The sequence below is a fragment of the Tateyamaria sp. 7Alg 36 genome, from assembly GCF_059882455.1.
This window is the reverse complement of record NZ_CM187613.1, coordinates 2,931,351-2,987,845: the sequence shown is the minus strand read 5'-3', so window position 1 is coordinate 2,987,845 and position 56,495 is coordinate 2,931,351. Positions and strand designations below refer to the sequence as shown.

Sequence of the window (56,495 nt, the reverse complement as noted above, 5' to 3'; positions counted from 1 at the left end):
CCCTGCCCTTGTTCATTTTGATGGGGGAAATCTTGCTGCGATCACGGCTGAGCAAGGACATGTTCAACGGGCTTGCGCCGTGGCTTGGCGGGTTGCCCGGGCGGTTGCTGCATGTGAACGTCCTTGGCTGCGCGATCTTTGCCGCGGTGTCCGGTTCGTCCGCTGCGACTGCCGCCACCATCGGCAAGATGTCGATCCCCGAACTGAAGTCTCGTGGTTATCCCGAAAGCCTGATCCTCGGCACGTTGGCCGGATCGGCCACGCTTGGGCTGCTGATCCCACCGTCGATCATCCTGATCGTCTATGGGGTGGCCACGGAGCAATCCATTGCGCGGCTGTTCGTGGCCGGCCTGATCCCAGGCGCGATGCTTGTCACCTTGTTCAGCGCCTATGTCGCAGTGCGCGCATGGATGGATCCCGATCTGATCCCGTCCGAAACGGTCAAGATGAACCTCAAGGAAAAGCTGTGGGAGGCCCGTGGCCTAATCCCTGTTGCCCTGTTGATCAGCGGGGTCATCGGCGCGATCTATACCGGCATCGCCTCGCCCACGGACGCCGCCGCATTGGGCGTTCTCCTGTCGATCCTGCTTGCGGTTCTGTCGGGCAGCTTTACCCGCGCCAAGTTCATGGATGCGCTTTTGTCAGCGGCGCGCACGTCCTGCATGATCGCCTTTATCCTGCTGGGAGCGGCATTTTTGGCAGTTGCGATGGGTTTCACCGGATTGCCGCGCAATCTGGCGGCGTGGATCGGAGAGATGGGCCTGTCGCCCTATGTGCTGCTCGCCGTGCTCACGGTGTTTTTCATCGTGCTTGGCCTGTTCCTTGACGGGATTTCGGTGGTGGTTCTGACGACATCGATCATCATGCCGATGGTGATGGCCGTGGGGATCGACCCGATCTGGTTCGGCATCTACCTCGTCCTCGTGGTAGAGATGAGCCAGATCACACCGCCGGTCGGGTTCAACCTGTTTGTCATTCAGGGGCTGACAGGCATCGACATCCTGCGCATCGCCAAGGCGGCAATGCCGTTCTTCTTCCTGCTGTTGCTGGCGGTGGTGCTGATCACGATCTTTCCGCAGATCGTGACCTATCTGCCGACGGCTATGAATCGGTAACGGATATCGGGCTGCGTCACAGCGATGATGCAGCCCGACTTGCCTGATCGTACTGGCCTGAAAGGGAACGAAGGCTGGCGCCAAGGCTGCTCAACTCCTCGCCCGAAATGTCCATGCGGCTCAGCCCGTCAATCAGGCACTGTTCGCGCACGGTACGGTATTGATCACACAGCGCCGCGCCCGTTTCAGAGGTGCTGTAAAACACTTCCTTCCCGCGCTTTTCCGAGGCGATCAAACCGGCCTTGGACAGCTTGCGCAGTGCGTAGTTCACCGTGTGCGTGTCGTCGATGTTCAGCAGAAAGCAGATATCGCTCAGCCGTTTGTCGCGACCACGGTGGTTCACATTGTGAAGAACTAGAATTTCCAGCGGGTTCATATCGGTATGACCCGCCGCCGCCATACATTTCACCATCCAGCGGGAGAATGCGTTGAACGCGATGATGAGGCCGAATTCGAATTCGGACGCCTCCCACCCTTCGCCATCCGCGAGGTGGCGAGAGGATACAATTCTTCGTTTCGCTGGTGATTTCACTACATTTAACCAATTATTTGCGTGGGTTTCCACACTAACATTTAGTTTAGAATGTTCAAGAAACATAGCGTATTGGCGCAAGCGTGACGGTGCGACACGGACAGCGAATGTCGCCCGCGTCGCAGTTTGAGCTGCGGATTATGTAGGACAGCGGTCTAACGCTGCGCGGCCTGCTTGGCGGCTTCTTTGGTGATCTCTGCCGTAAATTCCGCAATCGCGCTCAAGGCTTCGAAAGCCTCGGCCTTGGGGACGCCGTAAGACAGGAAGCCATGGGTCGTGCCCGGATATTCCAGAAACCGCGTCCTGACCCCCGCATCGACAAGCCGCGCGACATAGTCGCGCCCACCGTCCCGAATAGGATCATACTCGGCCGTCAGTACCAGTGCCGGTGGCAGGCCCGTGAAATCCTCGTACAGCAGCGGGCTGACGCGCGGATCAAACAGGTCTTCCTCGCTGTTCAGATAGTATTTGATCGTACGGACCAAAGACGGCTCCCCGATCAGGAAACCGGTGCTGTAGTCCTTCCATGACTGGTACTGGCGATGCTTGGAAAGGGCCACGCTGGGATAGATCAGGATTTGCGCAAGCGGCATCGGCAGGTTGCGCGCCTTCAGGTCATGGGTCAGCACCGCAACCAGATTTGCGCCCGAACTGTCGCCGCACAGGATGATGTCGGACAGGTCAACGCCCAACCCATTCCGGTTCTCGCAGACCCAGTCATAGATCGTGATGCAATCCTCGGTCTGCTTCGGGAAGGGGTTCTCGGGCGCAAGGCCGTACTCGGCGCTCAGCACCGGCAATCCGGTCATGTGACACATCTGGCGACACAGGGAATCGTGTGACTGCACGCTGCCCATCATCCACGACCCGCCGTGGAAAAACAGGATCGCGGGACCGTCTTTGCGGACCTCAGCCTGCGGCTGGTAAATGCGCAAGGCGGCGGGCGCATGGGTACCTTCGACCTCGACATCGCGCACATGGGCCACGGGAACCGTGTCGATCTGGATATGGTCGGTTTCCATCCTGTGGCGTGCGCGGATCGCGGCGATATCCGCATCCGGCGGCAGCGAATTCTCGGCGTTCCATTCCAGAAAGTCGCGCACTTCTTTGGACAGCGCGGCATAGCGTGGGTCGGTCGGTTTCTTATCCGTACTCATTACGCGTCCACCAGATGGCAGGCCACCGCGGCACCAGTCGAGGCGTGGCGCAGTGCAGGCACCTGTTCCGCGCAAACCGGCATCGCGTGGGGGCAGCGTGACCGGAATGCACAACCGCTTGGCGGATCAAGAGGGCTTGGGATTTCGCCCGACAAAAGCTGGCGGCTTTTCCTTTGGGACGGATGTTCGATCGGGACCGAGCCAAGCAGCGCCTGCGTGTAGGGATGCAGGGGCGTGTCCAGCACAACCTCTGCCGTGCCCTGTTCGACCACGCGGCCAAGATACATGACCACAACACGGTCGCTCACATGGCGCACCACGGACAGGTCATGCGACACGAAGACGATAGAAATCCCCAACTCTTCCTGCAATTCGGTGATGAGGTTCAGCACCTGCGCCTGAATTGACACATCGAGCGCGGAAACAGGTTCATCCGCGATCACCACCTTGGGCCGGAGCGCCAGCGCCCGCGCGATGCCAAGCCGCTGGCACTGACCGCCGGACAGTTCATGCGGATACCGCTTGCCATGCGAGGCGTTCAACCCGACACGCAGCAGCAGTTCCACCACGCGCTGGTCGCGCTCTTCCTGCGTGCCCTCACCGAAATTGTCCAACGGTTCGCGGATGGCATTGAAGGCCGTCATGCGCGGGTTGAGCGAGGTATAGGGATCCTGAAACACCATCTGCACCTCGCGGCGCCAGTTCTTTTCCTCGGCGCCCGAAATGTCGGACACATCCTTGCCGTCAAAACAAATCGTGCCCGCCGATGCCGTTTCCAGCCGGACCAGAAGCCGCGCCAGCGTGGTCTTGCCACAGCCGCTTTCGCCTACGATGGACAGGGTTTCCCCCTTGTTCAGCGTCAGGTCGACCTCGCTCACTGCCTTGAGGCTTTTGCCCCGCCCTAGGTGGAATACTTTGGACAGGCCCGTGGTTTGGATCAGTGGTTCAGACATGTATGTCCTCCTGTAGCTGGCCCAGCACGGCACTGCGCACACATCGGCTGAGGTGGTTGTCGCGGATCACCGGCGTTTCAGCGCCCGGCACCCTGCATTCGTCCAGCGCAAAGGCGCAGCGTGGCGCAAAGGTGCAGCCCTTGGGGCGTGCAAACAGTTCAGGCACCGATCCGGGGATATCGTTCAGGCGGTTGCGCCCTGCGCTGACACGCGGGCTCGCCTGCATTAGACCCATTGTATAGGCATGCCGTGGGTCGTCGAACACGTCTGTGACGCTTGCGGCTTCGACCATGCGGCCCGCATACATGACCGCCACGCGATCCGCCGTTTCCGCCACCACGCCAAGGTCGTGGGTGATGAACAGAACGGCCGTGTTCAGCGTCGCCTTGAGGTCGTCGATCAGCGCCAGAATTTGCGCCTGAATGGTCACATCCAGCGCCGTGGTGGGTTCGTCCGCGATCAACAGTTTCGGATTACGCGACAGGGCCATGGCGATCATCACACGCTGACGCATCCCACCCGACAGCTGATGCGGATAGCTGTTCAGCCGCCGACGCGCATCGGGAATTCGCACCAGTTCGAGGTAATGAACCGCCTTCTCTATCGCCTCTTTCTTGCCGACGTTCGGCGCAAGGCGGATGGCCTCAATCATCTGGTAACCGATGGTGAAGGCCGGATTGAGCGACGACATCGGATCCTGAAAAATCATTGCGATGCCCTCGCCGCGCAGGCCTTTCAACGCATCGCGGTCGCGCACATCGACGTCCTTGCCGTCAAACACGAACCTATCCGTGGTGACATGGGCGCTGTTCGGCAGAAGCCCCAGAAGGCTCATCGCGCTGATCGACTTGCCCGAGCCGGATTCGCCGACAAGGCACAGTGTTTCACCCTCGTGGATTTCGAAAGACAGGTCTTCGACCGTGGCAGGCGCCGTGGGGCGTCCGAAGCGGATGTTCAGGTTCTCTACTTTTAAGAGCGGGGTTTTATGGGTCATCTTATCCTCTCTTGCGTGCAACACGCGGATCGAGCGCTTCGCGAAGCCGGTCGCCCAGAATGTTGACGGACAGCACCAGCAGCGACAGCATCAAGCCTGGAAAGGCGATGGCCCACGGCGAAATCTGGAAGAACACGCGGCTTTCCGCGATGATCCCGCCCCAGCTTGGGATGTCCGGTGGCGTACCTGCGCCCAAAAAACTCAGGATCGCCTCGGTGATGATGGCCGATCCGAAAGTGGCCGTGGCCTGTACCGACACCGCGCCGATAGTGTTGGGCAGCAGGTGGCGCAGGATAACTTTCCACGTGGGCGTCGCCATGGTGCGGGCGGCGTCAATGAACGGCATCTCTTTGACCGATACGACAACACTGCGCACGATGCGCGCCATACGCGGCATTTCAGGCACGGTAATGGCGATGATGATCGTTGTCAGGCTGGACCCCATCAGGGCGACCAGCGCGATGGCCAGCAACACGTTCGGAATGGCCATGAACCCGTCCATCAGGCGCATGATCACCCGATCACCGATCTTCATAAAACCGGCAATCAGGCCCAATGTGCCACCGATCAGGGTCGTCAGGATGGCCACACTGAACCCGATAATCAGCGAGTTCTTCGTCCCCACCATGGAGCGTGCGAAAACATCGCGGCCCAGATGGTCGGTGCCAAAAAAGTGGTCGGCACTTGGCGGTTTCATCCGCGCAATCGGGTCGATGTCGGAATAGTTCGTGATCAGCATCGGCGAAAAGATCGAAATCAGCACCGCCGCGACGATGATCCCTACCGCGATCTTTTCGACAGGGCCGCTGGTGAACTCGCGAAAGAAGCGCCAGAATTCAGCCCAACGCGACCGGTGCAATTGGATGGTGGGTTGTGTGTCAGTGGAGGACATGTGTCAGCACCTCAGTAACGGATGCGCGGATCAAAGAGCGCATAGCTCAGGTCCACGATCAGGTTGACGACAATGAGGGCTGCCGAGAAGAAGATCATCGTGCCCTGAACCACCGGAAAGTCGCGTTGGGTAATCGCATCGACGACAAGGCGCCCGACGCCCGGAATGTTGAAAACGGATTCCGTCACCACGACGCCGGAAATCAGGATCGCAACACCCACGCCCACCACGGTGGCAATCGGCACACCCGCGTTCTTGAGCGCGTGCACAAACACGACCTTCATCTCGTTCACCCCTTTGGAGCGGGCGGTGCGTGTGTACCCTTCTTGCAGGATTTCGATCATCGCGGCGCGGGTGATGCGGGCCACAAGCGCCCAGAAGACCAGCGTGATTGTGAGCGCAGGCAAGGCAACAGATCGCAACGTCGCGCCCACCCCCTCGCTTAATGGGCTGTAGCCCTGCACCGGAAACCAGCCCAGCTTGATCGAAAAGATGTACATATTCGCGTAGCCGATCAGGAAAGGCGGGATCGAAAAGCCCAGCACCGACAGGATCATGATGGTGCGATCCGAAAGCGAATTGACCTTCCAAGCCGCCAGCGCACCGGCGGGCACAGCCAGAAAGATCGTCAAAAGGATAGTAACGCCGCCGAGGACCAAGGTCGGCTCAAGCCGCGCGGCAATCAGCTCCGTGACCGGCTTGTTGGAGAAGATCGAATTCCCCATATCCAGCCGCAGCATGTCCGACGCCCAGATCCCGAATTGCACGACAAGAGGTTCGTTCAGCTGAAGCCGTTCGCGGATCTCTGCGATCTGCTCCGGCGTCGCATTCTCACCGGCGATTAGGGCCGCCGGATCGCCTGGTGCGAGGTGGCTCAGCAGAAAGACGAAGACCGTCACGAACAAGATGATAGGGACCGACGCCACGAGACGCCGGATGATGTAACTCAGCATGAGTAGCTCCTGTCATGTTAGAAAAAAGTCCGGTCGGCAGGGAGTGAAACCGACCGGACCAGTGGGGCTTAGTCAGCCTTGGATACACCCCAGAGATTGGTGGTCATTGGCACTTGCTGCATACCTTGCAATTTGCCGGACCACGCGCTCGCTTGGGTGTATTGCCCCATCATGATGACCGAGACGATCTCGTAGGCTTCTTGCTGTATGTCTACGGCAATCGCTTTACGTTCCTCATCGGTCGATGCCTTGATGAAATCCTGTTTCAGCTGTTGGAGTGTTTCGGAGCAGTTCCAGCCGTACCAGGCATCATCACAGGCGCCGCTGACATAGACGTTGGTCAGCGGGTTTTGCAGCGCCATACCGTCCCATCCGGTCTGGAACACGTTCCAGCCACCTTCGTCGACAGTCCCTTTGTTGGCGCGTCGTTGGGCCACGGTCGCCCAGTCCGCAGTGACCACGTCTACCTCGAAACCTGCTTCGCGCAGTCGTTGTGCCGTGACCGACCCACCGGCCCGCTGGTCACTGACATCTGTGGCGTGCAGCAGGGTGATCGGCGTCCCGTCATAGCCCGCCTCGTCCAGCAGCGCCTTGGCGGCGTCGATGTCGCGGGTCATCTGACGCTCGCCATTGGCGTCATTTTCCAGCGCGGTGCCGCACATGAAGATCGACGCGCAGGTCTGGTAGAGATCGGTGTACGACCCGAGGATCGCCGTCATGTAATCCGTCTGGTCCAGCGCAAGCTGCATGGCCTGTCGGATGCGCACATCATTGGTGGGCGGCTGCAGGAAGTTCGGGATGATCTGGATCGTCTGGCCCAGCGGGTTGTGCGGTTTGATCACGATATCACTGCCCGATTGCAGGATCGGGATCAGGTCCGGCTGGAACTGCGGGATATAATCAAGCTCGCCCGCGACCAGCGCGTTTACGGCTGTGATGTCATCGGGAAAGAAAATCCGCTCAACCTTGTCGACCATGACAACCTTGCCACCGGCAAGACCCGAAGGCGGCTCGTCACGAGGGACGTAATCCTCGAACTTGGTGTAGACGGCACTGACGCCGGGCTTCCATTCTTCGGTATTGAATACGAACGGGCCAGAACCGATAGGGTCGGAAATCTGTTCATCCTGCGCCGCCGAAGCGATGCGCGCGGGGATAATGAACGGCACGTTGGAGGCCGTTTTTCCCAGTGCCTCGATGATCAAGCCGAAAGGTTCGGTCAGCGCGATAGTAAAGGTCGTGTCGTCCACTGCCGCCATCTCGGACAGGCGGGATTTGATCTCGACCCCGAATGAATCCTTGCCCATCCAGCGCGTAAGCGAGGCAATCACGTCCTCACTGGTCACAGGCGCACCGTCGTGGAACTTCAGCCCGTCGCGCAGGGTGAACGTGTAGGTCAATTGATCATCACTCACCGACCACACATCAATCATTTGAGGTTGCACGACACCATCAGCGTCTTGCGCGAAAAGCGTATCATAGATCAGGTAGCCGTGATCGCGGACGCCGTAGTTGGTTGTCCAGATCGGGTCGATCATGTCCAGCTTTGACAGGCCGTTATACCGTATAACTGTTTCCGCGTGCGCAGATTGCCCAATGGCACATGCCGCAATCACGGCCGCCAGTGAATAGTTCTTGAGTCGTGTCTTCATGGTTTCCTCCCAGTTTCCTCTTCCTCTGCCGAGAACGTTTGCATCAAATATTTCATCAGTCCATCATTTTATCATTGCACCACATCATTTGATGTAACAAAGTTGGAAGGGTCGAAACACCACCCGTCGTCATGCGAACCGGAAAGGCCCAGATACCTGTGTCACAAGAACCTTCCCTCAAACAGATCGCATTCTTTGCGGATGTCAGCACCGCAACGGTGGACCGCGTCCTCAACAATCGGCCCGGCGTGCGGGAAAAAACCCGCCTCAAGGTCCAGTCGGCCATCGAGGCGCTGACACATGGCCAACGCCGCACATCCGCCCCAGATCTCAAAGACCTGCGCGTCGCCTTCATCCTGAATACGACCGAACTGCTGACCGAAGCCTACGAGGCGCTTATCCCACGGCTTGCCGCGCGGCTGGGCCTGACACATGCGCCGCAGGTTCTGCAATTTCACGCTGACAACGTCGTCGAGGCGGCCAAAGAAATGCGTAAATTCGCAAGCGGGCTGGACGGCGTCATACTTGTCGCACGCTCCAGCGCGGAAATGGCGGGGCAAATCAACGCCACGGTCGAGGCCGGAACCGATGTGGTCTGCGTGACCACCGACTTTCCCGGTTCCCGTCGGCTTTGTTATGTTGGCATGGATCAAGTGGTGGCCGGACGTCTGGCCGCGCGCATGGTCGCGATGCGCCAGACAGGCAAGGAACAACTTGTCGCGCTGCATATCGGGCGGAACTGGCGCTGCGAGGGCGAGCGTGAGATGGGCTTCCGCTCCACCCTGCGCGAGTTGAACTTTCAGGGCAGGATTGTTGAACTGGCCACCTCCAGCGGGACAGCGGAAGAGGCATATGACCTGCTTTCCGGTCTGCGCAAACAGGGCCAGCATGTGGATTCGGTCTATTCGCCGTCGTCCGGCGTGGTCGGCCTTGCCAAAGCGGTCGAGGATCTGGCGCCCAACGACAAGTCTTTCATCATCGGCCACGAGCTGTTCCACCCGCTCAAGGATCTGCTGCTATCGGGTGGCCTTGGCGCGCAGATCGCTGCGGACAATTTCGCGGTTCTCACGGAATGTCTGCGGATGGTGGCACGCCGTCGTGCCGATCAGGCTGTGCCGTCTTCGGTCTTTCTGCCGACCCATGTGGTGACGAAAGAGAACGTAAACCTGCTTGATTGGTACTGATCGCCCAACTCGCGGGCGACGGGTGGACGCTGGCCGCAACGGCGCAACGTCCACCCCCATTCATTCAGGCAACCGCCGCGACGATCATGAATTCGACCAGATAGTCAGGCGTGGCAAGCTTTGCCTCTCCGCACGCGCGCGCGGGGGGATTGGCGGGGTCCACCCATGCGTCCCAAACGGCATTCATCTCGGCAAACAGCGCCATGTCGGCCAGCCAGATCGTCGTGGACAGGATGTGTGCCTTGTCCGATCCGGCAGCGGCAAGAAGGCGCTCCGCCTCGGCCAGTGCGGCCTTGCTTTGCTCGGTGACAGTGGCACCTTCACCAACCTGCCCCGCAAGGTAGACGGTGCCATTATGTACGACGGCCTGACTCATACGGGCGCCGGATTCGATACGTTTAATCGTCATGGGATATTCCTGAGTTTGAGGATTGGGGCAGCAAAAGCACCGCCCCGAGTTTCATGATGCATTCCGGCTTTAGGCAAGCCTTTATCTGCGCCCCTACCCGTGCGAGCGTACGGCGGAGATAAACGCACGCGTACGCGGTTCGGTCGGCGCGCTTAGCACTTGTTCGGGTGATCCGGTCTCGACCACCTCACCATGATCCATGAACAGCACCCGATGCGCGACATCGCGGGCAAAGCCGAGTTCGTGTGTCACGATGATCATGGTAATCCCTGTTTCGGCAAGGCTGCGCATGACGTTCAGCACTTCGCCAACCAACTCGGGGTCGAGCGCCGACGTGGGTTCGTCGAACAACAGCACCTCAGGCTCCATCGCCAAGGCGCGGGCGATGGCGACACGCTGCTGCTGCCCGCCCGACAGTTCGGAGGGATAGGCATGCAGCTTCTGCTCCAGCCCCACCTTGGTCAGCAACGCCTCGGCCTTGGCGCGCGCCTTGGCGCGGGGTTCGCGCAGTACCTGTACCGGCCCCTCGGTGACATTCTCCAGAGCTGTCTTGTGCGGAAACAGGTTAAAGCGCTGGAACACCATTGCCGTCTTCAGCCGTTGGCGCGCGATTTCGCGGTCGGTGAGTTCGCGCAGGCGGTCACCTTCGCGGCGGAACCCGACAAGATCACCCGCCACCACCAAATGCCCGCCGCTGACGGTTTCAAGCTGGTTGATGCAGCGCAACAACGTGCTTTTCCCCGAACCGGACGGGCCGATGATGCACAGAACTTCGCCTTTTGCGACCGTCAGATCGACGCCCTTCAGCGCGTGGAAGGTGCCAAAGTGTTTCTCAAGCCCGTAGGAGGCGACGATTGGGTTCGTAGTCATGATTTACTCCCGTTCTTGCGGACGCCTTTGGCGTAGTATTTCTCGATGCGGCTTTGCAGGATGCTCATGATCGTGACGATAACGAGGTACCAGATCGAGGCGACAATCAGCAGTTCGATCACCCGCGCATTGGCGTAATAGATGTTCTGGGCCGAATGCAGGATTTCGGAATACTGGATGACCGACGCAAGCGAGGTCAGCTTGACCATCCCGATCCATTCGTTGCCGATGGGCGGCACGATCACACGCATGGCTTGGGGAATGACGATCCGGCGCAAGCATTGCAATTGCGGCATCCCGATGGACTGCGCGGCCTCGTACTGCCCGCGATCCACCGACATCAAGCCGGCGCGCACCACCTCGGATGTGTATGCCCCCTGCTGGATGCCGAGGCCAAGCAATGTGGCGACAAAAGGCGTCATCAGGTAGACCGTTGAGATGGAAAAGAGACCCGGAATCGCGATGGTCGGAAAGATCAGCGCGAGGTTGAACCAGATCAGCAGTTGCAGCAGCACCGGCACCGCGCGGAAGAACCACACATAGCCGCGTGCCGACCAGCTGAGGACCGGATTGTTCGACAGGCGCATGATCGCAAAGATCACGCCAAGGGCGATCCCGATCAGCATCGCAAGAACCGACATAATCACCGTGTTGATCAGCCCGCTGATAATCGCGGGTACGGTGAGAAAGCGGGCGACATAGCTCCATTCGATCTTGCCGACGGCAAAGCCGTAGCAAATTCCGCCAAGCGCCAGAAGGATCAGCGCAGCCGAGAGATAGCGACCGTGATAACGGCGTCGGATCACTGGCAGATCCGCATAGGGGTTTGGGGGCATTGTCATGATACTGGGGTCCTGTCGGGGTTTGTCCGTGTTTCGAGGACGATTTTGCCAAGGTGACCTCGGCTTTCCATAAAGCGGTGCGCCTCTGCGACTTCGGCAAGCGGGAAGCGTCGGGCGATGCGCGGGGTGAGCGCACCATTTTCGACCAGCGGCAGCAGATCCTGCCGTGCGCCATTGATGATGCGGGCCTTGGCGTCGACGGGACGATCACGCAAGGATGTGGTGAAAAGCGTCAGTCGTTTGCCCATCATCTTGCCCAGCGGTACCTGCGCCTCTGGGCCGCCCATCAGGCCGATTACCACGATCCGCCCGTCCATCGCGGCGGCTGTGACATTGGCCGAAAGGTGCGAGGCACCCATCACGTCGAGGATCAGATCGGCACCGCGCCCGTCGGTCAGGGCAAGAACCTGCGCCGCAAATGCATCCGCGTCGCGTCCGTCAATCACGTGGTCAGCACCCAAGGACCGGACGAAATCCGCCTTTGCCGCGCTGGAACAGGCAATCACTGTGAGGCCTAGCGCATGGCCGGCCTCGACCGCAAAACTGCCCATCCCGCCTGAAGCACCGTGCACAACCAAGGTCTGGCCGCGCGTCATGCCGCCAAGATCAACAAGGTTGGACCAGATTGTTGCCATCGCTTCGGGCAGGCTGGCTGCTTGTGCCGCATCCAGCCGTTCGGGCCATGGCAGCAAATGATCGGCGCGGGCGCACAGCCAGTCGGCCTGCGCGCCCCCGTCGCTAAGGGCGCAAACCCTGTCACCAACCTTCCAGCCGGTGACAGAGGGGCCAAGTGCGTCGATGATACCGGAGGCTTCGATACCGGCGACCGGACTGGCAAGCGTGTAACGTCCGCGCGCCAGCAGCAGGTCCGAGTAGTTGAGGGCCGCCGCCGCAACGCGCAGGCGCACCTCTCCCGGTCCGGGTTCGGGGATCGGCTGCGGACAGAGGGCAAATGGTGCCCCGCCCGCAGCCTCACCCCAGACAACGGCCAGCATCTCGGTCGGATCACAGACCTTGGCCGACATCGATCAGGTACCTTGGTCGATAGAGACTTCGGTCAGCCCTTGCGCTTCCATACCGAACGCTTCGAGCGCGGCGGAATAGGCACCGTTCTCCATGATCTCGGTCACGCCCTGTGCCACAGCATCGCGCAGTTCGACATATTCCTTACCGAATGCGAAACCGAACAGCGTGCGGGTGATCGGATCGCCGATTGTGCCGAACGTGTCGGGTTCTTGCGCCATCAGGTAGGCAACATATTCCTGACCCAAGATCCCTGCATCAAGACGCCCCTGCATCAGGGAAAGGCGGGTGTCGGTCGCGCCGCCTGTGCCTTGGACATTCATTGTCTCAAGGTCTGCGCCGACGCAATGTTCTTCGTTCCATGCCTCAAGCGACGGCAGATAGCTGGTGGTGCGGGGTGCGCCGACCGCGTGGCCGCACAGATCGGCGTTCTCGGACATTTCGGCAGCAGTCGCGGCAAGGCCGAAAGGCTGCGCGCCGGTGGAAATGTAGTCGACAAAGGACATGGTTTCGCGACGGCTTGGCAGATCGGAAATCGCCGTGCCGATCATGTCGATGCGGCCGCTGGCGACCGATGTCATCAACTGCTCAAAGCCCATGTCTTCATACCGGATTTCAAGGCCGAGCACTTCGCCCAATGCGTCCACCAGCATCACGTTGATGCCTGCGCGTTCGTTGGTTTCGGGGTCGCGGAAAGCCATCGGAGGGTAGGTGCTTTCGATACCGACCGAGAGGTAGCCCTTTTCCTTGATGTCTGCGGGGACCATGTCGGCTGCGGTGTCGGCCATGGCTGTGTTGGCGGCAAGGCCAATCACCAGAGATGAGATCAGAGTTGTGATTTTGTACGTCATTGGGAAGCTCCACTGTTGGTTTCGGGATCAGGCGAGTGTGCGCGCGCAGAGGATCCCGAGCTGCGCCCGCGCTACGGGGAACTTTGTGTTCCCCTCGTAATGGATGTGTCGGACCCCGAACGGGGTCGGTACCGGTTCAGGTGGGGGCGGCCCCCTCGATCAATGAGGAAGAGGGTGCGCTGTCCGGATCGATTGCGCGCAATCTGTAAGCCTCGGATTTCGGGGCCCAGTCGGCGTAAAGGGCGGCCAGATCTTGCAGGGGCGTTTTGGAATCGTCGATGCGCAGGTCCGTGTCTTTCAACTCGTCCGGCCCCATGACGACAAGGAAGGCGGATTGCAAAGGATCGCGTTCACTGCCTGCTTCTTCGCCCACAAGCATCCCTGCCATTAGCCGCTGTTCCAGCGTTCCGGTCGCACCTTCAAAGCCGCGCACCATCGCTGGCAGCACATCGGCACTGCCAAGGAAGTTGCCGATGGCAAGACAGTCGGTTCCGGTCAGACCGCCGGTGTGATCAAGGCACGACTCACCGGTATGGTGCAGCCCGTCGCCCTGCATGGTCAGAACACCCAATTGACGCCAGTGCGGCGCATGGGCCGCATCGCGCATTGCATCCAGAACCGCCACCGCATCACCGCCATCTTCAAAGGCGCGTAACCCGATACGGTGCAGCCGTGGATCTGTGCGGGCTTGGGAGAAGACCACGCAACCGGGCAGCACGGCACCAACCCGCGCACCAACGGCGACGGAGGAAGTGGCGACGGCAAAGCCAATGCGGTCGGTCTCTATGCAGCGTCCGGCAAGGGAGTAGGTCATTCTGCAATCTCCACACCGGTCTGTGACGTGATCGGGCCGTAATGTTCGATCCGGCGATGTTTTGCGAAGTTGAAGACCGACCGGCGGATATATTCGCCAAGCTCAAGGTCGCAGTTATACGAGATGACTTCATCCTCTTCCGTCACCGCGCGGGACACGGTTTCACCGGTCGGCGCAACGATGGCGGAGCCGCCAATCATGGTAAATCCGTCCTCGGAGCCGCATTTTCCCGCCGCCATCACCCAAGCGCCGTTCTGGTAGGCGGCGGATTCGAGGCTGAGACGGTGGTGATGTTCGCGCAGATGCGCCGGTTCGTTGTGGTGGATGTTACGGGTCGGCGTGTTGTAACCCAGCATGAACACCTCGGCACCGGCGAGGGCCATAACGCGGAACGTTTCGGGCCAGCGGCGGTCGTTGCAGATGCACATACCGATCCGACCGACATCGGACTTGAACACCGGAAAGCCCAGATCGCCGACCTCGAAATAGCGTTTTTCGAGGTGTTCGAATTCCGGATCCCCAATCGGATCTTTCGTGCCAGGCAGGTGGATCTTGCGATATTTGCCAAGCAACTCGCCCTGTGGCGACACCAATACCGAGGTGTTGAACCGGTGCACCGCACCACCTTCGGTCACTTTCTCGGCGTAGCCCAGATAGAAACCGACGCCGAGCTTTTTGGCCTCGTCAAACAGCGGTGCCATCGCGGGGGACGGGAAACCTTCTTCGTAGAAACGGTCGTATTCGGCGGGGTCGTCATAGACATAACGCGGAAAAAAGGTCGTGAGGGCAAGCTCGGGGAAAGTGACCCAGCGGGATCCGCGGCCATGCGCTTCGCGCAGCATGTCGATCAGGCGAGCCACGGTGGCTTCCTTCGTGTCGCTTAGGTGGACGGGCCCCATCTGGGCCACGGCGAATACGGTTTTACGGCTCATTGCCTGCTCCTTCGAAATCTTGAACTCGACGGTAGACAGGGGGTGAATTATCTGGAAATAAAAAAACACGGGCAAAGTATAATATAAGGTTATTCACAATGATCAGATTGCGACAACTCGAAGTGCTGTGTGCGGTGATTGATTTGGGCACCACATCAGGTGCCGCCGAAGTGCTGTCCGTGAGTCAGCCCGCCGTGTCGAACATGATCCGGCACATCGAAGATCTGGTCGGGTTTTCCCTGTTCAAACGGGAAAAGGGCCGCCTGACGCCAACACCCGAAGCCCTTCACATCGCGCAAGAGGCGCAGCACCTGTTCTCGCAACAAAAGCGCGTGGACAGAATCATCAACCAATTGAAGGGCGGCACTGTCGGCCAATTGAACGTGATCGCGACGCCATCCATCGGATATGTCCTACTGCCACGGCTGATCACGGAATTCACGCGAACGCGGCCAAGGGTGCAACTGTCGATCGAGCTGGGGAGCGTTGACGACATAATACAACAACTGATCAGCGGTCGCGCCGACCTCGGCTTTTCAATCACCCTGCCCCGTCACACCGCGCTTAGTATTCGTCCCATGGCGTCGGGTAATATGGTCTGCGCGATGCCGGATACGCACGAACTCGCCTCATCCCGGCGAATCAACGTGTTGGATCTGAACCACGTGCGGCACATCTCGTACAGCTCCAGCACGCCGCTGGGGCAAATGGTTGACGAGGTTTACAGGAAGAACGGGATCGAACGCCGTTACTTCTGCGAAGTCCGCCACACATCGACGGCACTTGAGATGGCGGCAGCGGGGGCTGGCGTCGCGCTGGTCGACAACTTTGCACTGCTTGGCGTGGCGCGACGCGGCATTGCGGTGCGCGAAATCGAGCCGGAAATGAAGGTCAGCCTGCACGGCGTTACCTCGAACCTGTTCCCGACGCCCCACGTCGCGATGCAGTTTCAGGAATTCGTACGCGGCGCATTAAATGATCCAGACGCACTTCGCGCGTGGGGAATAACTACAGATTATTCCTGAAGCCGTTTATTTTATTTCAAATTGTTGACCACCGCTGCTCTTTTTGTGACATGCCGGAGCCATCAGCTCCGCAACGACATTAGAAGGCAGCAGCATGAACGACCCAATCCTCTCCGTCTGCGAGGCCATCAAGACCTACGGCGATTTCCGCGCACTGGATGCCGTGGATCTGCACATCAAGGAAGGTGAGTTCCTGACGCTGCTCGGCCCGTCCGGTTCGGGCAAGACGACGCTTTTGTCGGCGATTGCGGGGTTCACCGCCCTCGACAGCGGCCATGTCCATGCACGCGGCACGGACATCACCCGCCTGCCGCCGGAAAAACGCGACTTTGCCATGGTGTTCCAGGGCTATGCGCTGTTCCCGACGATGACAGTGGCCGAGAATGTCGGCTATCCGCTGCGCGTCCGTAAATGGGGCAAACAGGAAACCCGCGACAGGGTGCGCGAGTGCCTTGATCTTGTGCAGATGCGCCAGTTCGCCGACCGTATGCCAAACCAGCTTTCTGGCGGGCAGCAGCAGCGGATCGCGCTTGCGCGGGCATTGTCATTCAAGCCTGACGTATTGCTTCTGGATGAACCGCTGTCCGCGCTCGACAAGAAACTGCGCGCTGACTTGCAGTGGGAACTGAAGGCCCTGCACGAACGTCTTGGCGTCACATTTGTCTATGTGACCCACGATCAGGACGAGGCGCTGTCCATGTCCGACCGGATTGTCATCCTCAAGGACGGCGCGATCCAGCAAGAGGGCTCACCGACCGAACTTTACGACCGGCCCCGCACGCGCTTTGTCGCGAACTTCCTTGGTAAATCCAACTGTATCGAAGTTGAGATCACCGGTCACGAAGGGGATCAGGCCATCGCCCAAGCTGCGGGCCACCGCTTCCCCATCATGGGCGGCGACGCTGTTGCGACAACCGGCAAGGCATGCGTTGCGCTGCGTCCGGAACGCATTCGTCTGGGCCTGCCTGGCGAAGAACCGTTCAAAGGCCGCGTGCGGCAAATCAGTTATCTGGGCGAGCGGTGTCAGGTCCTCGTGGACCACGAGCAATTGGGTGAAATCATGGTTTCGCAATCGACATGGCACGCGGATGTGCGCCCCGAACCGCGAATGGACGTCAGCTTTGGCTGGGATGCCGAAGCCTGCGTGCCGCTTATCGACGCCTGATCCGGCGTTATCAAAAATCCCCCGCCGCGCCGTATCCTCAACGGCAAAGCGGGGAAAAAGGGCCCCGAGTTCAAGGCAAGCCCCCCCCAACAAGGAGACATCTCTTGGATACTTCAGACCATAACTACCAGTCCGATCTCGCAGAGATCGCGGCAGAGAAATACAAGGCCGGCACCCTGTCGCGTCGCGGGTTCCTGACCGCCATGGGCGCGCTTGGCCTTGTGCCACTGCTGGGTAACCGCGCGCTTGCGCAGGCCAGCGAACTGGTCGTATGCAACTGGGGCGGCGCGGCCTCTGACATTCTGCGCGACCTGCTCGGGAAAGCGTTCGAAGAAGAAACCGGCATTCCCGTCCGTGTCGACGGGGCTGGCCCCAGTGCGGGCAAAGTGCGCGCTATGGTCGAAAGTGGTGCCGTGGTCTGGGACGTGTGCGACAGTGGTGCGGGATCTGCCATCGTGATGAACGGTGCCGGAGTTATCCAAGACATCGACTACTCTATCGTCGACAAAAGCAAAGTGCTTGAAGGCACCGCCCTGCCCTTTGCGGTAGGCAACTACGTCTTTTCTTACGCCCTAGCCCACAACCCGACCATGCTGCCAGATGGCGGCCCGCAAACTTGGGCAGATGTGTGGAACGTCAAGGACTTCCCCGGCATGCGAACCTTCCGCAAGTCCGTGCGTGGGCAACTTGAAGGCGCCGCGCAAGCCATGGGTATCGCCAAGGAAGACGTCTACGAGTTTCTGGATGATGAAGGTATCAAAGCCGCCATCGCCAAGTTCCGCGAATTGCGCGACAACATCATTGTTTGGGGATCGGGTTCGGACAGCCAAAACCTGTTCCTTCAGGGCGAAGTTGCCATGGGCAACATTTATTCGACCCGTGGCTTTCTGCTGAAAGACCAGATGGAGCCGGGCACGTTCAAAATGACATACGATGGGGCGCTGTTGCAGCCGGGCATGTGGGTCGTTCCCAAGAACAACCCCGCAGGCACAGAGACCGCGATGAACTTCATTGCCAAAGCGCAGGATCCGCAGCTTCAGGCGGATTGGTTTGTGGCGATCGGTAACGGTCCGATCAACCCCGCCGCAGCACCGCTTGTACCTGCCGAACTGGCTGAATGGAATCCGAACACACCCGAAAACGTGGCCAAGCAGGTGATCTACAATGACGAGTGGTACGGCAAGAACCAAGTGTCTGCCGAAGAACTCTACATTGACGCCCTGATCGGGTGATCTGAGCCTAGGATGCCCCAAGTGAATGAAAAACTGCGCTATTGGATGCTGGTTCTGCCAGCTCTGGCCGTGATGATCTTCTTCTACATCTGGCCGGTGCTCAACATTTGGGGCATCTCTGTTACCGAACCCTCCGTAGGGCTTGGCAACTATACCAAGATGTTCGATTCAAACGCGGTACGGGTCAGTTTCAAGCTGACCTTCCGCATCGCGGCGCTGACCACATTGTTCTGCCTGCTTCTGGGCTATGTGCTGGCCTACACAATCTCGAATTTCGCAACGCGGGTCAGGCCGCTGATGCTGGGGCTGGTGCTGCTGCCCTTCTGGGTGTCGGTGCTGATCCGGTCCTTTGCGTGGATCGTGCTGCTGGGTCGATCAGGTCTGGTGAACGACGCGCTGATGCATACGGGCCTGATCGGCACCCCGATCCGGTTCATGCACAACGAAACCGGCGTGCTGATCGCGATGGTGCACGTGATGCTGCCCTTTGCCGTGCTGCCGATGCTGACCAATATGCGCGGCATCCCCGACAGCTATATGAAGGCGGCGCGCGGACTAGGGGCCAGCGAATGGCGCGCCTTCCGCGAGGTCTATTTCCCCCAAACCCTGCCCGGTGTCTTTTCGGGCGGTCTGCTGGTCTTTGTCCTGTCGCTTGGTTTCTACATCACACCGGCGCTGCTGGGCGGTGGGCGCGTGATGATGATCTCGGAATACATCACCTACCAGATTCAGGAATTCCTTAACTGGGGGCTTGGTGCCGCGCTTTCTGTCGCGCTGCTGGTCGCTACTGCCATTGTCCTTCTTGTCGCGGCGCGTTTCGTGAACCTGCGCAAGACATTCTTGGAGCGTAACTGATGACACGGTCCCCCTTGCGCATCTTCTTTGTCACAGGAAGCTGGACGGTCCTCGCCTTCCTTGTCCTGCCGATCCTCGTGGTCATTCCGGTCTCGCTGACCGACACGAGCTTTATCGGACTGCCGAAAGAGCATTTGTCGCTTCAGCATTTCGAGACCTTCCTGAACTCGCCCGAATGGCTGCACGCCACTTGGACCAGCATCTGGATCGGGGCCATCGTGGCGGCGGCGTCTACCGCGTTGGGCACGGCGTTCTGCATCGGCTGTTGGTTCCTGTCGGACCGTGCCGCGATGATTGCGCGGTGGGTGATGATCGTGCCGATCCTTGTGCCGCCGGTTGTTCAGTCGCTGGGCTTTTACAAGTTCTGGGTCAAACTGGGGCTGATCGATACGCATTTCGGCGTGATCCTCGCCCATACCCTTCTGGCGCTGCCTTATGTGACAATCTCAGTATTTGCGGCGCTGACCAACCTTGACCGGCGCATTCCGCAGGCCGCCCGCAATCTTGGCGCCCCTCTGGGCATGGCGATCCGCACAGTGATCCTGCCATCGATCCGGCCCGGCATGATCACGGGCGCGATTTTTGCCTTCATCGTCAGCTTTGACGAAATTGTCGGGGTGCTGTTCCTGACGGTGCGGCGCGTCGAAACACTGCCCAAGATGATCTGGGAGGGCATTCAGGAATCTGTCGATCCGGTGATTGCCGCCGTTGCGACGATCCTTGTTTTCATCACCCTGCTGGTCACGGCGACCACTGTGGCCCGATCCTACACCGCCACAAAACCCCCAGCGTCCTGAGAGGAACCAGCCATGACCTTTTCCATCATCGGGCATTGCGACCGTACCGGCGCGTTTGGCGCCGCCATCACCACCTCGGACCTTGCCGTGGGCAGCCGTTGCGTGCGCCTAGCCCATGGCCGTGGCGCGTTTCTGTCACAGCACCGCACCGACAGCCGTCTGGGGGATCTGGGCATCTCGTTGCTGCGCGAAGGTACCTCCGCCGACGACACGATCACCCAAGTTGTGGCCAGCAGCCCCGATATCGAATGGCGCCAACTTGGCGCGCTGGACGGGCGGGGCCAAAGCTCGGTCTTTCATGGCCGCCGCATGTATTCCATCTATACGCATACGGCAGGCAAGAACTGCCTCGCCTTGGGCAATATCCTTGATAACGAACGGGTCACTGCGGCGATGGCCGCGGCGTTCCTTGCAGATGCTGAACTGACACTTGCGGAAAAACTGTTGAACGCTCTCGAAGCGGGGCAAGCCGCAGGTGGCGAAGTGGCGGGGTCTTTGCGGTCTGCCGCGCTTCAGGTCACGGGCGATCATGGCATTCCAAGTTGCGATTTGCGCATCGACATGTCCGAAGGTCGCGCAGTTGAAGACCTGCGTGCCCTGTTCGAAGCATATAAGGGACGCGAGGCAGCGTTGCGGGCGATTGCCCTTTCGCCCGACGCAGTGCCCGTGCAATCGACATTGTTCGAGACCAGCATCAATCGCATCGCGGAACTGGGCCTCGACGCGCGCTTTCCCACGGCGTCGCACAGGGATAGCTGGACCGTCGCCGGCGAAGAAAGGAAATGAACATGCACTTCGACACAGTGATCCACGGGGGCCTGATCGCGACCGCCGACTATACCGCCAAGGGCGACATCGGCATCAAGGATGGCCGCATCGCCGCTATGGCCGAAACCCTGTCGGGCGGCGACCGTCGCATCGACGCGGGCGGGCGCATTGTCATGCCCGGCGGGATCGAGGCACACGCCCATATCGCGCAGGAAAGCTCCTCTGGCATCATGTCCGCCGATGACTACCTGTCGGGGTCAATCTCGGCAGCTTATGGTGGCAATTCTTCGTTCATCCCCTTTGCCGCCCAGCAGCGTGGCCAGTCCGTTGATGATGTAATCGCCACCTATGACGCGCGCGCAGCATGTTCGGTGATCGACTATTCCTACCACCTGATCATCTCTGATCCGCAGCCGAAGGTGCTTGAGGACGAACTGCCCCGCGCTTTCGCCCGTGGCATCACCTCGTTCAAGGTTTTCATGACCTATGACCTGATGAACCTTGGCGATGGCGGTATGCTCGACATCCTCGCCGTTGCGCGCGAACACGGTGCCATCACCATGGTCCACGCCGAAAACAACGACATGGTCAAATGGATGAACCGTCGGCTGGCAGACAAAGGGCTAACCGCGCCGAAATATCACGCCATCTCGCGCCCCGAACTGGCTGAGGAAGAGGCGATCAATCGCGCCATCCAACTGGCCAAACTGGTCGATGCCCCGCTGTTCATTGTGCATGTGTCGACCGCAGGCGGTGCCGAGATCGTGCGCCGTGAAAAGTTCAACGGTGCCAAACTCTTTGCCGAGACATGCCCGCAATATCTTGCGCTGACCCGCGATGATCTTGATCGTCCCGGCATGGAAGGGGCGAAATATGTCTGCTCTCCGCCGCTGCGGGACGGCGCGACACAGGACGCGCTGTGGCACCATATCGCGCAGGGCACTTTTGAAAGCGTCAGTTCGGATCACGCGCCCTACCGCTTTGATGAAACGGGCAAGTTCCTGAACGGGCGGGATATTCCCTACCCCAAAATCGCCAACGGCATGCCCGGCATTGCAACGCGCCTACCTTACCTGTTCTCCGAAGGGGTGGTGAAGGGCCGCATCACGCTTGAGCAGTTCGTGGCGCTGTCGTCCACCAACGCCGCCAAGACCTTCGGCTGCGACACCAAGGGCCGGATCGCACCGGGCATGGACGCCGACATCGCCATCTGGAACCCCGAGGCGCGCGTTACTGTCACCGCCGCCGACCAGCATGACAACATGGATTACACCCCGCTTGAAGGCAGGGAACTGACGGGCAAACCGGAAATCGTCATGAACCGTGGCGCGGTGATTGTCGAACACGGGGAGTTGAAGGCAAAAGAAGGTCAGGGCCGCTTTGTCGCGCGCCAGCCTGTCGATCTGCGCGGGAAATCCGGCTTTACCGCCAAGGAATTTGACCCCGCCCACAACTTCGGCGCGGACCTGCGCTGATGCGGGTACTTGTGATCAACCCCAATTCATCGGTCGCCGTGACCGACGGGATCGCCGAGGCGCTGTTGCCGCTGGGCCCGCATTTCGAGGTCGTGCGTCAAGAGGACGGCCCCGAAACGATCCGTACCGACGATCATGTGGCCGAAGCCGCCGAACCCTTGGCGGCCCGCATCGCGGACGCCCAGGCCGATGGCTATATCATCGCCTGCTTCTCCGATCCCGGTCTGGACCTTGCGCGGACGCGGGTCAGCCAGCCGGTAGTTGGCGCGCAAGAGGCCGCCGTGCTTGAGGCATGCGCGCAAGCGGACCGCTTTGGCATCATCGCCCTCTCCGAACGCGCCATTCCGCGACACCTCAAACGGATCGAGGCGTTGGGCTGCGCCGACCGACTGGTGGCGGAACTGCCACTGCTGGATGTCTCGGCCGCGGATTCCGGTCGCGACCCCGAGGTCTATCGCCATCTGCGCACCATTGGCGAAACGCTGCGGGATCGCGGCGCGGGGGCGGTTGTTCTTGGCTGTGCAGGCATGGCCCAAATCGCCGCGCAACTGCAATCCGACCTTGGCATTCCGGTGATTGACCCCGTCGCGGCGGCAGGTCGGTTGGTACTGGCAAGGATTGGCTCCGCATGACTTTCCGGGGCTACCCTGTCGTGGTCGCCCTGCCCTGTTCCATGTCAGCGCATCGCGTCGACGCGTCCTGATGTCCCGCCGCCCTCCCGCATCCGGCACCACCGTGAAAGGCCCTGAAGTGACACATTCCCAGATTTCGCCCCTGCCCGAAACCGACGACAAGACCACTGCAATTTTTGGCACATATGTGCTGGCCGACGGCCCTGCGGGCCAAGAGGTTCTGCGCGACAAATGGGTGATCCTTGAAGGCGACCGGATCGCCGCAATCTCGGACAGCCGCCCCGCGCAGGCCGACCATGTCATCGACCGCCCTGGACGCTTTGTACTGCCTGGCCTGATGAACCTGCACAACCACTGCTTTAGCGAGGCAATTGCCCGCAGCCATGCCGAAGACGGGGTCAGCAAGCGCAACGACCAAAGCATCGTTTATACCGTGCTGCTGCCCCTCTCCAAAACCGGCTTGGACATCCTGTCGGCAGAAGAGCGTATGGCAATTGCGCGCATGGGCATCGTGCAGCTTTTGTTGGGCGGCGCGACCTCTGTGATGGAGCCGTTCCGCAACAACCTGCCCGAAATGTTCGACGCGGCCGCGGAACTGGGCCTGCGTTTCTGGGGCGCGCCCTACCTCTTTTCCGCGTCCAACCCGCGCGCTGGCACCGAAGGCGGCGTCGCCTATGACACCGCCTCGACAGACGGGAACGATAACGCGGTCGATCTTGCCACTTGGAACGCGCTTTATGACCAATGGCACGGACGCGAGAATGGCCGCATCAGCCTTGCCATGAGCCCCCATGCGACCGACACCTGTGATCCGGACCTGTTGCGCGCCGCCACAGCGCGTGCCCGCGACCTTGGTGTCCCAATCACCACCCATATCGCCCAAAGCGAAGGCGAGGTCACCACGATCACCAAACGCTGGGATGGCCGTACCCCCGCCGAATATCTCGACTGGCTCGGCGTGCTGGGGCCCGACCTTCTGGCCGCGCATTGCGTCTATAGCAGCGAAAGCGACCTTGCCTTGATGAAAGCCCGCGATGTGACGGTGGTGAACTGCCCACGGGTCTTTGCCCGTACTGGCAAGACGGCATCCTTCGGCCGGTTCGAAGCCGCAGGTCTGCGCACGCTGGTGGGCACAGACGGCTACAACCTCGACCTGCTGGGCGAAATCAACGCCGCCGGCATCGTGTCAAAAGTCACCAGCGGCGACGCACGCAGCGCCACGGCACCTGCCCTGCTGAACGCGATCACCGGCGCAGGCTCGGTCGCCGTGAACCGCCCCGACCTGGGCCGGATCGTAGCGGGCGCCAAAGCCGACCTGACACTCGTCGACATGACGCATCCCCACCTCCAACCACACTACGACCCACGCCGCGCGCTTGTGTCATTGGCAAACAGGGCGAACGTGGACACAGTCATCGTGGACGGTCGGGTTCTGGTCAGCGACGCCAGCCTCGCCAACGCCGACGCGGGCGCTGTGACCGAAGCCGGCGCCGCCGCGATCCGCAAAATCTGGGACCAACCGGAAGCGCGAGAGGCCTTTGCTTCGGCCTAGAAGTGAGAGCTGGCTGTCTGGCTGGGCGATCGAAAGACTGAAGAATCTAGCGGGCTGCGAAGTAAAATTTCGCGGCCTTTTTATGTGCCTTTACTAGAATGCTACGCTTTGGAAGGGCTTAAGCGTTGCGGCGGACGTGTGCGCAAACGCAGCAACTACAAGGCAACGGCGAGTTAGGCGAACTTTGGGCGCTGCGGAAAGATGCCTAAGCTACGCAAGCGCCGATATTCCCTGAAAGATAGAACCACGATGCTGCACCACTGTATTGTCGTGGTGGAAAGATCGAGCGCGCCGGACTTTTCAGGTTTTACTTAGAACACGAGCAGGGCACGGCATCATGATATGCCACGTCTGACACTGACGCGGCTTCCAAGAGAAACCAAGTGCCATCAGAATGTTGCGATTTAAAGTGGTGCCCGGGGGCGGGAGACACTTTTCACTTAAAAACAATAGGGTAATCTAGAGTGGGACACTTGTGCGCTCCACTGCTTTACTAAGCTTTTCGTAAAAACTGTCCCACCAAAACGCCAAACAACCAAAGGTGCTATTGCAAGGATTGGCCTTGGCGATCTTGAGCACGGGCTGGCGCTTCATTCTCGACGAGGAGCGAGTGGGTCACGCCGAGCTTTGATCGCTTCTGTCGACCAGTCATGTGCATCCTTGGCTACCGGCCTGACGATGTGGACACTGGGAGTGCCATCCTGACCGTTCCGGCGACTATCGGAATGCCCTGCAGGCCCCGACCGCGGCCAGCATCTATGTCAGAAGGAACCCTGCCCTGCGGCTCCACGCAGCGGCCTGCTTGCTATCGCTGCTCCTATTCGGGCCTCCCTGCAGATGCGAACCTGAGCGTTACCAATGAACCCGCTAGAGGCCGGCCCGCTTAAAAGCTATTGCTCGACGAGACCAACGAACGGACCAGTCCGGACCAACTGCGTGCATTCCCGAACATAGACGCCATGTTGCCCCCCCCCCAGAGCCTATGCCTGAGTGTTCGGCTGGGCACTGGAATGTTGTAGCATTTGCGCCCCTTGCATATGCTCCCAGAAAAACAAAGGTTCAAAATGCTCACAGGCACCATCCGCACGCAAATCGACCAAATCTGGAACGCTTTCTGGTCCGGCGGCGTCTCCAATCCGCTCTCCGTCATCGAACAACTCACCTTTCTGCTCTTCATCAAGCGGTTGGACGAGATCCACACCCGTGAAGAAAGCAAGGCCGAGATGCTGGGCACGACTATGGAACGCCGCATCTTCCCCGAAGGGCAGGATGACAAAAGCGAACCCTACGACAACCTGCGCTGGTCCCGTTTCAAGAACTTCGAAGCGCGTGAGATGATGCGCATCGTGGATGAACACGTCTTCCCCTTTCTGCGCCAGATGGGGGAGGAAGGCTCATCCTACGGCACACATATGAAAGACGCGCGGTTGGGCTACTCCAACCCCAACCTGCTGGCCAAAGTCGTGCAGATGCTCGACGACATCCCGATGGAGGACCGCGATACCAAGGGCGATGTCTTTGAATACATGCTGGGCAAGATCGCCAGCGCGGGGCAGAACGGCCAGTTCCGCACGCCGCGTCATATCATCAACCTGATGGTCAACCTCATGGCGCCGACCCCGCAGGACACCATCTGCGACCCTGCCGTGGGCACCTGCGGCTTCCTGGTGGCGGCGGGCGAATACCTGCGCGACCATCACCCCAAGATGCTCCGCGATCCCGAACAGCGCGACCACTTCCACAACTCCATGTTCCACGGCTTTGACTTTGACAGCACCATGCTTCGGATCGGCGCGATGAACATGACCCTGCACGGCGTGGACAACCCCGACATCGCCTACCGTGATAGTTTGGCTGAAGAACACGGCGCCGATGAAGGGCGCTACTCCCTGATCCTCGCCAACCCGCCTTTTGCCGGATCGCTGGATTATGACACCACGTCCAAAGACCTGCTGAAGATCGTCAAAACCAAAAAGACCGAGCTGCTGTTCATGGCGCTGTTCCTGCGCCTGATGCGCACGGGTGGGCGCGCGGCGGTGGTGGTGCCTGATGGCGTGCTGTTCGGCTCCTCCAAGGCGCACAAGGACATCCGCAAGATGCTGGTCGAGGATCACAAGCTGGATGCGATTATCAAAATGCCCTCGGGCGTGTTCCGCCCCTATGCCGGTGTGTCCTGCGCCATCGTGGTGTTCACCAAGACGGGCGTGGGCGGCACCGAGGATGTGTGGTTCTATGACATGACCGCCGACGGGATGAGCCTTGATGACAAGCGCACGCCGCTGTTGGAGGACGCCAAGCTTGGCCCCGTGCCGGAGGTGGCATTGACCGAGGACGAGCACGCCAAGAACAACCTGCCCGATATTCTGACCCGCTGGCAGGCGCTGGCGCATGAGGCCGACCGCCCCCGCACCGCGCAAAGCTTCATCGTGCCAGCGGCTGAGATCATTGCCACCGGATCATGGGATTTGAGCCTCAACCGCTACAAAGAGATCGAGCATGAGGAGGTCGAGCACCAATCCCCCACCGAGATCATCGCAGAACTGCGCGCGCTGGAGGCGGAGATTGCCGAGGGGCTGGACCGGTTGGAGGGGATGTTGGGATGAGTTGGCCCCAAGTGAATTTGGGCGATGTTTGCGAGATAAATGTTGGCCGGACTCCGCCTCGTAAGGAAGAGCGGTTTTGGAAGAATGGACTCCACCCATGGGCCTCAATTTCTGATCTCGGGAAACAACGCGAATTACATGACACAAAGGAGAGTTTTTCTGAAACCGCACTAAAAGAGTGCAAGATGAGAGAAGTGCAAGCGGGCACCGTTCTATTCAGCTTCAAGTTATCAATTGGCAAAGTTGGGATTGCGAAACGTAACCTTTTTACTAATGAGGCAATTGCGGCACTCCCACCCAAAAAAGAAGACCAGTTATACGCTCCGTTCCTCGCCTATGCTCTTGAGGCAATAGATTTCAGCGACGTTGGGTCGCATGCTGTCATGGGGCGCACACTGAATAAGAAATCTCTTGAAACGCTCAAAATCCCCCTCCCGCCGCTGGATGAGCAGAAGCGGATTGCCGGGATATTGGGTCAAGCGGACGCGCTCCGCCGCCTCCGCACCCGCGCCCTCGACAAACTCAACACCCTCGGACAGGCGATCTTTCATGAAATGTTTGGAAGTATAAAGGGTAGAAAAGAAGAAACTTCCAATACTCAACAAACCAAAAGCCCCGGTTGGTCGCGCTGCAAACTGGGGGATCAAATAAAGCTACAACGAGGTTATGACATTGTAAAAAAAGAAGTGCGCAATGGTGAAGTGCCTGTAATCTCGTCAGGAGGAATTTCTTACTACCACGACACCGCTGGAGCATCAGGACCGGGTGTAATCCTCGGCCGAAAAGGATCAGTAGGAAAAGTTCACTATTCTGAAGGTGATTATTGGCCTCATGACACAACTCTTTTTGTTAAAGAGTTCAATGAAAACTTACCTATCTTCATTTTTTTCCTACTCCGTCAATTCTCTCTAAACGAATACGAGGCAAGTGCGGCAAACCCAAGCCTGAATAGAAATAACTTACATCCTCTTTTGGTAAACTGGCCACCGGTCAGAATGCAATTACAATTTAGCAGCCGTATAGATGCAATAAAGAATGAATTTCCATTTTTTGACGAAGGTCTATCAAAGGCCGAGACCCTCTTCTCCTCACTCCAACACCGCGCCTTTCGCGGGGAGCTCTGACATGCCTGCCGCGCTCCACCGCCTCACCCTTCCGGGGGCAATGCTGCAACGGGGGTTCTGGCTTTATGTCTGGCGCATCGCCGCGCCAAACGGGGCGCTGCATTATGTTGGCCGCACGGGCGACAACTCCAGCCCCCATGCCGCCGCGCCCTTTACGCGGATGGGCCAGCACCTTGGCACATCTGCCAATTCAAACGCCCTGCGCCGCAACCTGATCGCCCATGGCGTCACCCCAGAAGACTGCACCAGCTTCGACCTGATCGCCCACGGCCCGATCTACCCGCAGGTCGATCATGACGGCAGCGACCGCGCCACCTTGATGGAACGCCACAAACCGTTTCGCGATCAAGTCGGCGCAATGGAAATGCTGCTATGTGACGGATTGAAAGACGCAGGGTATGACGTGCTGAACACCGTCAACTGCAAATGGGTTCTTTCACCCGAGGGTAAAGAAAAGTGGGAAGAGGCAAAACAAGCCTTTCGCAAAGATTTTCCCGCATTAAGGTAATGCCATTCGAATAGGTTATCTTTATGTCCCAATTTTCTTTTCTAGCCGCCGATTTCCCCGACCTGAAACAGCACGCTGAAAAGGCGGAAAAGCTGGCCCTTTCCGACCCACGCGGGGCATGTTTCCGTGCCCGGCTGGCACTAGAGACGGCGATGAAATGGCTTTACCGGAACGAGCCGGCCCTGCGACAACCTTACGGGCGCGAGTTGGCGGCATTGATTGCCGAGCCTACGTTCACAGCCCTCACGGGACCAGCCATTGTCAAGAAAGCCGAGTTCATCAAGAACCACGGCAACCGCGCGGCCCACGATGATCGCCGCCCCCCCTCCGCCCAAGACGCTGCTGCGACTGTGCGCGAGCTGTTCCACCTATGCTTCTGGATTGCACGGACCTATGCCCGCACCGCACGCCCCGACCCCAAGCTCACATTCGATCTGTCAAAACTGGAGAAGTCGCTGACCATAAGCGCCAGCACCGTCGCTCAGATCCAGAAGATCGAGGGCGAGGTCAAAGCAGAGCGCCAGCGCGCAGATGCCGCCGAAGCAGCACTCCGAACGACAGAAGAAGCACATAAGGCTGTCGAAGCTGAGCGCGACGCAGCTCGCGCCGAGATCGCTGGCATTCGTAGGGCCAACCAGAAGATCCCCGACGATCACGATTACTCCGAGGCCGCCACCCGCGACAGTTTCATCGATCAGTTGCTCACTGAAGCAGGCTGGCCGCTTGATCAGGAACGCGACCGCGAATTTCCTGTGCAGGGGATGCCCAACGGCACTGGCCAGGGTTTTGTCGATTATGTTCTCTGGGGGGATGACGGCAAGCCGCTCGGACTGGTTGAGGCCAAGCGTAGCCGCACGGACAGCCGAACCGGCCAGCAACAGGCCAAGCTCTATGCCGATTGTCTTGAGGCAAGGTTTGGGCGGCGTCCGGTGATGTTAACGACCAACGGATACGAACATTGGATCTGGGACGATGCGATGTATCCCGCGCGCCGCATCTCCGGCTTTCTCAAAAAGGACGAACTGCAACTGCTTCACCAGCGCAGGAGCAATTTGAAGAAGCTACGCGATGTGCCGCTAGACGAAGAGATCGCCGGGCGTTTCTACCAACAACGCGCCATCCGTCGCGTAGGCGAAGCTTTTGAGAGACACGTGCAACGCAAGGCTTTGCTTGTAATGGCAACAGGCAGCGGGAAGACACGCACGGTGATCGCTCTGGTCGACCAGCTGATGCGGGCCAACCGCGTCAAACGCGTGCTGTTCCTGGCGGACCGCATCGCGCTGGTTAAACAGGCGCATGGCGCTTTCAAGACGCATATGGGTGCAACCCCGAGCGCCAATTTGATCGAGCGGCATGACCCCAGGAAAAATGACCACTCCGGTGCTCGAGTGTATTTGTCCACCTATCCGACGATGATGGGCCTGATTGAGCAAATGAACGGCGGCGTAAGGCGGTTCGGACCTGGCCATTTCGATATGATCGTGATCGATGAGGCGCACCGATCAGTTTATCGCAAATATCGCGCGATCTTTGAGTATTTCGATTGCCTTCTGGTCGGGCTGACTGCGACGCCCCGCGATGAGATCGATAAAGACACCTACTCTCTCTTTGATCTCGAGAAAGGCGTGCCCACGGACTCCTATGACCTCGATGACGCGGTCAGCGACGGCTACTTGGTGCCTCCCAAGACGATCTCGGTTCCATTGAAGTTTCAACGCGAGGGGATCGATTACGACCAGCTCACCGATGATGAGAAAGAAGAATGGGACGCGATCGAGTGGGATGAGGACGGCACCGTCCCTGATCGGGTAGAGAGCGCCGAGCTGAATAAGTGGCTGTTCAATATAGACACTGTCGACAAGGTGCTGGAGCACCTGATGCGAAATGGGGTCAAGGTGGCTGGGGGGGATCGTTTGGGCAAGACGATCATCTTTGCGAAAAGCAGCAAGCATGCGCGCTTCATTGTCGACCGGTTCAACATCAACTACCCGCACTATAGGGGCCAGTTCGCCCAGTTGATCGACTACAGCGTTACCTACGCGCAATCCTTAATCGATGATTTTTCCGAGGCAGAAAAGACCCCTCACATAGCTGTATCAGTTGATATGCTCGATACGGGGATCGATGTGCCGGAAGTGGTCAATCTGGTTTTCTTTAAGATCGTCAGATCGAAAACGAAGTTTTGGCAAATGGTTGGGCGCGGCACTCGGCTGGCACCCGATCTGTTTGGGCCAGGCGAGGACAAGTCAGAGTTTATCATTTTTGATTTCTGCCAGAACTTAGAGTTCTTCAAAGAGAACCCCAACATGTCCGACGCGGCTGGCTCTCTCCCGATTGGTCAGCGGCTATTTGTGACACGGGTCGAACTGATCGAGGCGCTCTCCGGCGCGGAAACCTCCCACAAGGATCTAATCTCTGACACCAAAAAACGGCTGTTTGAGGAAGTCAGCGCGATGCCAATGGAGAACTTCATCGTGCGTTCCAAGCGGCGCAGTGTGGAGCGGTTCCAAAACTCGGATGAATGGGACGACCTTGACCTTGATGCGCGCTTGGCGCTCACCGATGACGTCGCGGGCCTGCCCTCCGCGTATGACGATGGCTCACTGCCAGCAAAGCAATTTGATCTCTTGATCTTCAATGCTCAGCTGCAGCTGCTCAAAAGGGCGGCGGGTTTCGCTAAACTGCAAAAACGGATTGAGCAATTTGCGTCCAATCTAGAGGCGCTTTCAAACGTCCCGATGGTCGCACACGAGCTCGAGCTGATCCTAGAGATACAGACTGAAATCTTTTGGGAAGACATCACAGTGGAAATGCTCGACACCGTGCGGCGCAAACTGCGTGGTCTGGCAGAGTTGATCCAACCTAAAGAACGTAAAGATATTATAACCAACTTCACCGATGAAATCGGAACGGGCGGCGTTCTCGATATGCCGGACATTGGAAGCGGCGTCGACAAGGCGAAGTTCAAGATGAAGGTGCGTCGCTTCCTAGAGCAGCAGCGCGATCACATCACCTTGCTGAAAGTAAAGCGAGGCGAGGCACTAACAAAACAGGATCTGTCCGAGTTGGAGCGTTTTCTAGTTGAGAATGGCGTTGCAGACGAAATCTCTCTCGATGGCCTATCAGAGGAAGGTGGCTTGGGCCGTTTTCTCCGATCCCTCACCGGGTTGGACCGTAGCGCCGCCAAGGATGCCTTTAGTTCGTTTGTTACACGCCACGATCTCACCGCCGACCAAACAGAGTTCTTAGACTTGGTCATAGACAGCCTGACCGAAAGTGGCATTGTAGAGCCTCAAGTCTTCTACGAGAGCCCCTACACGGACATTGACGACATGGGTATCGCTGGCGTGTTTGACCGCGTTCAGACACAGGAGATCATAAAGATCGTCCGGATGCTGAATGACGCTGTTGCGGCTTGATCAAGGTTCGTGCTCTCGGTTCCCGAGCTTGGCCGCATAAGGCTCACGGCCTCCAGACTGCGCGGTTCTCACCGAACCATTTTAGCAGACGGCCCAACATATCAGGCGACACCGTTGTTCCATTTCTTCGAGACTGCCAAAGCGAGGGGTCGAGTCGAGGCCTGCCAAGCTCGTCCATGACCATGCTTTCCGACAACCCGCGCGACGTCATAATCTTCCGCAATACGCCAATCTCGGTCCTATTTAGAGGACGCCGCTTAAGAGGAAGAGGATAATCTTCCGGGTTCAGACGACTACTGCCCGAAAGTTGAGTTGGTGCTGGGAGACTTGGATCCGTGGCGGCAGCACCCTCAGCGTCGGATAGGGAGAACTCCTCAAAGACGCTCGCGGGACGCGTATGCGCTTGTGATTCGTCGTGACCTAGGGGAGCAGCCACCCTCGCACCAGAGGAGCTATTTGAGGGGGCTCCGTCTATTTCAGGAGCATGATCGGGCAGCGAGGCATTCATTTCCTCCCCGGAACCAGTGATGGCTGAAGCGACATCCTCGTTGTCCAGATCTTCGTGCATCTGGATCTCTGCCAAGGCTGCGGCAAACGGTTTGCGCAAAGATCCTATCGTCCATGCCTTTTTTTCCTCATGCACTCCGCTAACCAGATTGAGAGCTCCGGAAGCGTTCAAGGCCTCTACCCTGCCCGGCCATGAAAGCGCCGTTATCGACGGATTTTTCCCAATGAAGTCGACAAGCTCCTGCACTTTGCGCTGACTGCGGAGCATGTTGTTGATGGCACCACTTCGTTGCGCCTCCTTGAGGTTTGTCGTGTTCCCAGGCTTTCGGCCTTTCTTGTTACTATTTCTGACCATTGCCCTAGAGATTCTTGCAGCATCTGCGCTTGCGGCCTCTGCTGCTTTGACCAACTTCCTCAACTTCCGGGGGCCTACCCTCCCCTCTTTCACCGAGATGATTTCGACGGCCGCGAGCTCTGGCAAGTTCAGATCCTTTACGCTACGTGACAAACGATCGACGCTCGTGATCAGGATGGGTAACCCTTCGGCCGTGGCACGCAACAATACCTCTCGAAAGCCCGGGCGCTTGGAGGAGTGCCGATTATAAGCCGACTGGGCGTCCTCGCATATTCCAATCAGATCCATGCTCTGCTCGTGCGCATAGTCTCTGAGGACTGCAGACTGGGCGTCCAAACTGATACCTTTCTGTTCCTGTTGTCTCGTAGAGACGCGGACGTAGCCAATGACCCGTCTTTTTTTCATCATGTTAGTCTGCTCTGACACCAGATCATGCCCTATGCTCGATATCGTCCATTTATTCTTAAACAGCAGTATGTTATCCGCAGGTTTTGGGTTGTTCATGACTAATTGAGGGAGATAGCCATGAACTGACCTTAGCTACGGGCAGACTCAGCACGATTAATGGTCAGTTTTTCTCGGCTTCAAGAACTAAGATAGGACAAAAATTCTGGTTGCAGCAAGCCATATCGCATCGCGTCAGCGGGCTTTTAGAGGCTCTGAGTAGCGAAGTGTTTCATTCGCCCGCGAGCTCCAGAATGTTCTACCTTAGTCGAGAGCATTCCTGTGTGCTCCAGACAACCTTGCGCTGGCGCGCCTACCTGCATCCGCGCTTAGCGACACTCCAGTAGAGCGCTGATGTGGCAGCCAAGCGTTGGCATCTGGCTCGCCAATTGACGTATATTGCTACGCTCCGGCCATATCCCGACAGGTATCGCTGATTGACTAGAATAGCGACAGAGCACTATCTCCAACATCAATCCCTGTTTCCGAGGGTAACAACAGGATCAGCTCACCATCATGCGGAGAGGAAGGATTGTGCGCCCAAACATGGTGGCGACTAGAGCCATCCCCATGCGGTCTGTCTGAGACTTCTAGGACTTCGATTGCATTTCACGCGCCCATCCACCCGAGCGTCCCTGGGAGTCGAGCCATTCCTCCGACTGAGGTAGCGCTCGAACGAATGGATGTTGGATAACCCTCGTATGGACCCAAGCTCCGATATGATACTTGGGGCCGTCGTATAGCGGAGTAATATCTCAGTAGATTCTCGCTGTAAGCGCGGCCAGGGGACACTTTCATTTGACTCAGCTATCGGCAATGCGAGGGCGCAACGCATTTACCAAGCGGTTTGCAGTCTCTGCCAGCCATTTCATTTGGTCGTCCTCGTTGGGCAACCCCGTCAAAGGCTCGTCAATTGCCACGGTTGGCTCCGAAATGTCATCTACTGCGTGGAAGCGAAGTCGCGGCATATCCACTTCCTGCCGGATCCCGCGCTTTTCGCCGATTAATTCAGCAATCACATCGGCATGCTTTTTGGGGATGAAGAAGCCAACCATATCACTGGTCCGATACGCTGTCATGCGCGTCTCCCCAGGTAACGGGATGCGGACCCAGTTGTTGCCCCCATGCGTGGGAATGGGTTGGTCGGGATGATCGAATGTCACTTCGTTAATGAACCGCTGCCAAAAAGCGCGATTGCCAGCTCTTCGGTTAACGCCGCTCGGGTCTACAACCGCATCCAGTTCATCCTCGTTGTCACGATGATCAATCTCGATCGGCATCCCATCAGACGTCATAAGAATGCGCTGGTGGTGCACTTCCGTCCTGAAGGGGATGCTCGGCACAACGAGCTTAGTGCCCGCATCGTCAGCCCAGATTTGAAACTCCACAAGTGCGAGCCTCGCGCCCTGATGCCGTAAGTGATCCGCGATGACTGACATATCCTCGCGGATCCCGTCCCCAGCGACAATGAGATCAAAATCTCCCGTGCGCAGGCTTTCTGCCACCCTATCGCTAAACATTGCTTCCCCGAGGCTACTCTCCTGTTTGACAAGGTCATAAATCGGATTGTCTCCTTCGAGACCATGTCGCGCCTTGAGCTGAGCCGTGAGGTCCGAATAGCTCCACCGCCGCAGCAATGCTGCATATTCCAGAATTTGCGCTACGACTTCCCGACGGGCTTGTGGGTTTCGCCACAACTTACATTCGATCAGGACGAGGCGCCCACGAGGTGTAACGCCGAGAATGTCCAAAAACACCCGCCCACCGGGTTTAGGCAGAGCGAGCTCGCGAACTAGGGGGAGCATAGTTCCTGCGCCAGGATCGATATCGTCAAGCGGAATAAGGCCCGGCTGCTCATAGAGAAGCGCCTGAAGCCAACTTTCGGCATGGCCAGACGACAACTCTGCCCGCTCAAGAAAACGCATGGGCCGATTGGCATCATCAAGTAACGCTGACTTCATAGTAACTTGGGTCCAATAGTGAGTTCATAATCTTAGCAATGACCGTGGTCTCGGTGATTGTTAGCCCATCTGCCAGTCCGTTCCGCGATCAGATCGGTCCACGCTACGAAATTGACGCCCTCAATGGCAAGCAACCACAAGAAGCCCAATAAGGAATGCGCCGGGTTGGTAGTTCGGATATCGATAGCCAGCGACTACTGGTGTGTCGGATCGGGTGAGAAAGTAAGACAGCCCCCTCCGCGTGGATTGGGACGGTGAGCATTCCGCCATGGACGATACGTGCGGATCATGCACCAAAGACCCACCGCAAGGCAGTCTGGATAAGTTCCTCGGTAGCAGAATAAAACCTCAAGCAACGGGCGACATATCCTTGCCCCCCCTGCCAGAATAACAATCTTTGATCTGCTTCCTCGGCCTCAAGATCTCCTGCGTAGACATGCGCTCAATACACAGCCCCCATGGTTATCTTTTCCTGATCTATTGGGCAGGGTTGGCGAGGAAGACGATAAAAAACCATGGCAGGTATTCTAGAATTTGGATTCAATGCAAATTGGACCCCACGATACAATCTTGCTCAAAGGGCGGAGAGCAGCCATTCGCTGCACCTGCAACGGACGTCCGCTTCACATTGATGGCGGTAGACCTTTTTTGACCAGCGCGAGCTGCTCTCTATAGTCTTCTAGCCGCGCGTTGGCATTTGTGTCGATCACCAGAATGACCGCCATCATTGCAATAGTCGTGACCAGGCTCGCCCGCCAGATCGGAGCCCCGAAGAACGGTATTGCCAGCGCGCAGGCGGCGATGATCAGCGGGATCACTCTGAACACCGCGATCCGGTATTCGTTCAACACCCTGTCGGCACGCGCGATCTCGTCTGCGACGAAACCGGCGGCATCCGTGGCGTAGGCCGCAGGGAAACTCTTCAGCCGGGTTTGGCTGGGGATGAACAGGCCGACCCCGATGATCAGGATCAGCGTGCCGGCCACCAGCATGGGAACGACATAGGCTCGTGCCACGTCGGTCCTGCCCATCTGCCAGAAGCCCAGGCTTGCCAGAAGGAAGGACAAGCCGAAGAGAACGAAGGAGGCGGAGGAGAGCATTTCGGCTTTCGTCCAGTCGGTAGCTGTTTTCAGGATGTCCATGTTTTCGGCCCTCATCAGTTTCACTGCCCGGGATTGGAGGAGCGGCGCGACGGGTCGACCGACCCAAACCCGGTCTATTCAGTCATGGCAAGATTGCGAGGCTCTTACAGTCTCCAGCTGAACCCGGTGTCCTTCTCGGATCGCTCCCACAGCCTGACCATCACCGACTTGTCGTGAGCGTGCGCATTCAGCGTGCCACGGCCGACGGGACCGACGAACTCCCTGGTGCCTGTAGGGCCGTAGAGCGCGCGCTCTTCGGTCAGCACCTGTTCTGTCGCGCACATGACCTCCGGATAGGCTCCCTGTTCAGCGGTCTGGACCATCGGCGTCTTGGTCATCAGCCACCAGATAATTCGCATCGTCCGGCTGCCACTCGTCGAGATCAGCGAGGTCGCCGATGATCCGGGGTGGCAAACGAAGACCTTCACCCCCGTCCGCCCAGCCGCGGCCAGCCGGTCCTGAAGCTCGTAGGCAAACATCATCTGCGCTAGCTTGCTCTGGGAATAGGCGGTGTTCGCCCCGTAGCCTTGTTCCCAGTTCATGTCGTCGAAGCGGATGGTCTTCAGCCCCATGTTGTAGCCGAGACTGGCGACGACAACGATCCGACCATGCGACTGCTCGATCCGGTCGAACAGAATGCCGCACAGTGTGAAGTGACCGTAATGGTTGGTGCCGAGCTGACTCTCGAAGCCGTCGCGCGTCAACTTGCGGTTCGGCACCTGGGCGATGGCGGCGTTGCAGATCAGCGCGTCGATGCGCGGGGTAGTTTTCAGCACCTCTTCGGCCGCCATGCGGACGGATGCCTGCTCCGCGAGGTCCATGCGGATGAAGCGCACGGGTGCATTGGCGCCGAACTCCTGTTTCAGTTCTTCCACGGCGGCGGCGGATTTCTCGGCGCTGCGGTTCAGCATCACCACCTCGGCGCCCTTGCCCAAGAAGATGCGGGCCGTCTGGAAGCCCGCGCCGGCGTTGGCCCCGGTGATGACATAGGTTTTGCCGGTAAGATTGCCGAGGCGCTCGGGCGTCCAGCCTCTCTGTCCGAAAGTAAGGTCAGCCATGGTCTTCTCCAGTGATCGGGGCGCCGTCGGCGCTTGTGTTTGTAAACTGTCGTGTTTACCTAATGGAGAGCAGCGCATGTGTAAACCCTGATGTTTACATTTATCGCAGAGCGGGAGGCAGCAACGATGAAACTGACTGAGAAGAAACGAAAAGATATTCTGGAGGCGGCGATCCAGGAGTTTCGGGAGCAGGGCTTTCCTGCCGCGCGGGTGAACCGGATCGCGGAGCTGGCCGAGGTGTCGAAGCGCACGCTCTACAAGCATTTCGAGAGCAAGGAGCTGCTCTTCGGTGCGATCACCGACATCCTGCTTGAGGAAATCGCGGCCGTGCCGAAGCTACACTTCCGGCCCGACTGGCCGCTACGCGAGCAACTGATCGGGGCAGTGCGGGACTACGTCGGGCATCTTACCGGCGAGCAATACATGGGCCTGAACCGGCTGGTCATGTCGGAGCTCCTGCGCGATCAGGAGCTGGCGCAGACCTTTTTTGCCAAGGCCGCGATGCAGGACGGTCCAATCTCGGGGCTGATCGGGGAAGGAATGCTGGCGGGCGCGCTGCGCGAGGCCGAGCCCGGCTTCGCCGCGGGCCAACTGCTGTCAATGGTGAAGCACTTTCTGGTCTGGCCGCAGTTCCTGATGGGGGCGAAAACCGAGGTCGACCCGGATGCCGTCATCGGCAATTGCGTTGACATGTTCCTGGCCCACTACAGCCCGAACGACTAATGGCGCTCGTGATTGATGCCATGAGGCAGAGCGACGTCATGGTCTGACGTCGCTCTGCCGTGCGGAGATAGCTTTGCGAACAGACGTCAGCCCGCGATGACGATCGCGATCTGGCCCATGCGGACCTTCTCAAGAAACACCTCCCGCGCGGTGCGCAACTCGTGGAGCTGGTAGGCTTCGGCCAGCACGGACCGGATCCTGCCCCGCTCGATGTAGCCCACCAGATCGGTAAAAACGCTCGAGCCCTGCCGGGTGCTCCCGATCAGTGTTAGGTTCTTGGGATAGAGCGTGCTCAGGTTCAGTTCAACGATCGGGCCGGCGCTGACCCCGGGCTTACGCAACGGCCACGCACCGCCAGCGCGTCGAGCAACGCGGACCGCCGACGAAGTCGAGCACGACGTCGAAAATGTCCTGCGGCAGAGCCGTCTTCGAGCTCGTCGTGCCAGTCTTCATCCGTGATCTCGAGGATGTCGCCCTTAGGACTTGGACCTGTCAGGCTGTCGTCCTGGCCAGCCACTTCCTAGTGCAGTGGGGCCTCGATGCGGGACGCCTTGTGCGTCCTATTGGGTCCGCACTCGAGGGCGGTCAGGATTTCTACGCCCTCCTGCCCCGTCAGAGCGCATCCGAGGTGTCAATTCGGGTGATGAATCGGCTAAAAGTATGGCGCATGAGGAAATCCGGGAGGAATGATGCCTGGCATCCTCATTCGCTCCATTCCGAACGATTACCCAATTTTGCGATCAGGAAATCCATAAACACGCGGGTTTTCGGGGTCAGCACATTCGTGCGGGGATAGATCAGCCATAGCACCGATCGGTCGTTCATCTTCCACTCTGGCAGGACACGGACAAGGCGGCCCTTTGCGATTTCGCCGGCCACGTTCCAGAGGGAGTTCATCGACAGACCGGCCCCCGCCAGCGTCGCCTCGCGCTGCGCGTCGCCGTCGTCGAGGATCGCCCGGCAGGTCATGCTTGTCGGATTCAGCAGAGCCGTCTCGCCCTGCGTGTTCACAAGTTCACGCGGCTCCAGATTGCCCCAAGCGATGAGTTCGTGAGCGGACAGGTCCGTTGGTGTCTGCGGCACGCCGCTCCTGTTGAGGTAGGCCGGCGCGGCACAAAGGATGCGGGTGTCATCGGCAAGTTTGCGGCCCTTCAAGCTGCTGTCAGCAAGCGGCCCGCTACGCAGGGCTAGGTCGAAACTGCCCTCGATCGCGTCGAAGCGCGTGTCGGACAGGCGCAGGTCGAGGGTGAGGTCGGGATGGGCCTCGTGGAACTCCGGCAGGAGCGGCATGATGTGAAGCTGTGCGAAGCTGCTCGGCGCGGCGAAGCGCAGCGTGCCTTGGGGGCCGCCACCTGACCCGCCAAGCGCTGCGCGGGCCGCATCCGCCTGGGCGAGTATCTCCCGTGCGTAGGGCAGAAAATCCGCCCCATCGAGCGAAAGGGAGACCTTACGCGTGGTGCGCCGCAGCAATTCGACCCCGAGCTCCTGCTCGAGCTTAGCGAGCCTCGCGCTAGCCACTGCGGGCGCAAGTCCCAGCTCGCGCCCCGCGGCCGAGATGTTCAGCCGGTCGGCTGCCATGACGAAAAGGCGAAGATTGTCGGTATCCACGGCGATTATATCCCGAATCCGAAAGATCAAATCCGATATGGCCGGATTTATTGTGGCTTAGCAAGGTATAGGTTTGATCCATCAGCCGAGCCTGATGAGGAGAAAAACTGTGAAAAATACTCTGCAACACACTGGCTTCGCCCCGCTGAACCGAGCTTACAACGCGACCTTCCGGCCTGGGCAAATGAGTATCGGTCTCGTCGCTCCGCTGGAGACGCAGGGCAATGATCCTGTGCCCGCCATGACCCGCCACATCGAGCGGGCACGGCTGGCCGACGCCTTAGGATTCTCGGCGCTCTGGTTACGGGACGTGCCGTTCAATGTGCCCTCCTTCGGGGATGCGGGGCAGATCTACGACCCTTTCGTCTACCTCGGTGCACTGGCAAGCACGACGCGCGACATCGCCTTGGGGGTGGCGAGCATCGTGCTGCCCCTACGCCACCCGGCGCATGTGGCAAAAGCGGCGGCTTCAGCGGATGTGCTTTCTGGTGGAAGGCTACTGCTCGGCGTGGCCTCGGGCGACCGGCCGGACGAATACCCCGCCCTGGGCATGAGCTTCGAGGATCGCGGCGACAGGTTCCGCGACAGTATGAACTACATTCGGGCAATGGCCGAGAGCTACCCCTTTACTGAAACCACGCAGGGCGCGCTCTCCGGGGGGATCGATATGTTGCCCAAACCTTCGGCCGAGCGACTACCCCTGCTGATCACCGGCGGCAGCCAGCAAGAGCCTGACTGGGTGGCGCGGAATGGCGACGGATGGATGACCTACCCGCGCGATTCGATCGCGCAGCGCCGAGTGGTCGGCGCTTATCGCAAACGAATTGCCGAGGCGGGGCTATCAGACAAGCCGGTGATGCAATCGCTCTATATCGACCTCGTCGCACAGAAGGATGCGGCAGCTGGCCCCATCCACCTCGGCTTCCGCTCTGGCACCAACTACCTTCAACGCTACCTTGAGGAGATCCGCAGCCTTGGCATCAACCACGTTGCCCTTAACCTGCGGTTCAATGGGGCTGATATCGAAGACACGATGAAGCGGCTGGCGGACGATATTCTGCCACATTTTCATCAGTAAGGAGACGACATGCTCAAGACGATCCTGATCACCGGAGCCACAGACGGCATCGGCCTTCTGACCGCGAAAACGCTTGCAGGTGAGGGCCACAATGTGCTGCTTCATGGCCGGAGCGAGGAGAAACTGGAAGCCGCCGCGGCAGAGGTCGGCACTAATCCGGAGACCTACCGTGCCGATCTGTCGGACCTATCTGAGGTGACCGCCTTCGCGGAGCAGGTCCGCGCGCGGCATAAGCGGCTGGACGTGCTCATTAACAACGCAGGGGTGCTGAAGGCCCCGAAGACCCGGACGGATACCGGTCTGGACCTGCGCTTCGTCGTCAACACACTGGCCCCGTGGGTGCTGACCCGAGAGCTCTTGCCGATCCTGCCCGTGGAAGGCCGGGTCGTGAACCTCTCCTCTGCCGCGCAGGCGGCTGTTGACCTGGCAGCCTTGCGCGGCGAACGAAGCCTCGGCGACATGGACGCCTATGCCCAAAGCAAGCTGGCGATTACGCTTTGGACGCAGGAAATGGCCCGCGCACATCCAAAGGGCCCGGTTTTCGTTTCAGTCAATCCAGGCTCGCTGCTGGCGTCGAAGATGGTCAAGGAGGGCTTTGGCATCGCAGGCAACGACCTATCGATCGGTTCGGATATCCTGATCCGCGCGGCCCTGTCGAAGGAATTCGCCGACGCATCGGGCCGCTACTTCGACAATGACGCCGGCCGCTTCGCTCCACCTAACGCGGCGGCAGGCGACCCAGCACACGTGGCAAAGGTGATGGCCAGCATCCGCGCGCTTACCGAGGGCTCGGCTCGGACCTAAAGATAGGATTGGGAAGTCACGGCAGATCAGAATATCGCAGCTTTTCGCTCGAAGAAGATCTCCGCGATGTTCTCTTCGACCCTTCGGTTCGTCACGATATTTTAATAGATTTGATGCTGTTCGTTGCGTGTCGGCGTTATTGCTCCTCCCATTCATACATGGCGCGATGCCGTCCTGACCGCGGTGGAAAGCGGCTCACTGAGGCGCAAGCGCCGACATTCTTTTTCTGTCAGTGACGGTGCTGCGAGGCCTTAACCGTCTCACAGTGAGACGGTTTGAAACCGGGCATCACGAGCTTAGTCAGTCCGCAGCAATGGGCTCAATTATATCCAATTTATAAAAACTGAACTCCGCCTACCCTCGGTTATATTGAAAAGGTATAACCCATATCTCTCTCTCAACGCAAAACCCAGGAGAGACCAAATGAAAGCCATGACTCTGAACGCCTACGGACCCGAGGCGTCCTTCACAGAAGTAGACCAGCCGCGTCCTGAAGTTGGCCCCGGACAAGTGCTCGTCCGCGTCAAGGCGACGAGCGTCAATACCGTTGACACGATGATCAAGGACATGGGCTCCGACTTGCCCCTGTCGCCCGAGTTGCCCGCCGTGCTGGGCATGGATTTCGCAGGCGTCGTCGAGGAGATCGGTGCGGGCGTGACCGGCTATGTCGTTGGCGACGAGGTTTATGGTTGCGCCGGCGGCTTGGCCGACCTTCAGGGGGCACTGGCCGAGTTCATTCCCGCTGACGCACGGCTTATCGCGCACAAGCCCGTTTCGCTGTCCATGCGCGAGGCTGCCGCCCTGCCGCTGGTGAGCATTACCGCCTGGGAAGGGCTGGAACGTGCCGGCGTCTCCTCTGGGCAGAAGGTGCTGGTTCAGGGTGGTGCTGGGGGTGTCGGTCATATCGCTGTGCAGCTGGCCCTTCACCTTGGCGCAGAGGTTTCCTCGACAGGCTCTGGCGCCGAACAGATGTCGGTGATCAAGGGCTACGGTGCCCGACCCATCGACTTCAAGTCCGAGGAGATTGACGCTTATGTTGGCAGCCATACCGGTGGTGTTGGCTTTGACGCGGTATTCGACACGGTCGGCGGGGCGAACCTGGCGAACTCCTTTGCAGCCGCGGCGCTAAACGCTCACGTCGTTACGACGGTCGCTCTTTCGGAGATCGACCTCGCCCCTGCCCATTTCAAAGGCCTGTCTCTTCACATCGTTTTCATGCTGCTCCCAATGCTGCACGACGTCCGGCGCGAGGTCCATGGGCAGATCCTCGCAGACCTCGCCAAGCTGGTGGACGACGGAGTCGTAAAGCCGCTGTTGGACGGACCGAACTTCGCGCTATCACAGGTCGGCGATGCTTATGCCAGACTGCAGGGCGGGCACGCGCTGGGCAAAGTGGTCGTAGAAGTCTGACACGCAAATAGAGGTCGGGCGACATAACGCCCGACCCATTGTTACGCTATCTTGAACATCAACTACGTCGGCAGATCCGACATTCGCTGCGACCGGAATAATCGACGGCTTTGGGCCGAAGGCTGAAGTCGACGGGTATAGGTCCTGCAGTGTCTTTGCGGGACCAGTGAATGATCAATCCCAAGCTGGGGCAAGTGTCTCTGGGCTTACCAACCGCCCCTCGGCTGTGCCCAGGGCATCAATTCGGGCGATCTCCTCTGCGCTCAGCTTGATTTCCGTTGCACGGAGATTGTCGGCCAGTCGGTTCTTGTTACCGGTCCGAGGCAGCGCAATGGTCATTGGGCGCGTCAGAATCCAGGCCAGGGCAATCTGGGCCGGACTTACATGATGCGCGGCGGCGATATCGAGCAACGTGGTGTTCTCCATGACCTTACCTTGCGCCAGCGGCGAGTAGGCCTCAACCGGAATGCCCTTGCTGGCGAGGTGAGCGATCATCCGTGATTGGTCAATCAGCGGATGCAACTCGATCTGGTTGGCGGCCAATGGCGTGGTCAATGCAGCCTGTGCTTGATCGACCATATCCATGGTGAAATTCGACACGCCCCCATGACGAACTTTGCCCGCAGCAATCAGATCGTTCAACGCGCCAATGGTGTCAGTAATCGGCACATCTTTTGAAGGCCAGTGCAGGAGCAGCAGGTCGACATAGTCCGTCCCCAGTCGTTTCAAAGACGCGTCGGCAGCCGCGATGAAGGCTTCTGGCGAGAAGTGCTCGGGCAGGATTTTGGTGGTAAGGAACACCTCATCGCGGCGGACATCGGCGCGGCGCAAACCTTCGCCAACTTGCTCTTCGTTTTCATAGGCCTGCGCCGTATCAATATGGCGGAACCCTTCGGAAAGGGCCGCGGCCACCATGTCGGCAACGGTATCTTGCTCAAGTTGAAATGTGCCGAAACCCATGGATGGAATTTGGGCAGGGCCGATCAGGGTGATACTCATTGTTCTGTCTCCATTGTGTTTTCTTGTGCAAACTCAGGCATGACGTGCTTGGCCAGCTCGGCGAGAACGTCTTCGATTTCGCGCTGTGATTGGCGCAGGTTAAAGGCGATGTGGGCGACACCTGCAGCGTGCAGCGATTGAACATGTGTGATGAGCGCATTGCGACCGATACGGCTCCCGAACTGGATTGGCCGAGAAGGCGCATCGGGATCAGGGTCAAGGTCCAAGTGCATGGCGGTCAAGACCGGCGCAGGGGGAAGGCCAGCATCGGTGCGTGCCTGCCGCCACATCGACAGACGGCGTTCGGCCTGCTCAGGAGGGCCGGGATAGGTGAACCAGCCGTCCAATGTGCGGGCGATCCATTGCAGGCTTTGCTGGCCCATCCCGGCCATGACCATCGGGATACCTTCTGGCACATAGGGGCGCACGGTGACGGGGCCTTGTGGTCCTTGCAGCGCATCACCTGACCAGAGGGTGCGCATCTGGTCGACGCGATCGCGCAGGGTGGCTCCGCGGGCCTCATAATCCAGGCCCATCAGCGGGTATTCCACCGGACGATCCCCGGACGCGATGCCGAGGATAAACCGCCCTTCAGACAGATGGTGCAGGCTGGCCGTCATCTTGGACAGCAGGATCGGATCCCGCAGCGGCAGGACGATACCCGCAGTGCCAAGTGCAATGCGCCGCGTGCGGCCTGCCAGAAAGCCGAGATAGGGGAACGGATCGAAGACCTGTCCCGCATCCCCGAAGCTCGGATCGTGAACCGGCACGTCCCGCAGCCAGACCGCATCAAAGCCAAGGCTCTCGGCCAGCCCCACGCCCTTGGCGGGGTTTGAGGTGTCTGGCACACCAAAGGGGCGCCCCTCGATTCTGGCGCGGCGTTGCCCGGCTTCAGACCAGTCGCGGTCCAGTGGCAATTCAATGCCAAACGTCATGCGGTCTTTGTAAATCAGATTCAGGGCAGACATGATACGAACCTCCTGTTCATTGGTCTGCCCCGCCGCACGTTAGATACGGCGAGGCAAATGAGGTTATTCAGCAGCAACAGCTTGGGGTGCTGTTGCGTTCAAGCGACCAGACAGGCGCACCAGAACGATCCCGACACCCACCACACCAGCGGCGATGTAAGGAGCAGCGGCAAGGCCGATGCCTTCCACCACAAGTCCACCAGCCCATGCGCCGCCGGCAATGCCGAGGTTGAACGCACCGATGTTTAGGCCGGACGCCACATCCACCGCGCCGGGCGAGACTTCTCGTGCGATTTGCACGACGTAAGACTGCAGCGGCGGCACGTTGGCGAAGGCAAAACCACCCCAGAAGGCTGCAACCGCGATGGCTGCAATCGGGCTGGTGAGGAGCGCTCCAAGTGCGATCAGTGATATCGCAAGGCCAGCAAAGATCACCGTCAGGGACGGCACTGCACCAATACGGTCAGCCAGTTTACCGCCGGCGATGTTCCCTACGGCGACAGATGCACCATAGAGCAGCAGCACGAGGCTAACCGCGCCGGCAGACAGACCCGTGACTTCGTTCAGCATCGGCGCAAGGAAGGTGAAGGCGATGAAGTTGCCGCCATAGCCGACGGCTGTGATCAGATAGACCAGCAGAAGGCGCGGCGAAGTCAGCACCTGCAATTGCGCCTTGATCCCTGCCGAGGCCGTCTTGGTCAGATTGGCCGGCACCAAGATGGCAGACGCGATAAAGCCGATCACACCAAGTGCTACAACGCCAAGGAAGGTCGACTGCCAGCCAAAGTTTTGACCGATGAACGTTCCCAAAGGCACACCCGTCACCAGCGCGACAGTCAAGCCAAGGAACACCAGCGCAATTGCCGAGCTTTCCTTTTCGGGTTCCACAAGATCCGTGGCGATGGTCGAGGCGATGGCAAAGAACACACCGTGCGCCAAACCAGTGATGAAACGCGCAGCGACAAGGCTGCCGTAATCCGGCGCAAAGGCTGCATAAGCATTGCCTAGCGTGAACAGCGCCAGCAAGAGCAGCAACAGCGTCTTACGCGGCACGCGATCCGCCATGGCCGTCAGCACTGGCGCGCCGATAGTCACGCCAAGGGCGTAAAGGCTGACCAACAGGCCAGCGGAGGGGATAGAAACGCCAAGATCGGCGGCAATGGTGGGAAGCAAGCCGACGATAACGAACTCGGTCGTTCCGACGGCGAAAGCGCTGATGGTCAGCGCCCAAAGGGCAAGTGGCATCGGTTTTCTCCAACAAATTTGATGTCGACGCCGTATATGCCTGTCGTTATCTATTGCGAGAACAGACAAGTTTGGAATGGATCATTGCAGAAATTGCACGAATTGCTGCGCATGGGGGATTTGGCTGCCTTTGTCGGGATCGTCGATGATGGGGGCTTTGCTGAATCTGCACGGCGCAGAGGGGTGTCTGCCTCTACGCTCAGCCGATCGATTGCGCGGCTGGAAGAGCAATTGAAGGTCACACTGTTGCGCCGCACAACGCGATCCATCGAAATCACCCCCGAAGGTGCTGCCGTTCTGGCCGAGGCACGCGAGATTCTGGACCGCAGTGAAACCCTGCAGGAAATCGCTACCAGCGGACAGGCCCCCGCCGGACCACTGCGTGTAAACGCACCAGTTCCTTACGTCCTGCATGTCCTCGCCCCGCGTCTGGCCGAGTTTCACGCGCAATACCCCGACATTCAGTTGTCGATCGACATGACAGATTCACTGGTGGACCTGATCGGGAGCCACGCGGATGTTGCCATTCGGCTGGGACAGCTGCCTGATAGCGACATGTTGCACCGCCCCTTGGGGCGAACGGCGTGGAAATTGGTGGCTGCGCCGGACTATCTCGATCGCAACGGCTGGCCAAAGACACCGACAGACCTTGCACAATTGGAACAGGTGCGCTTCGCGGCACCCGACCATATCAACACATTGCGTTTTATAGGTCTGGCCGAGCCGGTAACGGTGCCCACTGCCCTGACTGCGGGCAACGGAGAGGCCGTTCGCCAGTTGGTGTTAGGCGGTTTAGGCATCGCCCGCTTCTCCGATTTCATGATCGCAGATGACCTGCGCGCGGGCCGCCTGACTGAGATGTTCCCTGGCCAGATTGAAGCGGACCCGCTGGATATCTCCGCGCTCTACCTTACCCGCGTGTCGGGGTTGCGACGGTTGAGTGTCTTTCTGGATTGGCTACGGAACATTAGCGAAAGCTGAGTTATTCACACGCGCTTGCAGTATGCATAACGATGACGAGCAAAGCCTGGCCGCAGAAAGTTATTCTCCGTCAGTCTTACATCGGCATATTTTTAGATGCCCGCTTCTCGGAGGCTACACTGTGGCGGCGCGGCGCCATGCGAACGGCTGTTTTGGGCTGGAAGTGGCGATCTATCCACAGGCTACTTCGTGGCAATGTTTGGAACGGCATACGGCTAGGTGGAGTTCCGCGGATTCTCTCAACGACCCGCGAGCGCCGCGCTGGCGAACTCTTCCTGCCTCGGCTGCGCTCCTCGGGCTCTACTCAATCACCAAGCTGAGTTCTGAACATCCACCCGCTGAACGGGACCGTTCACGCTGACGCTCCCAAGTTCGGCATATGATAGACCTCAATAAACAGCCCCTCCAGAGCGCGTCTTCGTTTCTTACCGTAATACGCCTCAGACACGTTACACGATGCTTCAACGAGCTCCATTTTGGCCCAACCGAGCCTAGATGAATGCGTCATGGCGTGATGGCGCTCATCATTTTGAACCGTTTTTCGATCTTTCAGCACTAGTGACGACTTCTGTTTACCTTACGCCTTATTTTATTGGCATTTTGGTTGGCGGCTTGATTCGGATAGGTTGACGCCTGGGTTAAAAGTGACCTGAAAGGTTTACATCTAAGTTGGCACAAGTTTCCCATTTGGTTGGCATATTCTCACCCATGTAAACTCCCTTTTGTGACCCAAGCGGTGAGAACTCCCCATCACCAAAAAGGGGCGCCGGCAGCGCCACCTTATTAGTCTTCCTTACATAAAACCGCGTTGAACCCGCTGCGCTCATTGATCCGTAGATCAAGTGCAGCATCTCTTCCACCGAGCCTCAATCGCTGGCCTCACGGGAAACATCACAATCGGAAAAGAGACAGCGCAGGGCTTGGACGCGAGCGAGCGTCGGCGCCGGATCCGCGTCATGAGTGATCAGCCGCAAAAAGCCCACCCAAGCGCGCTCGTTCTCGGTCAGGTCTTCAAGCTTAGGGCGCATGATCGAACTTGGGGCGTCGGTCATTTACCAAAGATCCCGCGGATCGCAGCCCTTGCACGCGCTGTCAGCGTTGGATCCGTTTCTCCCGAAGCTTCACGTATCGCCTTTAGCCAATCGACTTCGTTGCGACTGACGATGGTGCCGAACACCTCTTCGACTACGGGACGCGTCGTCTCGTGCCCAGACTGAAGCATCGCCATCCGGAACAGCCGCGCCGGGTCAGTATCCAACGCACGAGCCAAATCAGTAACGCGGTCAAGCGCCAGCTTCGTCGTGCCAGCCTTGATCATGGACAGCATATTTGGGTTGATGAAACCCGCTTCAGAAGCGATCTCGGCTTGGCTTTTACGGGGTTTGAGCTCGGCAATCCGGTGGGTGATGAATTGCGACAGATCGCTGCCGCCATAGGGTTTTGTTCTCGCCATTTTTCATTTCGCTTCATTTAATCACGCAGCATCATTGCTACTTGATTTACTTATAGAAGACGCGCTTTTGGGATTGCTTCGGGAGTTACAGACCGTATTTCATGCGGACATCTTACCGCAGCATCTGCGGTCCTCCCTCGACTTTGAATATGTCCAGAAGATTACGCGGCCTCGCGATCATTGAGGCCATTCAGGCGTCCGAAGAAGTAACCGCGGCACGATGGATTACGTCATCGCCCAGGTAGGGCCTGCTCTACCCGCCGAGACAAGCAAGCTGGTCATTCGGCGCCCTGATCAACTTTCTCTAGAGTGGCGGACTGTTGTGTCAATAATCGGCAATTAAACGGGTAATCGTCTGCATCCCACTCTGCCCCTCACTATAAAGTCGGCAACAACAACTCTTTGCCGGTCAAACAAATGCTCGATGATCTAGAACTCAATGAATCAGTTCTACGCAAACCTGCACAAGTAGGCCTGGAAGACATGAGGGCAGGCCTCAAAACGCGATCTCGCTCACGTAAGCACGAGTTTTGCCCAGCACCTGACCGGCGTGGATTGAGCCGCGCTGAAGCGGCCGAATACATCGGGCTTGGGACCACAAAATTTGATGCTCTAGTAAATGATGGACGGATGCCCAAGCCCAAGCGCATAGACGGGCGCAAAGTCTGGGACCGCCTAGCGGTTGATCGTGCATTTGATGAACTGGATGCACCCGAGCAGGATGATGCTAATCCATGGGATTGCTGATGGTGAAAATGCGTCTGAAATACGTTGTGGAAGATACCGACCGTCACGGGAATATCCGCCTCTATTACCGCCGCCCCGGTGCGCCCAAAATTCGGCTGCGGGGCCCCATCGGCTCCCCCGAATTTCTGATCGACTACAAGCACGCCACTAAATCCGAGCAACCGAAAGCCCAGATCGGAGAAGCTGGCCGATTGATCCACGGTTCTATCCGAGCGCTTTGCGTTGAATACTATAAATCTGCTATGTTTCGCGAACTAGACCCACGGACACAGAAAGTCCGCCGTGCCATCCTCGAACGTTTTTGCCTGCACAAAAATGATGGCGACAAACCTTACCGCATGTTGCAACCAAAGCATGTTCGTGCTCGCAGGGACGAAATGATGGACAGGCCGGCAGCTGCCAACGGTCTAGTGAAAGCTCTGCGCCAGCTTTTCAAATTCGCTGTGCGCTACGATCTGCATGACTCCAATCCAGCTGTCGGGATCGAGTATCTTTCAGGTAGCGCAGATGGGTTCCATTCGTGGACATTGGATGAAATCGAGCAATTTGAGAACACCCATTCTGTCGGCACATCTGCACGCCTGGCCTTAGCGCTTGCCCTCTATACTGGGCAGCGTCGCGCAGATCTCGTGGTGCTGGGCAAGAAACACGTCCGCAACGGGTGGTTGACATTCACCCAACACAAGGGCCGGAACCGTAAGCCGGTGCGGATGGAAATCCCTATAATCCCCGAGTTGCAACAGATTATTGACGCCACACCAACTGGCGATTTGACCTTCCTTGTCAATAAGTTCAACCGACCCTTCACGTCCAATGGATTTGGCAACCGCTTCCGCAAGTGGTGCGACGAAGCCGGATTGAAAGAGTGTTCGGTTCACGGCCTACGCAAGGCTGCCGCCGCGCGCCTGGCGGAGTTGGGATGCACAGAACAGGAGATCATGGCGATCACCGGCCACCGGACCAGTAAGGAAGTGACGCGCTACACCAGAGCGGCAAGTCAAAAGACCCGCGCCGAAAGCGCCCTTCGCCGCCTGTCAGGAGAACAAAGCTAAGACAAAAGTGTCCCACCATTTTCCGTCATGTCGGCCAGTGGGACAAAAACGGAGTCTAAGCGTCTGATTTTCTTTTGGTATTTTTTATAGTGGTGCCCGGGGGCGGAATCGAACCACCGACACGAGGATTTTCAATCCACTGCTCTACCCCTGAGCTACCCGGGCACGGGATGAAGGCGACGCCTTCTTGGGTGGAGGCGTGATATGACGAAGACAGAACGCTGTCCATAGAAAAACGGACAAAAAACGCGCCTAGTTTCACTTCCTGCGTTTAGTGTGTCGTAGGACCGTCATCTTCAGGGATATCTTGGTCTTCTTCACGTTCGGCGGGGATGGCGTAGCTGCCTGTCATCCAGCGCGACAGGTCGATATCGGCGCAGCGGCGCGAGCAGAAGGGCTTGTAGGCCTTGACGGTCTCTTGCTGGCAGATCGGGCAGGTCACGCAAGCACATCCGACAGTGGCAAACGCGCGCGTTTGCGTTGCAGTTCGAAATGGCCCAGCGGGGTCCAGCCGGCCATTACTGTATCGACGTCATCGGCGCGGAATGCCGCACGCAGGGCGGATTCGAAGGTACGGCGCTCTTTCTTGGGCATCGGGGCCAGATCGACGGTAATCTGCCCGCCAAGGCCGCGCACGCGCAGCGCGGCAGGCAACGCCCGCGCACAGGCCAGATTCGCCTTAAGGCCCGAAGCAAAGGAACTGTCCGCGCCAGTGTTCACATCCACCGCGACCAATGCACGGGTCGATTCCACAAACATCGACGCACCATTGCCAAGCGGCACGCGGGGGCCTTGCGCTTCGTCAATGGCGTCAAGCGCGCCGTGACTTTCAAAACAGCCCGCGTCGGTGACCACGTCAGCCTCGGCCGTCCAGTCGCGCCATGCCAGAACATGTGGACCATCGCCAAGGGCAAGAGTTTCGACCGCAGTGTCGGTATCCCCGACCACCTGTTCGGCCAGTTCGCGCATCGCGGCGATGTCGTCGGCAACATCTTCGGGATCGGCGCCAGCGGCGGCAGAGCGGAGGATCAGGCCCATCTCGCTGCCCTCCATCCCGTCATGGGCAAGGGCGAGCAGTTCATCCCGCACATCGTCATCGCGGATGCTGCGCGACAGGTTCAGACCCGGCGCGTCGGGGGTCACGATGGCATAACGGCTTTTGAACAGCAGCTTGTGGGTCACGGGAATGGCTTTGCCCGCCTCGGCATAGCCGGTGACCTGCACTTGCAGCACCTCGCCCGCACCGATGCCTTTTACCCCACGAAGATAGGCCTGACCGTCGGGCGTCTTGAGGAAGATGCCCCCCTGCCCTGCAACAGGGCGGTCCGTCACGGCGCGATAGACCGTGCCGGGGCGCGGTGCGTCACCTTCGATCAAAAGATCGCTTAGCCGACCATCCACCATCAAAGCCGCCGCTTCGCGCCCCTCGATATGGTCCAGCAGAATCTGACTGCCCTTCATGCCCAAACCCTCATGCCTGCGGCCTGCAACAGGCCCGCTGTTTCGGCCAATGGCAGGCCAACTATTCCGGTGAAAGACCCCGATATCCACGGGATCAACGCGCCCGCGGGGCCTTGGATGCCATAGCCACCCGCCTTGCCGCGCCAATCCTGCGTGGCGAGATAGGCGGTGATTTCCTGATCGGACAGGGCCTTCATGCGCACGGCGCTAACCACGTCCTTTTGCCACATGCGCGCGCCTTTGCGCACCGCGACAGCCGTGATGACGCGGTGACGGCGACCCGAAAGCGCCTTCAGGAAACTGCGTGCCTCGTCCTCGTCCGCAGGTTTGCCCAAGATCCGGCGCCCAAGGGCGACCGTAGTGTCGGCACAAAGGACAACATCGTCGTCCCCCGCCGTCACAGCCGCCACTTTCTCACGCGCGATACGCACGCAGTAGGGGCGCGGCAGTTCACGCGGCGCGGGGTCTTCGTCAATGTCGGGGGGGCGCACAGCGTCCGGCACGACGCCCAACTGCGCCAGCAGTTCAAGGCGTCTCGGGCTGCCAGAGCCGAGAATAAATCCGGTCATGTCAGTGCTCGCGTGCGCAAAGCACTGCGATCACTTGAAGCGATAGTTGATCCGGCCCTTGGTCAGGTCATAGGGGGTCATTTCGACCTGCACCTTGTCACCTGCCAGAACACGAATACGGTTCTTGCGCATTTTACCTGCCGTATGTGCGATGATCTCATGGCCATTCTCTAGCTCGACCCGAAACGTCGCATTCGGCAGGAGTTCCTTTACGACACCGGGAAATTCGAGCGTATCTTCCTTGGCCATGGTCTCTCCTTGCTTAGACAGTCCGCGCAGATGCGGACGCGCCACTAAATGCGCCCGTTGCACCCATAATTCAAGGGGTAATCAAGCCATTTGCGTGACTGTGGCGGGATCGGCACGTCCCGTCTGGTGATCCCAATGCGCCCGATTGAGGACAACACCGTCAGCGCGCACGTTCCGGATCGTTTCAAGGTCCACATCGCCATAGACCCAACCGGCCTCGTTCAGCGCCCCAAGGGCGATGATTCCCGTGTCGGGAAACCCGGTATCGGGTGGGCCGAAAATGCCCCCTGCGCCGGTCGAAGTGTCCACCGCAGGCGACCATTCGGCAAGGCCCACCACCGACGACATCACCGTCACGCACTGGTTTTCCAGCGCGCGCGCCTGCGCCCCGATGCGGACGCGGGAATAACCTGCCAATGCCTCGGTCACGGACGGGATCAGGATAATATCCGCCTCAGCCAATGCGCGGCCCAACAGGGGGAATTCACTGTCATAACAGATAAGTACGCCGATCTTGCCCAAGGCGGTGTCAAAGATGGTCAGCGGCCCACCCGGCACGACATCCCATTCTTCGGCCTCGAAACGGGTCATGATCTGCTTGTCCTGCACGGCGCGATTGCCCGCAGGCGTAAAGAACCGCGCGCGGTTCACAGGGCGCGTGACGCCATCAGGCAGGGCATCGGTGGCAGGCGCTGATGCCGCCAGTACATAAACGCCGAACTGCTGCGCCAGACGGGCATGCAGCGCGTCCGCATCCGCCAGCCGGTCGGCCACGGCAAACAACGACGCTTCAAGGTCGCCCGCCACATCCAAGCCCGCCAATGTCGCCAGTTCCATCGCGCCATATTCGGGGAACACAAGCAGGTCAGCGCCCTGCCCCGCCGCCTCGGCCACCCAAGACGTGAGTTTGGTTTCATAGGCCGCCCAGTCGGGCAGAACATCCAGCGGGTAAGAGGCGGTCGCGATTTTCATGGTCCCATGATGCCGCCACTGCAAGGAGGTGACAAGGGGGCACTATCATTGGAAAACTGGAATATGATGCGCCAAATCCGACTTTTTCATTGACGCAATGGCGCGTCAGTTTCATCAAACGTAAAACTACAGCGGAACCCGATATGCTTAGCAAAGGCGTCACATTGCGCGGCCTCGAAGTGTTCGAGGCGCTCGCCTCGACAGGGTCGGTGGCGCAGGCCGCTGCCGCCACGGGCCTCAGCCAGCCTGCGGTCAGCCAGCAATTGCGCAATCTTGAAACCGCGCTGGCCACCGATCTGATCGACCACGGCAAGCGGCCCATGCGGCTGACCCCTGCAGGGCGCAGTTTCCTTGCGCGGGCCGAGGCGGCGCTGTCACAACTGCGCCTTGCCCAGTCCGAACTGACGCTGATGGACCTTGCGCACCTGTCGGCGCTGTCCATTGGCGTGATTGACGATTTTGAAAACGACCTGACACCCCGCCTTGTGACCATCCTTGCCGAGAGCCTGACGCGCTGCAAATTCACCTTTGCCACCGCGCCCAGCCACGAAATTCTGCGCGCCATCTCGGAAAAAAGGCTGCATATCGCGATTTCGGCCAGTGACGGTGCGATGCGCGACGGGGTGCTCGAATACCCGCTGGCGCGTGATCCGTTCATGCTGATCGCGCCCAAGGGTCTGGGTGTGCAAGACAATCTGTTGGCCAGTCTCAGCACACTGCCCTTCCTGCGCTATGAACGGGATCAACTGATTTCGCGCCAGATCGAGGCGCATCTGGCGCGGCAAAAGCTGGACCTGCCGGACCGGTTCGAGATCGGCAGCCATCTGGCCCTGATGGCAATGGTGGCGCGGGGAATCGGCTGGACGGTCACCACCCCGCTGGGATTCATGCGGGCCGCGCGATTCCACGATCAGGTTGATGCCTTCGCCCTGCCCTTCACCCCGTTTTCGCGCACGATCTCGCTGTATGCGAGTGCGGATTGGGCGGGCAATGTGCCCACTGATGTGGCCCAGACCATGCGCAGGTTGATGCAGACCCACATGATCGAACCGGCCTTGGCCAAGCTGCCTTTCCTGACGGGGGAAATGCGCCTGCTCGACACCACCAGCCAGCCGATCCCGCCCCACGCCTGAACCCCCCTTTACCGCGAAAGGAAAACTGCCATGCCTTCCCCTTCGATCGTTATCCTCACCGGCGCGGGTATCTCGGCCGAAAGCGGGCTGGGCACCTTCCGCGACGAAGGCGGGCTTTGGGCGAAACACCGGATCGAGGATGTCGCCACCCCCGAAGGGTTCGCACGCGACCCGGCGCTGGTTGTCGGATTCTACAACACACGCCGCGAACAGGCTCATAACGCCACGCCAAACGCGGCCCATGTGGCCCTTGCGCGGCTACAGGCGGCGTATGGGGGCCGCGTTACCCTTGTGACGCAAAACGTCGATGCCCTGCACGAAAAGGCGGGTAGCACCGATGTTGTGCACATGCACGGCGCGCTTGATTCGGCCCTGTGCGCGCAGTGCGGCCACCGCTGGGACGCGCCGCTGGTCATGCAGGTGAACGAGGAATGTCCGGCCTGCGCCAACCCCACGGCGCGGCCCGATATCGTCTGGTTCGGCGAGATGCCCTATCACATGGACCTGATCGAAGAGGCACTGTCGCAGGCCGACATCTTTGCCGCCATTGGCACGTCCGGCAACGTCTATCCCGCCGCAGGCTTCGTGCAATTGGCCCGCCATGTGGGCGCGCACACGGTCGAGATGAACCTCGACCCGTCCGAAACCGTGAACCTGTTTGCAGAAACCAGACCGGGCAAGGCGTCGGTCACTGTGCCGGAATGGGTCGACAGCCTGCTGGCCGCCGACAACGCCTAACGCTTCAGCTTGCCCCAAAGGTCGTATTCGCCAGCCTCGTCCACCTCGACCGTGACGATATCGCCCGCTTTGAGGTCTTCGAACCCTTCGTCGATGAACAGGTTGCCATCGATTTCCGGCGCATCGGCCTTGGTGCGGCAGGTGGCGGCGTCTTCGTCCACCTCGTCCACGATGACCTGCATGGTCTGGCCGACCTTCGCCCCCAACTTGGCCTCGGAGATCGCCTGCGCCTTTTCCATGAAACGGTCCCAGCGGTCCTGCTTGACCTCGGCGGGTACGTGATCGGGCAGTGCATTTGACCGCGCCCCTTCGACGTTTTCGTACTGAAAGCACCCGACGCGATCCAGTTGCGCCTCGTCCAGCCAGTCCAGCAGCGTCTGGAATTCGGCCTCAGTCTCGCCTGGATAGCCGACGATGAAGGTCGAGCGTAGCGTCAGGTCGGGGCAGATGTCGCGCCATGCCGCGATCTCGTCCAACGTCTTGGCCGCCGCCGCAGGGCGCGCCATGCGT

At 59.2% G+C, this 56,495-nt stretch carries 54 protein-coding genes and 1 tRNA gene (2 of these 55 cut by a window edge); 23 read left to right on the top strand and 32 right to left on the bottom strand.

Annotated features, from left to right (window positions below):
- A protein-coding gene (locus AC6GQJ_RS14550) for a TRAP transporter large permease (RefSeq protein ID WP_500769498.1) crosses the window boundary here: on the top strand, window positions 1-1,115 show its 3' portion. It extends 187 nt beyond the left edge of the window; only the last 1,115 of its 1,302 coding nucleotides appear in the window; its start codon lies off the left edge, out of view; it ends in the stop codon at window positions 1,113-1,115.
- 16 nt (window positions 1,116-1,131) lie between these two features.
- Here the strand turns inward: AC6GQJ_RS14550 and AC6GQJ_RS14545 are convergent, their stop codons facing one another.
- From AC6GQJ_RS14545 to AC6GQJ_RS14515, 7 genes are all read right to left on the bottom strand, one after another.
- Complete coding sequence (locus AC6GQJ_RS14545) at window positions 1,132-1,647, bottom strand: winged helix DNA-binding protein (protein WP_500769496.1); 516 nt, start codon at window positions 1,645-1,647, stop codon at window positions 1,132-1,134.
- A 155-nt stretch (window positions 1,648-1,802) separates the two neighbouring features.
- Window positions 1,803-2,804, bottom strand: coding sequence for an alpha/beta hydrolase (locus AC6GQJ_RS14540; protein ID WP_500769494.1), 1,002 nt, complete (start codon window positions 2,802-2,804; stop codon window positions 1,803-1,805).
- Window positions 2,804-3,757 (bottom strand): ABC transporter ATP-binding protein, encoded by a 954-nt coding sequence (locus tag AC6GQJ_RS14535; protein WP_500769492.1) that lies wholly within the window; start codon window positions 3,755-3,757, stop codon window positions 2,804-2,806. The genes AC6GQJ_RS14540 and AC6GQJ_RS14535 overlap by 1 nt, the downstream gene beginning before the upstream one ends.
- Window positions 3,750-4,751 (bottom strand): ABC transporter ATP-binding protein, encoded by a 1,002-nt coding sequence (locus AC6GQJ_RS14530; RefSeq protein WP_500769490.1) that lies wholly within the window; start codon window positions 4,749-4,751, stop codon window positions 3,750-3,752. Before AC6GQJ_RS14530 ends, AC6GQJ_RS14535 begins: the two co-directional genes overlap by 8 nt.
- Before the next feature lies 1 nt (window position 4,752).
- Complete coding sequence (locus tag AC6GQJ_RS14525) at window positions 4,753-5,643, bottom strand: ABC transporter permease (protein WP_500769488.1); 891 nt, start codon at window positions 5,641-5,643, stop codon at window positions 4,753-4,755.
- 11 nt (window positions 5,644-5,654) lie between these two features.
- Window positions 5,655-6,596, bottom strand: a complete 942-nt coding sequence (locus AC6GQJ_RS14520; protein ID WP_500769486.1) for an ABC transporter permease — start codon at window positions 6,594-6,596, stop codon at window positions 5,655-5,657.
- Between the two features lie 68 nt (window positions 6,597-6,664).
- A complete protein-coding gene (locus AC6GQJ_RS14515; protein ID WP_500769484.1) occupies window positions 6,665-8,248 on the bottom strand; it encodes an ABC transporter substrate-binding protein in 1,584 nt (527 codons plus the stop codon).
- A 158-nt stretch (window positions 8,249-8,406) separates the two neighbouring features.
- Here AC6GQJ_RS14515 and AC6GQJ_RS14510 point away from each other — a divergent pair, with 158 nt between their 5' ends.
- The gene (locus AC6GQJ_RS14510) at window positions 8,407-9,432 is read left to right on the top strand and encodes a LacI family DNA-binding transcriptional regulator (protein ID WP_500769482.1); all 1,026 of its coding nucleotides are present in this window, start codon (window positions 8,407-8,409) and stop codon (window positions 9,430-9,432) included.
- Between the two features lie 64 nt (window positions 9,433-9,496).
- Here AC6GQJ_RS14510 and AC6GQJ_RS14505 read toward each other — a convergent pair whose 3' ends face one another.
- The 7 genes from AC6GQJ_RS14505 to AC6GQJ_RS14475 all read right to left on the bottom strand — a co-directional run bounded on the left by AC6GQJ_RS14505 (window position 9,497) and on the right by AC6GQJ_RS14475 (window position 15,173).
- Entirely contained in the window at window positions 9,497-9,841 is a 345-nt protein-coding gene (locus AC6GQJ_RS14505) for a RidA family protein (protein WP_500769480.1), read from the bottom strand.
- Between the two features lie 93 nt (window positions 9,842-9,934).
- Window positions 9,935-10,711 (bottom strand): amino acid ABC transporter ATP-binding protein, encoded by a 777-nt coding sequence (locus AC6GQJ_RS14500; protein WP_500769478.1) that lies wholly within the window; start codon window positions 10,709-10,711, stop codon window positions 9,935-9,937.
- On the bottom strand, window positions 10,708-11,553 hold the full coding sequence (locus AC6GQJ_RS14495) for an amino acid ABC transporter permease (protein ID WP_500769476.1): 846 nt from the start codon (window positions 11,551-11,553) through the stop codon (window positions 10,708-10,710). The genes AC6GQJ_RS14500 and AC6GQJ_RS14495 overlap by 4 nt, the downstream gene beginning before the upstream one ends.
- Window positions 11,550-12,578: an NAD(P)H-quinone oxidoreductase gene (locus tag AC6GQJ_RS14490; protein ID WP_500769474.1), complete on the bottom strand. Its 1,029-nt coding sequence runs from the start codon at window positions 12,576-12,578 to the stop codon at window positions 11,550-11,552. The genes AC6GQJ_RS14495 and AC6GQJ_RS14490 overlap by 4 nt, the downstream gene beginning before the upstream one ends.
- Before the next feature lie 3 nt (window positions 12,579-12,581).
- On the bottom strand, window positions 12,582-13,427 hold the full coding sequence (locus tag AC6GQJ_RS14485) for a transporter substrate-binding domain-containing protein (RefSeq protein ID WP_500769472.1): 846 nt from the start codon (window positions 13,425-13,427) through the stop codon (window positions 12,582-12,584).
- Between the two features lie 136 nt (window positions 13,428-13,563).
- Window positions 13,564-14,241: a DUF1028 domain-containing protein gene (locus AC6GQJ_RS14480; protein WP_500769470.1), complete on the bottom strand. Its 678-nt coding sequence runs from the start codon at window positions 14,239-14,241 to the stop codon at window positions 13,564-13,566.
- Entirely contained in the window at window positions 14,238-15,173 is a 936-nt protein-coding gene (locus AC6GQJ_RS14475; RefSeq protein ID WP_500769468.1) for an N-carbamoyl-D-amino-acid hydrolase, read from the bottom strand. Before AC6GQJ_RS14475 ends, AC6GQJ_RS14480 begins: the two co-directional genes overlap by 4 nt.
- A gap of 98 nt (window positions 15,174-15,271) precedes the next feature.
- Here AC6GQJ_RS14475 and AC6GQJ_RS14470 point away from each other — a divergent pair, with 98 nt between their 5' ends.
- The 13 genes from AC6GQJ_RS14470 to AC6GQJ_RS14410 all read left to right on the top strand — a co-directional run bounded on the left by AC6GQJ_RS14470 (window position 15,272) and on the right by AC6GQJ_RS14410 (window position 32,328).
- Complete coding sequence (locus tag AC6GQJ_RS14470) at window positions 15,272-16,198, top strand: LysR family transcriptional regulator (protein WP_500769466.1); 927 nt, start codon at window positions 15,272-15,274, stop codon at window positions 16,196-16,198.
- 94 nt (window positions 16,199-16,292) lie between these two features.
- Window positions 16,293-17,363: an ABC transporter ATP-binding protein gene (locus AC6GQJ_RS14465; protein ID WP_500769463.1), complete on the top strand. Its 1,071-nt coding sequence runs from the start codon at window positions 16,293-16,295 to the stop codon at window positions 17,361-17,363.
- Window positions 17,364-17,467: 104 nt separating this feature from the next.
- Window positions 17,468-18,595: an extracellular solute-binding protein gene (locus tag AC6GQJ_RS14460; RefSeq protein WP_500769461.1), complete on the top strand. Its 1,128-nt coding sequence runs from the start codon at window positions 17,468-17,470 to the stop codon at window positions 18,593-18,595.
- Between the two features lie 12 nt (window positions 18,596-18,607).
- Window positions 18,608-19,450, top strand: a complete 843-nt coding sequence (locus AC6GQJ_RS14455) for an ABC transporter permease (RefSeq protein WP_500769459.1) — start codon at window positions 18,608-18,610, stop codon at window positions 19,448-19,450.
- Complete coding sequence (locus AC6GQJ_RS14450) at window positions 19,450-20,247, top strand: ABC transporter permease (protein ID WP_500769457.1); 798 nt, start codon at window positions 19,450-19,452, stop codon at window positions 20,245-20,247. The genes AC6GQJ_RS14455 and AC6GQJ_RS14450 overlap by 1 nt, the downstream gene beginning before the upstream one ends.
- A 12-nt stretch (window positions 20,248-20,259) precedes the next feature.
- Entirely contained in the window at window positions 20,260-21,033 is a 774-nt protein-coding gene (locus AC6GQJ_RS14445) for a DUF1028 domain-containing protein (RefSeq protein ID WP_500769455.1), read from the top strand.
- A gap of 2 nt (window positions 21,034-21,035) precedes the next feature.
- Window positions 21,036-22,490 carry a dihydropyrimidinase gene (hydA, locus tag AC6GQJ_RS14440; RefSeq protein WP_500769453.1) on the top strand — a complete coding sequence of 485 codons (1,455 nt, stop codon included), beginning with the start codon at window positions 21,036-21,038 and terminating at the stop codon, window positions 22,488-22,490.
- Window positions 22,490-23,122 carry an aspartate/glutamate racemase family protein gene (locus AC6GQJ_RS14435; protein WP_500769451.1) on the top strand — a complete coding sequence of 211 codons (633 nt, stop codon included), beginning with the start codon at window positions 22,490-22,492 and terminating at the stop codon, window positions 23,120-23,122. Before hydA ends, AC6GQJ_RS14435 begins: the two co-directional genes overlap by 1 nt.
- A 118-nt stretch (window positions 23,123-23,240) precedes the next feature.
- A complete protein-coding gene (locus AC6GQJ_RS14430; RefSeq protein WP_500769449.1) occupies window positions 23,241-24,674 on the top strand; it encodes an amidohydrolase family protein in 1,434 nt (477 codons plus the stop codon).
- A gap of 1,064 nt (window positions 24,675-25,738) precedes the next feature.
- Window positions 25,739-27,277 carry a type I restriction-modification system subunit M gene (locus tag AC6GQJ_RS14425; protein WP_500769447.1) on the top strand — a complete coding sequence of 513 codons (1,539 nt, stop codon included), beginning with the start codon at window positions 25,739-25,741 and terminating at the stop codon, window positions 27,275-27,277.
- Window positions 27,274-28,401 (top strand): restriction endonuclease subunit S, encoded by a 1,128-nt coding sequence (locus AC6GQJ_RS14420; protein ID WP_500769445.1) that lies wholly within the window; start codon window positions 27,274-27,276, stop codon window positions 28,399-28,401. The genes AC6GQJ_RS14425 and AC6GQJ_RS14420 overlap by 4 nt, the downstream gene beginning before the upstream one ends.
- A gap of 1 nt (window position 28,402) precedes the next feature.
- Window positions 28,403-28,909 (top strand): hypothetical protein, encoded by a 507-nt coding sequence (locus AC6GQJ_RS14415; RefSeq protein WP_500769444.1) that lies wholly within the window; start codon window positions 28,403-28,405, stop codon window positions 28,907-28,909.
- Between the two features lie 23 nt (window positions 28,910-28,932).
- A complete protein-coding gene (locus AC6GQJ_RS14410) occupies window positions 28,933-32,328 on the top strand; it encodes a DEAD/DEAH box helicase family protein (RefSeq protein WP_500769442.1) in 3,396 nt (1,131 codons plus the stop codon).
- A 43-nt stretch (window positions 32,329-32,371) separates the two neighbouring features.
- Here the strand turns inward: AC6GQJ_RS14410 and AC6GQJ_RS14405 are convergent, their stop codons facing one another.
- From AC6GQJ_RS14405 to AC6GQJ_RS14390, 4 genes are all read right to left on the bottom strand, one after another.
- On the bottom strand, window positions 32,372-33,598 hold the full coding sequence (locus tag AC6GQJ_RS14405; RefSeq protein ID WP_500769440.1) for a recombinase family protein: 1,227 nt from the start codon (window positions 33,596-33,598) through the stop codon (window positions 32,372-32,374).
- Window positions 33,599-34,437: 839 nt separating this feature from the next.
- On the bottom strand, window positions 34,438-35,595 hold the full coding sequence (locus AC6GQJ_RS14400; protein WP_500769438.1) for a hypothetical protein: 1,158 nt from the start codon (window positions 35,593-35,595) through the stop codon (window positions 34,438-34,440).
- Between the two features lie 623 nt (window positions 35,596-36,218).
- Entirely contained in the window at window positions 36,219-36,737 is a 519-nt protein-coding gene (locus tag AC6GQJ_RS14395; RefSeq protein WP_500769436.1) for a hypothetical protein, read from the bottom strand.
- Between the two features lie 104 nt (window positions 36,738-36,841).
- Entirely contained in the window at window positions 36,842-37,795 is a 954-nt protein-coding gene (locus tag AC6GQJ_RS14390) for an SDR family oxidoreductase (RefSeq protein ID WP_500769434.1), read from the bottom strand.
- A 126-nt stretch (window positions 37,796-37,921) separates the two neighbouring features.
- Between AC6GQJ_RS14390 and AC6GQJ_RS14385 the strand changes: the two genes are divergently transcribed.
- Window positions 37,922-38,518 (top strand): TetR/AcrR family transcriptional regulator, encoded by a 597-nt coding sequence (locus tag AC6GQJ_RS14385; protein ID WP_500769432.1) that lies wholly within the window; start codon window positions 37,922-37,924, stop codon window positions 38,516-38,518.
- An 86-nt stretch (window positions 38,519-38,604) separates the two neighbouring features.
- Here the strand turns inward: AC6GQJ_RS14385 and AC6GQJ_RS14380 are convergent, their stop codons facing one another.
- Both AC6GQJ_RS14380 and AC6GQJ_RS14375 read right to left on the bottom strand, forming a co-directional pair.
- A complete protein-coding gene (locus AC6GQJ_RS14380; RefSeq protein WP_500769430.1) occupies window positions 38,605-38,859 on the bottom strand; it encodes a hypothetical protein in 255 nt (84 codons plus the stop codon).
- A 361-nt stretch (window positions 38,860-39,220) separates the two neighbouring features.
- The gene (locus AC6GQJ_RS14375) at window positions 39,221-40,126 is read right to left on the bottom strand and encodes a LysR family transcriptional regulator (protein WP_500769428.1); all 906 of its coding nucleotides are present in this window, start codon (window positions 40,124-40,126) and stop codon (window positions 39,221-39,223) included.
- A 109-nt stretch (window positions 40,127-40,235) separates the two neighbouring features.
- On the opposite strand from AC6GQJ_RS14375, the gene AC6GQJ_RS14370 reads away from it, so the two are divergent.
- The 3 genes from AC6GQJ_RS14370 to AC6GQJ_RS14360 all read left to right on the top strand — a co-directional run bounded on the left by AC6GQJ_RS14370 (window position 40,236) and on the right by AC6GQJ_RS14360 (window position 43,418).
- Complete coding sequence (locus AC6GQJ_RS14370) at window positions 40,236-41,204, top strand: LLM class oxidoreductase (RefSeq protein WP_500769426.1); 969 nt, start codon at window positions 40,236-40,238, stop codon at window positions 41,202-41,204.
- A gap of 9 nt (window positions 41,205-41,213) precedes the next feature.
- Window positions 41,214-42,008, top strand: a complete 795-nt coding sequence (locus tag AC6GQJ_RS14365; RefSeq protein ID WP_500769424.1) for an SDR family NAD(P)-dependent oxidoreductase — start codon at window positions 41,214-41,216, stop codon at window positions 42,006-42,008.
- A gap of 423 nt (window positions 42,009-42,431) precedes the next feature.
- Window positions 42,432-43,418 (top strand): zinc-dependent alcohol dehydrogenase family protein, encoded by a 987-nt coding sequence (locus AC6GQJ_RS14360; protein WP_500769422.1) that lies wholly within the window; start codon window positions 42,432-42,434, stop codon window positions 43,416-43,418.
- 174 nt (window positions 43,419-43,592) lie between these two features.
- Here AC6GQJ_RS14360 and AC6GQJ_RS14355 read toward each other — a convergent pair whose 3' ends face one another.
- The 3 genes from AC6GQJ_RS14355 to AC6GQJ_RS14345 form a co-directional block, all read right to left on the bottom strand.
- A complete protein-coding gene (locus AC6GQJ_RS14355; RefSeq protein ID WP_500769420.1) occupies window positions 43,593-44,417 on the bottom strand; it encodes an aldo/keto reductase in 825 nt (274 codons plus the stop codon).
- Window positions 44,414-45,385 (bottom strand): TIGR03571 family LLM class oxidoreductase, encoded by a 972-nt coding sequence (locus AC6GQJ_RS14350; RefSeq protein WP_500769418.1) that lies wholly within the window; start codon window positions 45,383-45,385, stop codon window positions 44,414-44,416. Before AC6GQJ_RS14350 ends, AC6GQJ_RS14355 begins: the two co-directional genes overlap by 4 nt.
- Before the next feature lie 63 nt (window positions 45,386-45,448).
- Window positions 45,449-46,630 carry an MFS transporter gene (locus AC6GQJ_RS14345; protein ID WP_500769416.1) on the bottom strand — a complete coding sequence of 394 codons (1,182 nt, stop codon included), beginning with the start codon at window positions 46,628-46,630 and terminating at the stop codon, window positions 45,449-45,451.
- Window positions 46,631-46,714: 84 nt separating this feature from the next.
- Between AC6GQJ_RS14345 and AC6GQJ_RS14340 the strand changes: the two genes are divergently transcribed.
- Window positions 46,715-47,611 carry a LysR family transcriptional regulator gene (locus AC6GQJ_RS14340; protein ID WP_500769414.1) on the top strand — a complete coding sequence of 299 codons (897 nt, stop codon included), beginning with the start codon at window positions 46,715-46,717 and terminating at the stop codon, window positions 47,609-47,611.
- An 866-nt stretch (window positions 47,612-48,477) separates the two neighbouring features.
- On the opposite strand, the gene AC6GQJ_RS14335 is transcribed toward AC6GQJ_RS14340, so the two are convergent.
- Both AC6GQJ_RS14335 and AC6GQJ_RS14330 read right to left on the bottom strand, forming a co-directional pair.
- Window positions 48,478-48,663, bottom strand: a complete 186-nt coding sequence (locus AC6GQJ_RS14335) for a hypothetical protein (protein ID WP_500769412.1) — start codon at window positions 48,661-48,663, stop codon at window positions 48,478-48,480.
- Window positions 48,660-49,064 (bottom strand): helix-turn-helix domain-containing protein, encoded by a 405-nt coding sequence (locus AC6GQJ_RS14330; RefSeq protein WP_500769410.1) that lies wholly within the window; start codon window positions 49,062-49,064, stop codon window positions 48,660-48,662. Before AC6GQJ_RS14330 ends, AC6GQJ_RS14335 begins: the two co-directional genes overlap by 4 nt.
- Window positions 49,065-49,798: 734 nt before the next feature.
- Between AC6GQJ_RS14330 and AC6GQJ_RS14325 the strand changes: the two genes are divergently transcribed.
- A complete protein-coding gene (locus AC6GQJ_RS14325) occupies window positions 49,799-50,863 on the top strand; it encodes a tyrosine-type recombinase/integrase (protein ID WP_500769408.1) in 1,065 nt (354 codons plus the stop codon).
- 90 nt (window positions 50,864-50,953) lie between these two features.
- On the opposite strand, the gene AC6GQJ_RS14320 is transcribed toward AC6GQJ_RS14325, so the two are convergent.
- The 6 genes from AC6GQJ_RS14320 to AC6GQJ_RS14295 all read right to left on the bottom strand — a co-directional run bounded on the left by AC6GQJ_RS14320 (window position 50,954) and on the right by AC6GQJ_RS14295 (window position 54,114).
- Window positions 50,954-51,028 (bottom strand) — tRNA-Phe (locus tag AC6GQJ_RS14320).
- A 106-nt stretch (window positions 51,029-51,134) separates the two neighbouring features.
- Window positions 51,135-51,305 carry a DNA gyrase inhibitor YacG gene (locus AC6GQJ_RS14315; RefSeq protein ID WP_500769406.1) on the bottom strand — a complete coding sequence of 57 codons (171 nt, stop codon included), beginning with the start codon at window positions 51,303-51,305 and terminating at the stop codon, window positions 51,135-51,137.
- Entirely contained in the window at window positions 51,302-52,324 is a 1,023-nt protein-coding gene (locus AC6GQJ_RS14310; protein ID WP_500769404.1) for a ribonuclease E/G, read from the bottom strand. Before AC6GQJ_RS14310 ends, AC6GQJ_RS14315 begins: the two co-directional genes overlap by 4 nt.
- Complete coding sequence (locus AC6GQJ_RS14305) at window positions 52,321-52,893, bottom strand: Maf family protein (RefSeq protein ID WP_500769402.1); 573 nt, start codon at window positions 52,891-52,893, stop codon at window positions 52,321-52,323. Before AC6GQJ_RS14305 ends, AC6GQJ_RS14310 begins: the two co-directional genes overlap by 4 nt.
- A gap of 30 nt (window positions 52,894-52,923) precedes the next feature.
- Window positions 52,924-53,142 (bottom strand): translation initiation factor IF-1, encoded by a 219-nt coding sequence (gene infA, locus AC6GQJ_RS14300; RefSeq protein WP_005978431.1) that lies wholly within the window; start codon window positions 53,140-53,142, stop codon window positions 52,924-52,926.
- Between the two features lie 81 nt (window positions 53,143-53,223).
- Window positions 53,224-54,114, bottom strand: a complete 891-nt coding sequence (locus tag AC6GQJ_RS14295) for a carbon-nitrogen hydrolase family protein (RefSeq protein WP_500769399.1) — start codon at window positions 54,112-54,114, stop codon at window positions 53,224-53,226.
- Between the two features lie 143 nt (window positions 54,115-54,257).
- Between AC6GQJ_RS14295 and AC6GQJ_RS14290 the strand changes: the two genes are divergently transcribed.
- Window positions 54,258-55,247, top strand: a complete 990-nt coding sequence (locus AC6GQJ_RS14290; RefSeq protein ID WP_500769397.1) for a LysR family transcriptional regulator — start codon at window positions 54,258-54,260, stop codon at window positions 55,245-55,247.
- Window positions 55,248-55,277: 30 nt separating this feature from the next.
- Entirely contained in the window at window positions 55,278-55,985 is a 708-nt protein-coding gene (locus AC6GQJ_RS14285) for an NAD-dependent deacylase (protein ID WP_500769395.1), read from the top strand.
- Here AC6GQJ_RS14285 and rimO read toward each other — a convergent pair.
- Window positions 55,982-56,495 carry the end of a 30S ribosomal protein S12 methylthiotransferase RimO gene (rimO, locus tag AC6GQJ_RS14280; RefSeq protein ID WP_500769393.1) on the bottom strand. It continues 890 nt past the right edge of the window, so the window shows 514 of its 1,404 coding nt (coding positions 891-1,404); its start codon lies off the right edge, out of view — the gene reads right to left on this strand; it ends in the stop codon at window positions 55,982-55,984. The genes AC6GQJ_RS14285 and rimO overlap by 4 nt on opposite strands.

What these genes read in the sequence shown, in the direction of transcription:
- AC6GQJ_RS14515 (WP_500769484.1), bottom strand. Translation starts at nt 8,248, where the DNA reads ATGAAGACACGACTCAAGAACTATTCACTGGCGGCCGTGATTGCGGCA.
- AC6GQJ_RS14540 (WP_500769494.1), bottom strand. Translation starts at nt 2,804, where the DNA reads ATGAGTACGGATAAGAAACCGACCGACCCACGCTATGCCGCGCTGTCC.
- AC6GQJ_RS14290 (WP_500769397.1), top strand. Translation starts at nt 54,258, where the DNA reads ATGCTTAGCAAAGGCGTCACATTGCGCGGCCTCGAAGTGTTCGAGGCG.
- AC6GQJ_RS14490 (WP_500769474.1), bottom strand. Translation starts at nt 12,578, where the DNA reads ATGTCGGCCAAGGTCTGTGATCCGACCGAGATGCTGGCCGTTGTCTGG.
- AC6GQJ_RS14505 (WP_500769480.1), bottom strand. Translation starts at nt 9,841, where the DNA reads ATGACGATTAAACGTATCGAATCCGGCGCCCGTATGAGTCAGGCCGTC.
- AC6GQJ_RS14480 (WP_500769470.1), bottom strand. Translation starts at nt 14,241, where the DNA reads ATGACCTACTCCCTTGCCGGACGCTGCATAGAGACCGACCGCATTGGC.
- AC6GQJ_RS14495 (WP_500769476.1), bottom strand. Translation starts at nt 11,553, where the DNA reads ATGACAATGCCCCCAAACCCCTATGCGGATCTGCCAGTGATCCGACGC.
- AC6GQJ_RS14445 (WP_500769455.1), top strand. Translation starts at nt 20,260, where the DNA reads ATGACCTTTTCCATCATCGGGCATTGCGACCGTACCGGCGCGTTTGGC.
- AC6GQJ_RS14350 (WP_500769418.1), bottom strand. Translation starts at nt 45,385, where the DNA reads ATGTCTGCCCTGAATCTGATTTACAAAGACCGCATGACGTTTGGCATT.
- AC6GQJ_RS14455 (WP_500769459.1), top strand. Translation starts at nt 18,608, where the DNA reads ATGCCCCAAGTGAATGAAAAACTGCGCTATTGGATGCTGGTTCTGCCA.
- AC6GQJ_RS14395 (WP_500769436.1), bottom strand. Translation starts at nt 36,737, where the DNA reads ATGGACATCCTGAAAACAGCTACCGACTGGACGAAAGCCGAAATGCTC.
- AC6GQJ_RS14435 (WP_500769451.1), top strand. Translation starts at nt 22,490, where the DNA reads ATGCGGGTACTTGTGATCAACCCCAATTCATCGGTCGCCGTGACCGAC.
- AC6GQJ_RS14385 (WP_500769432.1), top strand. Translation starts at nt 37,922, where the DNA reads ATGAAACTGACTGAGAAGAAACGAAAAGATATTCTGGAGGCGGCGATC.
- AC6GQJ_RS14425 (WP_500769447.1), top strand. Translation starts at nt 25,739, where the DNA reads ATGCTCACAGGCACCATCCGCACGCAAATCGACCAAATCTGGAACGCT.
- AC6GQJ_RS14525 (WP_500769488.1), bottom strand. Translation starts at nt 5,643, where the DNA reads ATGTCCTCCACTGACACACAACCCACCATCCAATTGCACCGGTCGCGT.
- hydA (WP_500769453.1), top strand. Translation starts at nt 21,036, where the DNA reads ATGCACTTCGACACAGTGATCCACGGGGGCCTGATCGCGACCGCCGAC.
- AC6GQJ_RS14355 (WP_500769420.1), bottom strand. Translation starts at nt 44,417, where the DNA reads ATGAGTATCACCCTGATCGGCCCTGCCCAAATTCCATCCATGGGTTTC.
- AC6GQJ_RS14520 (WP_500769486.1), bottom strand. Translation starts at nt 6,596, where the DNA reads ATGCTGAGTTACATCATCCGGCGTCTCGTGGCGTCGGTCCCTATCATC.
- AC6GQJ_RS14400 (WP_500769438.1), bottom strand. Translation starts at nt 35,595, where the DNA reads ATGAAGTCAGCGTTACTTGATGATGCCAATCGGCCCATGCGTTTTCTT.
- AC6GQJ_RS14475 (WP_500769468.1), bottom strand. Translation starts at nt 15,173, where the DNA reads ATGAGCCGTAAAACCGTATTCGCCGTGGCCCAGATGGGGCCCGTCCAC.
- AC6GQJ_RS14405 (WP_500769440.1), bottom strand. Translation starts at nt 33,598, where the DNA reads ATGATGAAAAAAAGACGGGTCATTGGCTACGTCCGCGTCTCTACGAGA.
- AC6GQJ_RS14365 (WP_500769424.1), top strand. Translation starts at nt 41,214, where the DNA reads ATGCTCAAGACGATCCTGATCACCGGAGCCACAGACGGCATCGGCCTT.
- AC6GQJ_RS14305 (WP_500769402.1), bottom strand. Translation starts at nt 52,893, where the DNA reads ATGACCGGATTTATTCTCGGCTCTGGCAGCCCGAGACGCCTTGAACTG.
- AC6GQJ_RS14285 (WP_500769395.1), top strand. Translation starts at nt 55,278, where the DNA reads ATGCCTTCCCCTTCGATCGTTATCCTCACCGGCGCGGGTATCTCGGCC.
- AC6GQJ_RS14530 (WP_500769490.1), bottom strand. Translation starts at nt 4,751, where the DNA reads ATGACCCATAAAACCCCGCTCTTAAAAGTAGAGAACCTGAACATCCGC.
- AC6GQJ_RS14310 (WP_500769404.1), bottom strand. Translation starts at nt 52,324, where the DNA reads ATGAAGGGCAGTCAGATTCTGCTGGACCATATCGAGGGGCGCGAAGCG.
- AC6GQJ_RS14330 (WP_500769410.1), bottom strand. Translation starts at nt 49,064, where the DNA reads ATGGCGAGAACAAAACCCTATGGCGGCAGCGATCTGTCGCAATTCATC.
- AC6GQJ_RS14465 (WP_500769463.1), top strand. Translation starts at nt 16,293, where the DNA reads ATGAACGACCCAATCCTCTCCGTCTGCGAGGCCATCAAGACCTACGGC.
- AC6GQJ_RS14420 (WP_500769445.1), top strand. Translation starts at nt 27,274, where the DNA reads ATGAGTTGGCCCCAAGTGAATTTGGGCGATGTTTGCGAGATAAATGTT.
- AC6GQJ_RS14415 (WP_500769444.1), top strand. Translation starts at nt 28,403, where the DNA reads ATGCCTGCCGCGCTCCACCGCCTCACCCTTCCGGGGGCAATGCTGCAA.
- AC6GQJ_RS14450 (WP_500769457.1), top strand. Translation starts at nt 19,450, where the DNA reads ATGACACGGTCCCCCTTGCGCATCTTCTTTGTCACAGGAAGCTGGACG.
- AC6GQJ_RS14500 (WP_500769478.1), bottom strand. Translation starts at nt 10,711, where the DNA reads ATGACTACGAACCCAATCGTCGCCTCCTACGGGCTTGAGAAACACTTT.
- AC6GQJ_RS14345 (WP_500769416.1), bottom strand. Translation starts at nt 46,630, where the DNA reads ATGCCACTTGCCCTTTGGGCGCTGACCATCAGCGCTTTCGCCGTCGGA.
- AC6GQJ_RS14390 (WP_500769434.1), bottom strand. Translation starts at nt 37,795, where the DNA reads ATGGCTGACCTTACTTTCGGACAGAGAGGCTGGACGCCCGAGCGCCTC.
- AC6GQJ_RS14410 (WP_500769442.1), top strand. Translation starts at nt 28,933, where the DNA reads ATGTCCCAATTTTCTTTTCTAGCCGCCGATTTCCCCGACCTGAAACAG.
- AC6GQJ_RS14535 (WP_500769492.1), bottom strand. Translation starts at nt 3,757, where the DNA reads ATGTCTGAACCACTGATCCAAACCACGGGCCTGTCCAAAGTATTCCAC.
- AC6GQJ_RS14325 (WP_500769408.1), top strand. Translation starts at nt 49,799, where the DNA reads ATGGGATTGCTGATGGTGAAAATGCGTCTGAAATACGTTGTGGAAGAT.
- AC6GQJ_RS14360 (WP_500769422.1), top strand. Translation starts at nt 42,432, where the DNA reads ATGAAAGCCATGACTCTGAACGCCTACGGACCCGAGGCGTCCTTCACA.
- AC6GQJ_RS14485 (WP_500769472.1), bottom strand. Translation starts at nt 13,427, where the DNA reads ATGACGTACAAAATCACAACTCTGATCTCATCTCTGGTGATTGGCCTT.
- AC6GQJ_RS14335 (WP_500769412.1), bottom strand. Translation starts at nt 48,663, where the DNA reads ATGACCGACGCCCCAAGTTCGATCATGCGCCCTAAGCTTGAAGACCTG.
- infA (WP_005978431.1), bottom strand. Translation starts at nt 53,142, where the DNA reads ATGGCCAAGGAAGATACGCTCGAATTTCCCGGTGTCGTAAAGGAACTC.
- AC6GQJ_RS14470 (WP_500769466.1), top strand. Translation starts at nt 15,272, where the DNA reads ATGATCAGATTGCGACAACTCGAAGTGCTGTGTGCGGTGATTGATTTG.
- AC6GQJ_RS14295 (WP_500769399.1), bottom strand. Translation starts at nt 54,114, where the DNA reads ATGAAAATCGCGACCGCCTCTTACCCGCTGGATGTTCTGCCCGACTGG.